50 protein-coding genes and 1 riboswitch (1 of these 51 cut by a window edge) are annotated in these 57,671 nt (G+C 40.9%); of the genes, 31 read left to right on the top strand and 19 right to left on the bottom strand.

Annotated elements, in window-relative coordinates; translation table 11 throughout:
• Window positions 1-181, bottom strand: the 5' portion of a protein-coding gene (locus FPK91_RS09150) for a TM2 domain-containing protein (protein ID WP_144210681.1). Its footprint begins 164 nt before the window's first position; 181 of the gene's 345 nt are visible here — the first part of the coding sequence; it begins with the start codon at window positions 179-181; the stop codon falls past the left edge of the window.
• A gap of 775 nt (window positions 182-956) precedes the next feature.
• On the opposite strand from FPK91_RS09150, the gene FPK91_RS09145 reads away from it, so the two are divergent.
• Window positions 957-2,573: a methyl-accepting chemotaxis protein gene (locus FPK91_RS09145; protein ID WP_144210679.1), complete on the top strand. Its 1,617-nt coding sequence runs from the start codon at window positions 957-959 to the stop codon at window positions 2,571-2,573.
• Window positions 2,574-2,698: 125 nt separating this feature from the next.
• Here the strand turns inward: FPK91_RS09145 and FPK91_RS09140 are convergent.
• A protein-coding gene (locus tag FPK91_RS09140; RefSeq protein WP_144208124.1) for an IS3 family transposase occupies window positions 2,699-3,876 on the bottom strand; the annotation gives its coding sequence in 2 pieces (ribosomal slippage) (window positions 2,699-3,618 and window positions 3,618-3,876; 1,179 coding nt in all).
• Between the two features lie 623 nt (window positions 3,877-4,499).
• Between FPK91_RS09140 and FPK91_RS09135 the strand changes: the two genes are divergently transcribed.
• The 4 genes from FPK91_RS09135 to FPK91_RS09120 all read left to right on the top strand — a co-directional run bounded on the left by FPK91_RS09135 (window position 4,500) and on the right by FPK91_RS09120 (window position 11,026).
• On the top strand, window positions 4,500-5,897 hold the full coding sequence (locus FPK91_RS09135; RefSeq protein ID WP_144210677.1) for a TolC family protein: 1,398 nt from the start codon (window positions 4,500-4,502) through the stop codon (window positions 5,895-5,897).
• Window positions 5,857-7,128: an efflux RND transporter periplasmic adaptor subunit gene (locus tag FPK91_RS09130; protein WP_227006721.1), complete on the top strand. Its 1,272-nt coding sequence runs from the start codon at window positions 5,857-5,859 to the stop codon at window positions 7,126-7,128. Before FPK91_RS09135 ends, FPK91_RS09130 begins: the two co-directional genes overlap by 41 nt.
• Entirely contained in the window at window positions 7,125-10,259 is a 3,135-nt protein-coding gene (locus tag FPK91_RS09125) for an efflux RND transporter permease subunit (RefSeq protein WP_144210676.1), read from the top strand. Before FPK91_RS09130 ends, FPK91_RS09125 begins: the two co-directional genes overlap by 4 nt.
• Before the next feature lie 167 nt (window positions 10,260-10,426).
• Window positions 10,427-11,026, top strand: coding sequence for a Crp/Fnr family transcriptional regulator (locus FPK91_RS09120; protein WP_144210674.1), 600 nt, complete (start codon window positions 10,427-10,429; stop codon window positions 11,024-11,026).
• A 111-nt stretch (window positions 11,027-11,137) separates the two neighbouring features.
• Here FPK91_RS09120 and deoD read toward each other — a convergent pair whose 3' ends face one another.
• On the bottom strand, window positions 11,138-11,848 hold the full coding sequence (gene deoD / locus FPK91_RS09115) for a purine-nucleoside phosphorylase (protein WP_144210672.1): 711 nt from the start codon (window positions 11,846-11,848) through the stop codon (window positions 11,138-11,140).
• A gap of 150 nt (window positions 11,849-11,998) precedes the next feature.
• On the opposite strand from deoD, the gene FPK91_RS20920 reads away from it, so the two are divergent.
• Both FPK91_RS20920 and FPK91_RS09110 read left to right on the top strand, forming a co-directional pair.
• The gene (locus tag FPK91_RS20920) at window positions 11,999-12,151 is read left to right on the top strand and encodes a hypothetical protein (RefSeq protein WP_158638074.1); all 153 of its coding nucleotides are present in this window, start codon (window positions 11,999-12,001) and stop codon (window positions 12,149-12,151) included.
• A gap of 101 nt (window positions 12,152-12,252) precedes the next feature.
• A complete protein-coding gene (locus tag FPK91_RS09110) occupies window positions 12,253-12,921 on the top strand; it encodes a tellurite resistance TerB family protein (RefSeq protein WP_144210670.1) in 669 nt (222 codons plus the stop codon).
• Between the two features lie 699 nt (window positions 12,922-13,620).
• Here the strand turns inward: FPK91_RS09110 and FPK91_RS09105 are convergent.
• Window positions 13,621-14,130, bottom strand: coding sequence for a prepilin-type N-terminal cleavage/methylation domain-containing protein (locus FPK91_RS09105; protein WP_144210668.1), 510 nt, complete (start codon window positions 14,128-14,130; stop codon window positions 13,621-13,623).
• 696 nt (window positions 14,131-14,826) lie between these two features.
• Here FPK91_RS09105 and aspA point away from each other — a divergent pair.
• Complete coding sequence (gene aspA, locus FPK91_RS09100; protein WP_144210666.1) at window positions 14,827-16,269, top strand: aspartate ammonia-lyase; 1,443 nt, start codon at window positions 14,827-14,829, stop codon at window positions 16,267-16,269.
• Window positions 16,270-16,863: 594 nt separating this feature from the next.
• Here aspA and FPK91_RS09090 read toward each other — a convergent pair.
• Together FPK91_RS09090 and FPK91_RS20915 are read right to left on the bottom strand one after the other, a co-directional pair.
• Window positions 16,864-17,193: a hypothetical protein gene (locus FPK91_RS09090; RefSeq protein WP_144210662.1), complete on the bottom strand. Its 330-nt coding sequence runs from the start codon at window positions 17,191-17,193 to the stop codon at window positions 16,864-16,866.
• Between the two features lie 269 nt (window positions 17,194-17,462).
• Complete coding sequence (locus tag FPK91_RS20915; RefSeq protein ID WP_158638073.1) at window positions 17,463-17,618, bottom strand: hypothetical protein; 156 nt, start codon at window positions 17,616-17,618, stop codon at window positions 17,463-17,465.
• 403 nt (window positions 17,619-18,021) lie between these two features.
• Between FPK91_RS20915 and FPK91_RS09085 the strand changes: the two genes are divergently transcribed.
• The gene (locus FPK91_RS09085; protein ID WP_144210660.1) at window positions 18,022-19,563 is read left to right on the top strand and encodes a KAP family P-loop NTPase fold protein; all 1,542 of its coding nucleotides are present in this window, start codon (window positions 18,022-18,024) and stop codon (window positions 19,561-19,563) included.
• Between the two features lie 357 nt (window positions 19,564-19,920).
• Here FPK91_RS09085 and metH read toward each other — a convergent pair whose 3' ends face one another.
• Entirely contained in the window at window positions 19,921-23,637 is a 3,717-nt protein-coding gene (metH, locus tag FPK91_RS09080) for a methionine synthase (RefSeq protein ID WP_144210658.1), read from the bottom strand.
• A 298-nt stretch (window positions 23,638-23,935) separates the two neighbouring features.
• Here metH and FPK91_RS09075 point away from each other — a divergent pair, with 298 nt between their 5' ends.
• The 13 genes from FPK91_RS09075 to ybaK all read left to right on the top strand — a co-directional run bounded on the left by FPK91_RS09075 (window position 23,936) and on the right by ybaK (window position 34,904).
• Window positions 23,936-24,646 carry a histidine phosphatase family protein gene (locus FPK91_RS09075; protein ID WP_158638072.1) on the top strand — a complete coding sequence of 237 codons (711 nt, stop codon included), beginning with the start codon at window positions 23,936-23,938 and terminating at the stop codon, window positions 24,644-24,646.
• Window positions 24,647-24,840: 194 nt separating this feature from the next.
• Window positions 24,841-25,018: riboswitch (cobalamin riboswitch) on the top strand.
• 136 nt (window positions 25,019-25,154) lie between these two features.
• Entirely contained in the window at window positions 25,155-26,051 is an 897-nt protein-coding gene (locus FPK91_RS09070) for an ABC transporter ATP-binding protein (RefSeq protein ID WP_144210654.1), read from the top strand.
• On the top strand, window positions 26,048-27,190 hold the full coding sequence (locus tag FPK91_RS09065) for a FecCD family ABC transporter permease (protein WP_144210652.1): 1,143 nt from the start codon (window positions 26,048-26,050) through the stop codon (window positions 27,188-27,190). Before FPK91_RS09070 ends, FPK91_RS09065 begins: the two co-directional genes overlap by 4 nt.
• 25 nt (window positions 27,191-27,215) lie before the next feature.
• Entirely contained in the window at window positions 27,216-28,304 is a 1,089-nt protein-coding gene (gene cobT, locus FPK91_RS09060) for a nicotinate-nucleotide--dimethylbenzimidazole phosphoribosyltransferase (protein ID WP_144210650.1), read from the top strand.
• 84 nt (window positions 28,305-28,388) lie between these two features.
• Entirely contained in the window at window positions 28,389-29,249 is an 861-nt protein-coding gene (locus FPK91_RS09055; RefSeq protein WP_144210648.1) for an adenosylcobinamide-GDP ribazoletransferase, read from the top strand.
• 73 nt (window positions 29,250-29,322) lie between these two features.
• Window positions 29,323-29,874, top strand: a complete 552-nt coding sequence (cobU, locus tag FPK91_RS09050; RefSeq protein WP_144210646.1) for a bifunctional adenosylcobinamide kinase/adenosylcobinamide-phosphate guanylyltransferase — start codon at window positions 29,323-29,325, stop codon at window positions 29,872-29,874.
• 253 nt (window positions 29,875-30,127) lie between these two features.
• Window positions 30,128-31,723: a cobyric acid synthase gene (locus FPK91_RS09045; protein WP_144214277.1), complete on the top strand. Its 1,596-nt coding sequence runs from the start codon at window positions 30,128-30,130 to the stop codon at window positions 31,721-31,723.
• Complete coding sequence (gene cobO, locus FPK91_RS09040; RefSeq protein WP_144210644.1) at window positions 31,723-32,370, top strand: cob(I)yrinic acid a,c-diamide adenosyltransferase; 648 nt, start codon at window positions 31,723-31,725, stop codon at window positions 32,368-32,370. The genes FPK91_RS09045 and cobO overlap by 1 nt, the downstream gene beginning before the upstream one ends.
• A 163-nt stretch (window positions 32,371-32,533) precedes the next feature.
• Window positions 32,534-32,770 carry a DUF1059 domain-containing protein gene (locus tag FPK91_RS09035; RefSeq protein ID WP_144210642.1) on the top strand — a complete coding sequence of 79 codons (237 nt, stop codon included), beginning with the start codon at window positions 32,534-32,536 and terminating at the stop codon, window positions 32,768-32,770.
• Between the two features lie 60 nt (window positions 32,771-32,830).
• Window positions 32,831-33,511: a Type 1 glutamine amidotransferase-like domain-containing protein gene (locus FPK91_RS09030; RefSeq protein ID WP_144210640.1), complete on the top strand. Its 681-nt coding sequence runs from the start codon at window positions 32,831-32,833 to the stop codon at window positions 33,509-33,511.
• 74 nt (window positions 33,512-33,585) lie between these two features.
• On the top strand, window positions 33,586-34,035 hold the full coding sequence (locus tag FPK91_RS09025; protein WP_144210638.1) for a VOC family protein: 450 nt from the start codon (window positions 33,586-33,588) through the stop codon (window positions 34,033-34,035).
• Window positions 34,036-34,158: 123 nt separating this feature from the next.
• Window positions 34,159-34,323, top strand: a complete 165-nt coding sequence (locus tag FPK91_RS20910; RefSeq protein WP_158638071.1) for a hypothetical protein — start codon at window positions 34,159-34,161, stop codon at window positions 34,321-34,323.
• Window positions 34,324-34,433: 110 nt separating this feature from the next.
• On the top strand, window positions 34,434-34,904 hold the full coding sequence (ybaK, locus tag FPK91_RS09020) for a Cys-tRNA(Pro) deacylase (RefSeq protein WP_144210636.1): 471 nt from the start codon (window positions 34,434-34,436) through the stop codon (window positions 34,902-34,904).
• 149 nt (window positions 34,905-35,053) lie between these two features.
• On the opposite strand, the gene FPK91_RS09015 is transcribed toward ybaK, so the two are convergent.
• From FPK91_RS09015 to FPK91_RS08965, 11 genes are all read right to left on the bottom strand, one after another.
• A complete protein-coding gene (locus tag FPK91_RS09015; RefSeq protein ID WP_144210634.1) occupies window positions 35,054-36,073 on the bottom strand; it encodes a DUF4339 domain-containing protein in 1,020 nt (339 codons plus the stop codon).
• 74 nt (window positions 36,074-36,147) lie between these two features.
• Window positions 36,148-36,567, bottom strand: a complete 420-nt coding sequence (locus tag FPK91_RS09010; protein WP_144210632.1) for a DUF4339 domain-containing protein — start codon at window positions 36,565-36,567, stop codon at window positions 36,148-36,150.
• Between the two features lie 274 nt (window positions 36,568-36,841).
• On the bottom strand, window positions 36,842-38,581 hold the full coding sequence (locus FPK91_RS09005; RefSeq protein WP_144210630.1) for an RluA family pseudouridine synthase: 1,740 nt from the start codon (window positions 38,579-38,581) through the stop codon (window positions 36,842-36,844).
• A 78-nt stretch (window positions 38,582-38,659) separates the two neighbouring features.
• Window positions 38,660-39,439 carry a subclass B1 metallo-beta-lactamase gene (bla, locus tag FPK91_RS09000; RefSeq protein ID WP_144210628.1) on the bottom strand — a complete coding sequence of 260 codons (780 nt, stop codon included), beginning with the start codon at window positions 39,437-39,439 and terminating at the stop codon, window positions 38,660-38,662.
• 314 nt (window positions 39,440-39,753) lie between these two features.
• Entirely contained in the window at window positions 39,754-40,137 is a 384-nt protein-coding gene (locus FPK91_RS08995) for a VOC family protein (RefSeq protein ID WP_144210626.1), read from the bottom strand.
• Between the two features lie 117 nt (window positions 40,138-40,254).
• On the bottom strand, window positions 40,255-41,595 hold the full coding sequence (locus tag FPK91_RS08990; protein ID WP_144210624.1) for an ABC1 kinase family protein: 1,341 nt from the start codon (window positions 41,593-41,595) through the stop codon (window positions 40,255-40,257).
• 203 nt (window positions 41,596-41,798) lie between these two features.
• Window positions 41,799-42,698 (bottom strand): cold adaptation protein AtcC, encoded by a 900-nt coding sequence (gene atcC, locus FPK91_RS08985; protein ID WP_144210622.1) that lies wholly within the window; start codon window positions 42,696-42,698, stop codon window positions 41,799-41,801.
• Window positions 42,699-42,710: 12 nt separating this feature from the next.
• Window positions 42,711-43,469 carry a cold adaptation protein AtcB gene (atcB, locus tag FPK91_RS08980; RefSeq protein WP_144210620.1) on the bottom strand — a complete coding sequence of 253 codons (759 nt, stop codon included), beginning with the start codon at window positions 43,467-43,469 and terminating at the stop codon, window positions 42,711-42,713.
• Window positions 43,469-44,002: a cold adaptation protein AtcA gene (atcA, locus tag FPK91_RS08975; RefSeq protein ID WP_144210619.1), complete on the bottom strand. Its 534-nt coding sequence runs from the start codon at window positions 44,000-44,002 to the stop codon at window positions 43,469-43,471. Before atcA ends, atcB begins: the two co-directional genes overlap by 1 nt.
• A gap of 7 nt (window positions 44,003-44,009) precedes the next feature.
• A complete protein-coding gene (gene atcJ / locus FPK91_RS08970) occupies window positions 44,010-44,294 on the bottom strand; it encodes a cold adaptation protein ActJcold adaptation protein ActJ (RefSeq protein ID WP_144210617.1) in 285 nt (94 codons plus the stop codon).
• A gap of 693 nt (window positions 44,295-44,987) precedes the next feature.
• Complete coding sequence (locus tag FPK91_RS08965) at window positions 44,988-45,530, bottom strand: hydrolase (protein ID WP_144210615.1); 543 nt, start codon at window positions 45,528-45,530, stop codon at window positions 44,988-44,990.
• A gap of 164 nt (window positions 45,531-45,694) precedes the next feature.
• Between FPK91_RS08965 and FPK91_RS08960 the strand changes: the two genes are divergently transcribed.
• The 9 genes from FPK91_RS08960 (at window position 45,695) to FPK91_RS08920 (ending at window position 55,919) form a co-directional block, all read left to right on the top strand.
• Window positions 45,695-46,732 (top strand): DUF2235 domain-containing protein, encoded by a 1,038-nt coding sequence (locus tag FPK91_RS08960; RefSeq protein WP_144210613.1) that lies wholly within the window; start codon window positions 45,695-45,697, stop codon window positions 46,730-46,732.
• A 185-nt stretch (window positions 46,733-46,917) separates the two neighbouring features.
• A complete protein-coding gene (locus FPK91_RS08955) occupies window positions 46,918-47,721 on the top strand; it encodes a cobalamin-binding protein (protein WP_227006758.1) in 804 nt (267 codons plus the stop codon).
• Window positions 47,722-47,978: 257 nt separating this feature from the next.
• A complete protein-coding gene (locus FPK91_RS08950; protein ID WP_144210609.1) occupies window positions 47,979-49,238 on the top strand; it encodes an efflux RND transporter periplasmic adaptor subunit in 1,260 nt (419 codons plus the stop codon).
• A 94-nt stretch (window positions 49,239-49,332) separates the two neighbouring features.
• Complete coding sequence (locus FPK91_RS08945; RefSeq protein ID WP_144210607.1) at window positions 49,333-49,566, top strand: hypothetical protein; 234 nt, start codon at window positions 49,333-49,335, stop codon at window positions 49,564-49,566.
• A 104-nt stretch (window positions 49,567-49,670) separates the two neighbouring features.
• Complete coding sequence (locus FPK91_RS08940) at window positions 49,671-50,432, top strand: ABC transporter ATP-binding protein (RefSeq protein WP_144210605.1); 762 nt, start codon at window positions 49,671-49,673, stop codon at window positions 50,430-50,432.
• A gap of 21 nt (window positions 50,433-50,453) precedes the next feature.
• Entirely contained in the window at window positions 50,454-51,767 is a 1,314-nt protein-coding gene (locus FPK91_RS08935) for an ABC transporter permease (RefSeq protein ID WP_144210603.1), read from the top strand.
• 24 nt (window positions 51,768-51,791) lie between these two features.
• The gene (locus FPK91_RS08930; protein ID WP_144210602.1) at window positions 51,792-53,000 is read left to right on the top strand and encodes an FtsX-like permease family protein; all 1,209 of its coding nucleotides are present in this window, start codon (window positions 51,792-51,794) and stop codon (window positions 52,998-53,000) included.
• Window positions 53,001-53,096: 96 nt separating this feature from the next.
• Complete coding sequence (locus FPK91_RS08925) at window positions 53,097-54,533, top strand: sigma-54-dependent transcriptional regulator (RefSeq protein WP_144210600.1); 1,437 nt, start codon at window positions 53,097-53,099, stop codon at window positions 54,531-54,533.
• A gap of 54 nt (window positions 54,534-54,587) precedes the next feature.
• Window positions 54,588-55,919, top strand: coding sequence for a sensor histidine kinase (locus FPK91_RS08920; protein ID WP_144210598.1), 1,332 nt, complete (start codon window positions 54,588-54,590; stop codon window positions 55,917-55,919).
• 185 nt (window positions 55,920-56,104) lie between these two features.
• Here the strand turns inward: FPK91_RS08920 and FPK91_RS08915 are convergent, their stop codons facing one another.
• Window positions 56,105-57,565: a hypothetical protein gene (locus FPK91_RS08915; RefSeq protein ID WP_144210596.1), complete on the bottom strand. Its 1,461-nt coding sequence runs from the start codon at window positions 57,563-57,565 to the stop codon at window positions 56,105-56,107.
• Window positions 57,566-57,671 lie beyond the last annotated feature (106 nt).

The following is a 57,671-nucleotide window of genomic DNA, read 5'->3' as shown; positions in this document are numbered from 1 at the left end:
TATGCAATCCTAAGAAGCCAAATAAAACACTAAACCATATAGCTAGTCTCTGATTTTTGATGCGAATATCAGGATCGACTCCAGAGAGCGCTTCAAACCCTTGAACGGTCTGACATTGAGGGCAGGTGACGGTATTAAGGTCAATTTTATTGCTGCACTGAGGGCAATCTATTTTTTGCATCGCAAACTCCAAAGGTCTATATCACTTAGGGGGTATTATGCGTACAAGCGTTCGCTGAAAATAGGTGCGTAGTTCACAGAATTAAAATAAAGCGTAAATCGAATAAATTACTCTACGAAAATCAATGCTCATTCTTACCTTGCTCTACCTGATTTCACTGGTTTAATGTCAACAAGATTGAGCGATATCTCTATGTCTTTTACTAAAAACTAAGTCAGTTAGGCTCATGTTTTTGATGAAATTTGGCGGTAATATATTGCGATGAGATCCCCTAATGAAACCGTTAAAGTTCTACAATAATGAGTCGATATATATCAATGTGAGTAGTTAAGTCCTTAACTATGATGGCGGGACTGTAATCCTAAATATTGCGAAGTTATCAATTGGAATTTGATTATTAATCTCCTGTATAAATAGCTATATTTCACATTATCTCCATCAGGAAAGTACAACAAATGAAGGCCCAGTGGGAATACAGCTAAAGTAAATTTTTGTGATTGTTACTTTTGAGAAGTCACCAATTAATGCCAATTAAAAGCAATGTGATAACGATAACAACAGCAGACTCTTTAGCGATATAGAATCAAGATAGAAGTCGGCATAACAACAATTACTGCAATAACAATGACTACACTTAGTTGTTTTCTGTATTGATATCTAACATAACCAAAGTTAGTGAAGCGGGGCGTTGATATTAATAATTGTGTACTTACCGCCATGAATTTTCACAGGATTTTTCATTATATAACCGAGTTTAACCTTTGAAGGTAGTTTTATGAGTATTGATGTATCAATTAAGAGAATGCTTCAAATTACGATGACGTTGTCATTAAGTGCTTTGATTATTTTGGTTTGGGTAAGTCATCTGCAGCAGTCTTATATTCACGAAAGAGTACTCAATGAAGGCAAGCAAGTTAAGACCATTTTTGCATTGAAAGATACGCGATACTTTGTGGTACAAATTCAGCAGTTTCTAACAGATGTCGGCGCAACAAAAAGTGATGAAGCTAAGGCTGAGGCTCTTGATAGTCTTGACGGTGCGATAGAAAATTTAGATAAACTGATTGTCTCAGCGCCAGAATATACAGCGCGGGCTCAAGCTATTAAGCGCCAAGTTAATCTATTACATGCTTCTGGAATAAAAATGGCAGACGCATACCTTACCCAAGGTACAGAGGCGGGGAATTTATTGATGAAAGGGGTTGGCGGATTTGATCAGGCCTCATCAGAACTTGCTGATAATCTCGATGAATTAGCCCAAGAGTTAGATAGTCAATTTACTGTAGCAGTACAAGATACCTTAGACGCCACCATTCGCGCCGCGAGCATACAATTGTGGGGCAGTATTGGTTTAGGCTTATTTATTGTCATTATCTTATCAGTACTTTATCGCAGTATTTTAACGCCACTTACAGCCTTAGATAATTCAATGCGCAACGTGGCTTCAGGTTCTAAAGATCTTACTGTAGCACTCGATGATAGTGGCCGCAGCGAAATTGCTAAAGTTGCGGGAAGCTTTAACTTGTTTGTAAGTAATATTCGCGAATTAATTATAGATTTTAATGGTAATACTCAGCATTTAGGCACCGCAAGTGTGCAGCTCAATTCTAGCAGCAATGAAACTTTAGAGGGCATGCAGCGCTTGCAGGGTGAAACTGAGCAAGTGGCTACAGCCATGAATCAAATGCAAGCGACCGTTGTTGAGGTTGCAAATAATGCCGAGCTAGCAGCTCAAGCGGCAAAGGATTCGGATGCTCAAGCGATGCAAGGCGATATGGTGGTACAAGAAACAATTGCTTCAATAGAACATCTAAGTGAAGGGGTTGAACAAGCGTCTAGTGCATTACAGCAATTACAAGATGATGCCGATAATATTGGCAGCATTTTAGATGTTATCCGTAGCATTTCAGACCAAACTAACTTACTGGCATTAAATGCCGCAATTGAAGCTGCCAGAGCCGGTGAGCATGGACGTGGATTTGCCGTTGTAGCAGATGAAGTGAGAACCTTGTCTAAACGTACCCAAGATTCAACCAATCAAATTCAGCAAATGATTGGTCAATTGCAAACAGGTGTTAAAGACGCTGTATCGGCTATGGACTCAAGCCGAGAACAAGCGCTAAAAAGTACTGAGCAAGCCGCACAGGCGGGTGTTGCGCTGGCTAAAATAACTGAATCAGTAGCGATGATTGCCAATATGGCCACACAAATTGCAACCGCGGCAGAAGAGCAAACCGCAGTAAGTGAGGAGATTAATCGAAACATTGTTAATATTAGCGATGAAGCCAGAACAACGGTGAGTAATGCCGATCAATCACACAGTGCCAGTGTTCAGGTTAATAATTTATCAGAGCAATTACGTGACGAGATTGGTCAATTTAAGACGAGTTAACTTGAATGTGACTATCACTATCACTATGGCTATAACTATAACTATAACTATGACTATGACTAAGGTATAAATGCTGACGTCAAAGAGCTTTAGTTGATTAAAAATCGCAAGTCGTAGTGTAGTGGTCAACTGATATTGGCCACGCTCTTAGAGTTTAACCAGAACAATCGTTCTGACTCGTTGGGTGTCAGCCCTCCATTATATTGGTGGGGCCTGACCTGACAGTAATACTGAATTATGTATCGAGTAATTTCTTGTTGAGCTTCAATAAAGCTACGATAACCTACCGTCGGCACCCATTCTGTTTTCAAACTTCTAAAGAAACGCTCCATTGGTGCATTATCCCAGCAATTTCCTCGTCGAGATAAGCTTTGCTTTATCTGGAAACGCCACAGCAATTGGCGGTATCTCCTGCTTGTATAATGAGTCCCTTGATCACTGTGAAACATCACGCCTTGTGGCTTACCACGAGACTCGTAGGCCATTGACAGAGCCTTACCTGTTAATCGACTATCAGGCGATAACGACATTGCCCAACCAATCGCTTTTCTAGCGAAAAGATCTATAACAACCGCTAAGTACATCCAGCGATTACCTGTCCAGATATAAGTGACATCACCAACCCAAACTTTATTGGGCTCAGTAACCGCGAACTGACGGCTCAGATAATTTGGTATTTCAACATGCTCCTGTGATGCCCTTCGATACTTATGCTTGGGCAATTGGCAGCTCACTAAACCAATTTTTTTCATTAACTTAGCTGCTTTGTAGCGACTTAGGTTCGTTCCTAGATTTGTTACTATGCCAGCAATGGTTCTAGCTCCTGCGGAACCATTGCTGGCAGTGTGAGCCTCGCTAACTAAGCTACGAAGCTTTACTGTTTCTATATCAATGCTTACTGGTCGTTTCCGCCAGTAGTTGTAACTGCTTCGGTGAACATTAAAGACTTCGCATAATGTCTTTATGCTATGGCTCTGCTTGAGTTTCTTGATTATCAAGAATTGTTCAGTGAGTCCGACATCAACAGAGCCGTGGCTTTTTTTAATATTTCATTATGCTCTTCAAGGCGAGCTAACTTCTTCTTTAATTCACGTATTTCAATTTGCTCAGGCGTCATAGGTGATGCTTTAGGTGTTTTCCCCTGGCGTTCATCTTTTAGTTGGCGAACCCACTTATCCATTGTGGATTTTCCAACATTCATGGCTTGAGCAGCCTCTGTCACCGAGTAGTTCTGATCTAGGACTAATTGTGCCGCTTCTAATTTGAATTCAGCGCTAAATAGTCTTCTTGTACGTTTTGTCATAATGTCACCTGTTAACTTATGAGGTGATGATATCACCTCTAACTAAGTGACCAAATTCAGCGTACCACTACATAGCGTTTCGTCAACACAAAACACCATAATCAACCTAGAGAGCTTTCCCTTTGTTTGTTATCAATTCAAAGGGGAAGTTTTAGCTCTAATACTATCCCCTAGCAACTAGCTTCTAATTTTTAGCTTAGCTTTTTGCGAGTAGCGAGTAGCGAATAGCTTTTAGCGAAATGAGTTATGAAGAGTTAACTCAATTCAGCTTTGCTGCAGTTGTCGGTAACCCATCGTTTACTGCTTATGTAATTGAATATTATGTCATAAATTACATTTATTTGAACTGATTTATTTGAACTGATTGATTCGAGTGATGCACTAATGTGTAAGCCTCTAATGAACCTATAAACTCCTAATTAGGTTATATAGACAAACATGCTTACATTTCATCGGTTCTTTCTCTATATATACACGTCGACGTACACTTACACAGCTAACCTATGTAAAGCTGTGCAAAGTAGCTGTTTGGCTATTTTCTTTAAATAGTGAACTATTTAGAATCAAATACGTAACATCTCAATTATATTAAATAATAATAAACGAAAATGGATTTCAAATTAATGAAAAGACATTTCAACAAAGTGGCTATTGCGACTTCGCTGGTCATTTTAACTGCTTGCAGCAGCTCTTCTTATGTGGATGAGCCCTTGGTTAAGCCACAACTCCCTCAGTCTTGGCATACCGATGCTCGTTCATTAAAAGACAACCAAAGCTGGGTTACCCCAATAGCGACAGATCAGTTATTAGACTTTATTAGTATCGGTTTAAATACCAATCAACAACTGATCCAACTTGCGTTAGAGGTTGAGGTTCAAAAACAACAACTCAATATTAGCGACTCAAGCTTTTGGCCTGAATTAAATCTATCAGCCAATAGTGCTCGTAATGGCGACAGTGATAATTCGTCTAGCTCCAATAACCTGAGTTTAAATCTCAGCTACGAATTAGATATTTGGGGCAAGCTATCAGACAGCGCTAAAGCTGCAAAACTGAATTTATTAACTGCAGAGGCAAATTATCAGCAAGCAAGAGATGCGTTAGTTGCTGATGTGGTCATTGCTTATTATAAAGTGGTGACTTCAGCTGAGTTGGTTAAGCTTTTTGAGCGCCGAACAGAGAATGCCAAACTCAATTTTGAAATCATCGAGTCAGGTTATCTGCAAGGGTTAAGTGCTGCGCTAGACGTCTATTTAACCCAGAATGAATTTTATACTGAAAATGCCAACCTGCAGTCACAACGTAGCCAACATAATCAAGATATCAGAACCCTAGAACGGCTATTAGGCGGTTATCCTGCGGGTAAATTATTGATTGATGAGCAATTACCCTTGCTGCCACAGGGAATAAAAATAGGTGTGCCCAGTGAGTTAGTTAAACGTAAACCTCAATTACAAGCAGCTTGGTATCAATTGTTAGCCCAAGATGCGTTAGTGGCCTTTACTCAAAAGCAGCGTTATCCAGCATTGAGTTTAGGGGCAGACATTGGCAGTTCTAGCAGTGATATTGCAAATTTACTCAGTGGCGATTATACCTCGTGGTCAGTGTTTGCTGGTATTACCGCACCGATTTTTAATGCCGGTCGACTAGAGTCGCAAACTGAGCAACAAAAATTAAAACTGAAACAGCAAGAGCAAGAATACCTAAGTACCTTGTTTGGCGCTTTTGAGGTGGTGGAGAACAATCTTGATCTGGATGCTAGTTTACAGCTGCAATATCGCTCAACGTTAAAAGCCCAAGAAAATGCCCTCCAAGCTGAAACCCTATCATTTGAACAATACCAAAGTGGCCTTGTCAGTTACACCACCGTACTAGACGCCCAAACCCGTGCGTTTGTGGCGCAAAGCTCGGTTATCAGCTTAAAAAACCAAATTATTGCCAACCGTATCGGACTACACCTTGCTTTAGGTGGTGATCTCGATGCCAGTGTTACCAATGCCAGTGATACAGAAGAAGAATAATATGATGAATAAGAAATACCTTATCCCCGTTGGCATAATTGCTATCGCTATTGTCACTATCATAGTGATTACCTCAAACCCGCCGAGCTCGAAACGTGGCAAGCCGATGGCAGTAGCGGCTATGTCGGTTGAAACTCTGGTGCTTAAACCACAAGATTATCAAATTCAGGTGAGCAGTTTTGGTGTAGTAAAACCGCGAACTCAAAGTGCATTAGTGACTCAGGCATCTGGGCAGATCTTGTCCATTAGCCCAAATTTCCGTGAAGGTGGCTTTTTCGAGACTGGCGAAGTGTTAGTTCAGCTCGATGATAGAGATTATCAAGCTGAAGTGAAAATTGCCGAAGCTGGATTACTACTAGCCAGACAACAATTATTAGAAGAGCAAGCGAGAACAAACCAAGCTTTAGCTGATTGGCAGCGACTCAGTAATGGCCGCGAGCCAACTTCGCTAGTGTTACGTGAACCGCAATTAGCTGCAGCACGAGCAGCAATGTTGTCTAACCAAGCATCGCTTGAAAAAGCTAATTTAGCTTTGGAACGCACCCAAGTTGTAGCGCCGTTTTCTGGGCGAATTCTAGAAAAGAATGTTGATGTAGGCCGCGTGGTGTCGACCAATGGGCAACTGGCAACGATTTATGCCACCGATTATGTGGAAATACGTTTACCGATTAATAATAGCGATCTCGGTTTGGTTGAACTGCCTGAACAAGGCAAGTCTGTGGTGGCAAAGGTCAGCTTTGAATCAGATTTAATCGGCCTGCAAACCTGGGAAGGCGAACTCATTCGTACTGAAGGGGCTATCGATAGTAACTCTCAACAGCTTTATGTGGTGGCACAAATTGACGACCCATTTGATTATCAAAGTAATCAGCAGATGCCACTTAAAATAGGCCAATATCTGACGGCTAATATCGCCGGTAAAAAGCTAGCTCAAGTATTAGTGATACCCACTAAAGCTATCTATCAAGGTTCGTATGTCTATGTGGTAAACGATGGCATGTTATTGCGCCGAGAAGTTATCACAAGATGGCAAAACAGCCAAGATTCTGTGGTGAGAACGGGCTTAGAAAGTGGCGACGAGCTGGTTGTCACTTCCCTAGGGCAAGTGAGTTCTGGTACACCCGTAACGGTAGTGGGCGATGTTAGTAAAGCCAAAATAGGTCAAGGGAAGCGCAACTCAGATGAACCGCGCAAGGGTAAACCGGCTGCTAAAGAGGAGTCAAAACCATGATTGCTTGGTTTGCTAAAAACCATGTAGCTGCCAACTTGTTAATGTTGATGCTGCTGGTATTGGGTTTAGGTTCGCTGTCAACGCGGATCCCACTTGAAGTCTTCCCAACGGTTGAATCTGAAAGGATATCAGTGAATATCTCCCTTCGTGGTGCCACCCCTGAAGATGTTGAAAAAGGGGTGACTATTCGGGTTGAAGAGGCTGTGCAAGATCTTGAAGGAATAGAGAAAATTACCTCTAGCTCATCAGAGTCTTCATCTCAGGTCACCATCGAAGTCGAAAGTGGCTACGATCCTCGCGAAATGTTGGCGGATATTAAAAGCCGAGTCGATGCGATTAATACTTTTCCTGTTGATGCTGAAAACCCCGTTATAGCCCTTGCTCAGCGCAAACGTGAAGTAATAGCAGTGACAGTTACGGGCATATATAGCGAGAAAGAGACAGTAGAATTTGCCGAAGTCGTACGTGATGAATTGCTGCGTCTTGAAGGCGTCACCCAGCTGGATTTAAGTGGGGTGCGTAACTATGAAGTGTCATTAGCTTTATCGCAAAACAAATTACGCCAGTACAACTTAACCCTTAGCGAAGTTTCGAAAGCCATTAATGCGTCCAGTACTGATATCTCCGCGGGTAATTTAAAAACCCAAGGCGGCGATATATTACTACGCTCTAAAGGCCAAGCTTACTACAAAGATGAGTTTGCCAATATTGCCATTAAATCTGCTGCTGATGGCACCATTATCCGTTTAGGTGATATTGCCAATGTGGTGGACGGTTTTGAAGAAACCCCAGTAAGAACCCGTTTTAATGGTCAACAAGCGGCATTTATTGATGTGTATCGAATCGGCCAGCAAAGTGCGATTGATGTGGCTGATAAAATTAAGGGTTATATCGATTCGCGTCAGGCAACATTACCCCAAGGCTATGGTCTCAGCTATTGGGATGATGATTCTGAAATCGTTAAGAACCGTATTGCCACCTTAACAGGCAGTGCGTTACAGGGTGGCATATTAGTACTGCTATTGCTGACTTTGTTTTTACGTCCTTCGATCGCTATTTGGGTGTTTATCGGTATTCCTGTTTCGTTTATGGGCGCCTTCATATTTATGCCATTTTTTGGTGTCTCTTTAAACGTAATAAGTCTGTTTGGGTTTATTTTGGTATTGGGGATAGTGGTCGATGATGCCATTGTCACCGGCGAGAATATTTACACTCATCTTAAGACCTCGCCAAATGGTGAGCAAGCGGCGATTCTTGGCGCCCAAGAAGTGGCTGCGCCAGTGACCTTTGGTATTTTAACCACTGTGACCGCATTTTTACCTATGTTGTTTATCGAGGGGACTCGAGGAGCTATATTTGGTCAAATTGCGATTGTGGTTATCCCGGTACTGCTGTTCTCGTTAATCGAATCTAAGTTTGTCCTTCCTGCTCACCTTAAATATATTAAGATGCGCAGCGAGAAAGAAAATTATAATAAATTTGAGGTTTTTCAGCAAAAATTTGCCGATGGATTTGAACGAGCGATTATTCAATTCTATCAACCATTTCTTCGGATTGCGCTGAAGCATAAAACCGCCACCTTGAGCTTATTTCTCAGTGTGCTACTAGTGATAGCGGCATTGTTAGCCACGGGGTGGACTAAGTTTACCTTCTTCCCGCGCATTCCTAGTGAAACAGTGCGACTCAACTTGACCATGCCAGCAGGCACCCCATTTGAGGTGACTAACGCGCATATTATTGCCATTGCCGCTAAAGCTGAGGCGCTGCAAAAAAAGTATACCGAAGAAGACGGTGAGAGTGTCATTCTCAACATTTTAGCCACGACAGGTGGCCGCGGTGGCACCTCAAATGCTGGCGGGGTGCGTTTTGAAATAACCGCCGCAGAGAAGCGTGAATCAGATATTACCTCTCAGCAACTATTAACAGAATGGCGCCGCAGTGTTGGTGATATTCCTGGCGCTGAGTCAGTCACTTACCGCGCTGAAATAGGCCGTAGTTCTGATCCTATTGATGTGCAGCTCAGTGCTAACTCGCTTGAGACTTTACGTGAGATTGCCGATCAAGTTAAAGAGCATCTGAAAAAATACCCGACAGTATTTGATATCGCAGATAGTCTATCTAACGGTAAAGAAGAGCTATTAATTGAGTTAACTGAGCAAGGTAAGGCATTGGGGCTAACGCGTCAGGAAGTGTCAACTCAAGTCAGAAGCTTCTATTTTGGCGCCGAAGTTCAACGTATACAGCGTGGACGAGATGATGTTCGAGTGATGCTACGTTTGCCACTAGATGAACGTCAGTCATTGGATGACCTTAAAAAGGTCTTGATTACCACTAGTCAGGGCGCGCAAGTGCCACTTGGCCATGTGGCGAAAATGACCTCAGGCAAGAGTCCATCAAGCATTAAACGAATCGACCGTTATCGCGTATTAAATGTCACTGCTGATGTGGATAAAGACAACACTAATATGACGGTATTACAAGCCGATCTTAAGGTCTTTCTTGACGGCTTAGTGCAGCAATATCCAGGTGTGAGGCATTCACTGGAAGGTGAAGCGCGTGAGCAACGAGACAGTTTTGGTTCGCTTCAATGGGGCTTAGTGTTCGTGTTGTTTATGATTTATAGCTTATTGGCGATACCGTTTAAATCATACATTCAGCCGTTAATTGTGATGAGCGTGATCCCCTTTGGCTTAATTGGCGCAGTACTCGGTCACTGGTTAATGGGCTCACCGCTCACCATCTTTAGTATTTTGGGGATGATGGCACTCGTAGGTGTGGTGGTAAACGACTCCTTAGTGCTGGTGGACTTTATTAACAAAAAGCGTGAAGCAGGAATGCCATTAGCGGAGGCGGTATTAACAGCGGGTACCAAACGATTTAGACCGGTTATGCTTACCAGTTTGACCACTTTTATCGGCTTAATGCCGCTGTTATTAGAGAAGTCCACTCAAGCGCAGTTCTTAATTCCTATGGCCATATCATTGGGCTTCGGGATTATCTTTGCTACCTTTATCACCTTGATATTGGTACCGGTTAACTACCTTGTAGTTGAGCGATTAAAGGGCAATAAAGTTGACCAAGCTAGCTTAGATCAAAAGTTTGAGGATAGCTTTGGCGTTGCTAGAAGTTAGTGGTTTAAGCTTCGTAACCAATGGCGAGTTGCTAATCAATGGAAGAGTAAATGGGGCTTAGTTGCCCCATTTTTATGACTGTAATATCTGAGCTGATATGAAAATTCCATATTCCCATCTAATTTCGCTAGAATAGAATGGCAATTTAAATAACGGAGTGTCCTTGATTGGAAAATATTATTGCTGTGCTCGAATCAACGGGTGTACGTAAGCACGATTATGATCAAGGCACTTATTTATTACGCCAGTCTAATGACGTCACGTCACTATTATTTTGTATAGATGCCAATTTTACGGTTTCTTATATTAATGATAACGGCAATGAGTTTATTTTGAAGGTGGAAGAAAATTACACTGGCTTTGTTGGTGAGATGGAGTTTTTTCAACAAGATAATCATTCACTATTTAGCGTTAAATCCAATAAACCTGGAGCTTTTTATAAGCTCAGTAAAATGCAGGTGTTAACTGTTTTATCAGCCGACAGTCAGGTTTTTTCTGATTTAATGGCATTAATGACGAAACGATATAATACCAATGTCAAAAAGCTCATTGAGCGCCTCACACAGCCAACAAAAATAAGTATTATCAATCAAATACTACAAGCACATAACGTGTCGGATGATGAGTTATTTGATTTGTCATCGACTTTAAACGCTAAAAAACTCGGTATTACCACCAGAACCTACCGCAGAATTATTCACGAACTTATCGAAGAAAAAAAGCTAGAGAAAATCGGTAAACGTTACAAGGTCATAGGTCAATTTTAGCGATTTGAACATAGCGATTTAAACATATGGGCTAGATATAGCGCCAAAGATTTTTGGCGCTAGGTGATGGACTTGTCTGTTCGACTATATCGACTATATCGACTATATCGACTATATCGGCTTAATAGCTGTTTCTAACGCTAACTTCATCATGTTATCAAATGAACTTTGGCGCTCTTCAGTCGTTAACTCTCCACCTTTTATGACGTGATCAGACACTGTTAATATGCTTAATGCTTTCACTCGATATTTAGCCGCAATAGTAAATAATGCTGCTGACTCCATATCATAGGCGAGAATGTTCATTGTTTTCATGGCTGGCATAAGCGTGTCAGGATCTTCGTAGAAAAAATCGCTAGTAAAAATATTACCCACACGCACATCAAGAGACAGTGACTGCGCCACATCCCAACAGTTTTTTAGCATCGAAAAATCAGGTGCGGCGGCATAATCATAACCTGCAAAACGGGCACGGTTCATGGCGTTACCCGTACTGGCAGCGTTAGGCACAATAATATCCCTTAGCTCAATATCTTCTGCAATAGCGCCGCAGCTACCAACACGGATTAACTGCTTAACCCCAAATTCATTGATAAGTTCATTGGCATAAATGGCCATCGAAGGCGTGCCCATGCCTGAGGCTAATACTGAAATAGCTTGCCCTTTATAAGTGCCCGTAAACCCAAGAATGTTACGTACATCACAGACTTGCTTAACATCTGATAGATAGTTTTCGGCAATAAATTTCGCTCGTAAAGGATCGCCAGGCATTAAAACCGTGTCAGCGAAATCGCCCTTTGATGCATTAATATGAGGAGTCATGGTGCTACCTTTTTATGGAGTTTTTTAATGTGTTTATTCTAGGTAATACCCGATCCAGATAAGAGGACATTTGTCCGGAAATGCCGGAAATTAACAGGGTATTTTGTAGGAGATTTTGTAAAAAGAGGGCTCTTATTCGGTGTAACCCAAATGGATGGCTTAACGCATATTGGTTTTTTATGGTTGTTTTGTGATTTAGAACATGACGAGTCAGACTGCTTTGGGCGCTATTTTGTTGGGCGTGAGCAACTGCCAATACCGTTAATTCAGCTTTGCACTTCTCAAGCATGGGTCATTCAATGAGAATTAATCTTTATTAATGTTTGAACCTATTTGCTGTTTTTTTCATATAGTATTTTTGATTCTGTTTAGTTTACTTTTTAATCTTGTTGGAGCTAATAATTATGGTCGATATGAATAAGCTTTTAGGGTCAATTATGGGCAGTGGCGCTGCCAGCGGTTTTGTCGGAGGCCTCGCTGGTGGTATGGCAAGCAACATGGTTAAAGGTAAAACGGTAAAGAAAATAGGTGCTAATGCATTAAAAGTCGGTGGCATTGCCGCCGTTGGCGGGCTGGCTTATACCGCATTCAAACGTTATAACAACAATCAAAACACTGGCACCACTGAAACACCAGCTAGTCAGCATAATGAGTTATCCTCGCCTCCTAAGGGATCAGCCTTTTTACCTAGTGATGACAATCCTGCTGCGACCGAAGCGTTGGGTTTAATATTGGTACGAGCAATGATCGCCGCAGCTCGCTCGGATGGACGTTTAGATGCGCAAGAGAGCCAAGCTATTTTCCAGAGAATTGAAACATTGGGGCTAGATAGTGAAAGTCAGCATTTACTCGTACAAGAGATGGGGCATCCTGTTGATATCGACAATATTGTTAACAGTGCCAGCTGTCCAGAAGTTGCTGCAGAAATTTATATTGCTTCACTATTTGCTGTTGATGTTGATACTGCAGCAGAAAAGTCTTATTTAGCAATGTTGGCAGCCCGATTACAATTGCCGCCAGCTCTGGTAAAAGAGCTTGAACATCAAGTCAGCTCACATAAGGTCGCCGCTTAACTTTTATTATGCTTGCCTTATTTTGTGGCTATTATCAGAAACATGAAACATGAAACATGAAACATGAAACATGAAACATGAAATAGAAAAGTCTTAATATAAAAACGACAGTCAAAGCTGCAAGTACACTGATAGCATTAATCAATAAATCGCATATGGTTATTTGTTGCCTGACACGCACTAACTGGCAAGCTTAGTGATCTGTGTTTGTGTTTCTTGTTTTTACTTTTTGTTTAAAAAAACATGCTTTCAGCTGATTTCCTCAATAGCTGTCCATCCCATATTCAGCAACTCTTTCAATATTTTCATCTCATTCACTGTGGGCCAGAGTAATGTTTGGCTGTCATTGCACTAATGAATTAAAACCTCAAGCCCAATATCAGCAATCACAATGTTATAGCTTGTTGTACCGGATAGAGTCGCCTTCTGATTGACTCAGTGATTTTCGACAATCAAGATCATACCGTTTAAGCCATGTTTTAATCTGGTTACCACATTTATGATCTTGATATTAAGGCTACAATGTTGTTTGAAGCAAAATAAGCAAAATAAGCGGAATAGGCTCAGACGAATTCCATTTATTTACTCACTTACTTACTTATTAGGGATTTATCCGCCTCGTGATTTCATTTGGAAAGGGGGGGTTATGTTTAAGTTTTCACTGTCCCTGATCCCATTTAATGCCGTTTAATTTCTGCTTTAACATTTAGTCGCATCAGTCGTTATTTGATAACTGGGTAACTCAGTCGGACTTTTAGCTTGTTTATATGTCAATTTACATGTTGCTGGCGCACCTTTTTGCCAAATATATGCATCGCCATTACCATCAGCGTAAATAGTCCATTCAGCATTATTATTATGAGTGATGGTTGGGTCGGTACTGGATGTGGCATGATTAAATTTTGTATCGAGCACATTTTCTAAATCAGTGTTAGTAGCAAGCGTATAACCGTACGCGGTAAAGAGTACTTGACCAGTACCAATATCTAAATCTGTGTTGAGGGAGGATTTTTCTACCCCTGCCAAACTTGCCTTAGAATAAACAAGCGCATTGGCACTGTGAATTGCGCCTTTCATTCCTGCAAGAGAACTGACTCTAGCATCACCCTGTAGGTTAATAAATTTTGGCGCAGCGACGGTAGCGAGTATGCCTAGAATAATGATGACGACGACTAATTCAATTAGCGTAAAACCTTGTTGATTTTTCATTGTTAACACCTTTGCTATCTTCATAGCTGAAACTGGCTTTACAGTGATCCTATAAAGCGAACATGAAAGCTCTCCTAGCGTTTTTTATTCAAATTAAATACGTAAATTTTAAAATGAGTAAGACATATTCCACATTAGAGCTAAAGCTCTAAATTTAAATTGCGCCTTTTTTGTTCAACTTTCAAATGAATTAATGTTAATTTTTGAACACCACAGATGTTTAGAAAAGTTTCAGGCAAGATTAATATATCGATGACTTTAATTCGGCAAATGGGAGCTAGAATTACTTATGATTTGTTTTTATGGCCTTGCCGCTGAGGACAGTCTCGGTGCTTCACCCACTTATTTTCAAAGGTGAGTCAATGTGTTTCTAGCATAAAAAAAATGACATTCCCGTCATTTATTCGCCGTTTTGATGTGCTTTAGTCGGGGTCACATTCCTTATCAAGTTGAGATGAATGTCTAACAAATCGCACAAATTTACGCGTGATTGTATTTAGGTGATCTTTCTCTAATTCCCCACACTGCCAACGCGTTAATATCGTGCTCAATAGTCAAAGAGGCGATATTTATTCTTAATTATAGATGATTTCTAATGAGTGATTTTTATCGCTCGGCTTATAAAATACGGCTCATATTACACTGACTATTACTCGGCAATAAATTTTACCCTGACCCATATTTAATAGGAATGAAATGAAAGATACCCATAGCGTACGGATCGAAGAAGATTTATTGGGCACTAAAGCTGTGTCCAACCAGCACTATTATGGCATTCATACTCTACGAGCTATTGAAAACTTTAAGTTGAGTCACTCTAAAATCTCCGATATTCCCGAATTTGTGCGCGGCATGATCTTAACCAAGAAAGCCGCTGCGATGGCGAATTGCGAATTGGGCGCAATTAACCCCGATATTGGCGACAAAATTATTGAAGCCTGTGACCTCATCCTAACGACGGGGAAATTTGTCGACCAATTCCCAGTGGATGTTTACCAGGGCGGCGCAGGTACTTCGGTTAACATGAATACCAATGAAGTATTGGCCAACGTAGCATTGGAGCTTATGGGGCTAGAAAAAGGCCGCTACGATGTGATTAACCCCAATGACCATGTCAATAAATGCCAATCAACCAATGATGCCTATCCAACGGGTTTTCGCATTGCATTAATCAACAGTACCGATTCGCTGTTAGATACATTGACCGATCTGACCAGTGCTTTTGAGGCTAAAGCGAAAGAGTTTAATACAGTCCTAAAAATGGGCCGTACTCAATTACAAGATGCAGTGCCAATGACATTAGGGCAGGAGTTTCATGCCTATGCCGTCACGCTGCGAGAAGAAATTAAATCAATCAAGCGTTGCCAAGAGCTACTACTAGAAGTGAATTTAGGCGCGACTGCGATTGGCACGGGTTTGAATACGCCAATAGGTTATTCCTCGTTAGCCATCAAACATCTTGCTGTTATTACAGGACGTAATTATGTGCCAGCAGAGGATTTAATTGAGGCGACATCTGATTGCGGCGCCTATGTGATGCTGCACAGCGCTATTAAGCGTATGGCGATTAAAGTCTCCAAGATTTGTAACGATCTGCGCTTACTTTCCTCTGGCCCGCGCACAGGTTTGAAAGAGATCAATCTACCCGAGTTGCAAGCGGGTTCATCTATTATGCCAGCCAAGGTTAACCCAGTGATCCCAGAGGTGGTAAATCAGGTTGCGTTTAAAGTGGTGGGTAATGACATTACTATCACTATGGCCGCAGAAGCTGGGCAATTGCAGCTTAACGTAATGGAACCTGTGATTGGTCAGGCAATGTTTGAATCATTGAGCCTTATGGGCAACGCGTGTGTAGCGCTGAGAGAAAAGTGCGTTGAAGGGATAACTGCGAACCCAGAGATCTGTATGAACCATGTACTGAACTCCATCGGGATTGTGACCTACCTTAACCCTTATATCGGCCACCATGAAGGCGATATCGTCGGCAAGATTTGTGCTGAAACCGGTAAGAACGTCCGCGAAGTAGTGCTAGAGCGTGGCTTGTTAACCGTTGATGAACTCGATGACATTCTTTCGGTTGAAAACCTGATGAACCCTAAATACCAAGCCAAGCGTCATAGCCGAGAAGCGAAGGTATAAAATTGCTCTAATGACCTTGCTGCCAAGGTAAGTCGTGGCGCTTCGCCCATACCAGAGTCAAGGGGGGGCGCTCTGGTGTGGTCAAGTAAATTGATGTGCTCAAATAAATCTGTACACACTTAGGGGGGATTATTTAGCGTCAAACTTCATTTGGGTGAGATTGGAATTAAGTTTACTCTGCCCTATTTATTGCCGATTTAGACCTTTTAATTGAGCACAGTGCTAATAATTTTATAAACCGTGAAAGCTCAATTTTGATACAGGCTGAATTAACAATTACAAGCACGTCAACAAGTCGTACAAACCTGCTATTAAGTGATTTTTAGATAGGGTGGTTGTTACATATTTACGAAATTATTATTAGATTTAGGCTGTCATCTGCTTTTAAACACTTTTCTACAACAGTTAAGTTCATGCTGTTTTTCCTGCCATCTCCAGTGAAACAAACTTTTTGGAAATAGCATTGACGCTTCTAAATTGGTACCACTGCAACCCGCATATCAACAACGAACACACAATAAAGCTGATAACGGGAAGCAGAAGCAATGAGATTAATGGATCTGCAAAATTAAGTAACATCATTAAATCCATTTATTAGTCCTCATTACTTACTAATGCTGTATCTGGCTCTGTTACTGATTCTGTCAACTCAAGAGAAGTACTTAGCTCAAATAGTTGCTCTGCGATTTTACTATGCAGATTCAAAGTAATTTCTTGTTTCGCAGTTTGTAGCATTTCTGTGGTTGCTTCAGTAAAACGTGTTTCTAATACACTCACAATATCAGCACTACTCAATTCATTCGCTTGAGCGCCAATACTTGCTGTTGCAATAACGGCAATTAACGCTAATTTTTTAAATGTACGGTTAGTTTTTGTAGATGTTGAGCTAGTGACTAAATTTGTATTTGAGGTTGAGTTAAACATGGTGTCTTCCTTTTCAATTATGGGGTACACCTAGGTTATTACAAGCTGCGTGCCAAGTTTGAGATTATGTTTTAAACACTTGATTTTAAGTGGTTTTAAATTATTTCGATAAAAAGGAAATCAAAACGCATTCAATTCACGCCTGTGCAACAAATAAACAATTAGTCATTTTAACCACCTAAGTAGTGAGTTTAGCTAACTCTTAATTAGCAAACCAGAAATATAAAAAATCGCCTTTAATGAGACGCTATTTTATGTTCAAAAATAGCTTAATCAGTGGTGATATTATTAGGGTAGAAAATGACATCTGCAGGAGGCCGAGTTTGATGAATTTTTTCAACAGCATCCCAAATGACCTCTATATATGCTGGGTCAGAGATATATGTTGGGTCAAAATATGTTGAGTCAGAATCTGAGGGATCCATGTCTCGCCAAATATGGCCTATCGGCCAAGGTAAGTCGTGGCGCTTCGCCCACACCAGACCAAAAGGGGAAAAGCGCTTGTTCCCCTTTTGGATAACCCCCAGCGCCCCGACGAAGTTGTCATCCTCAGTGTATTTTGAAAATAGCTAACGCTTCCTATGGGGCATCCATGCCCCGCGAAAGCTAACCTGACATCCATGTCAGGTTTACGCCATTTATCTGCATACACATCGGCAACTTCCAACGGGGAATAATCTAACGTCTAACTTCAATTTAATTGAGTATTTGATTAAGTTTATTCTTACCGCACTTGTTCTTGATAATCTCGATTATAGTCGCTATCTTATTGATTAATAATAGTTTGACTTGTTCTGATCTGTAAGGGTGAATATATGAGTGATTATCATGGTAGATAAAAGTGGTTACAACTTTTCTTGGATAGACCCAGTCACGCTAGATTGCGATACTAAATTCAGTTCTGATAAATTAGGGCGAGCAAGATATGCTGAGTTTCTTACCCATTTTCTTGTTGGTGAGGCACAAAATGGTTATGTGTTAAACCTTAACTCAGGATGGGGAACGGGGAAAACTTACTTTCTCAAACGTTGGCAGCATTCTATTAACGATATTCATCCAACTGTATATATAGATGCTTGGAAGCAGGATTTTTCAAATGATCCTATGCTTGCCGTTATTAGCTCCATAATCTCTCAACTTCGCGATCAATCAGAAGGTGATATAGAGCAAAAAATAATTAATATTGGCAGTAAAGCTTGGGGGTTCTGTAAGCAAGCAACTCCAGAGATCACCAAAGCTGTAGTAAAAAAATTAAGCGGTATAGATGTTGATAAAGTTGTAGAAAAAAACAGTGAATCGAATCTGTTTGAAAGTAAAGATTTTGCAGATGCTTCAGGTAAGTTGGTGAGTGCAATAATTAAAGATCATGATGCAAAGTTAAAAAGTATCAAAGACTTTAAAGACTCAATAGCAGCATTCATAAATGACATTCTTAGTTGTACTGAGAAAGATAATCCCACATTCATATTTATTGATGAATTAGATCGATGCCGTCCAACTTATGCAGTAGAGATGTTGGAAGTGATCAAACATTTCTTCGATATGCCAAATGTGGTTTTTGTGGTTGCTACTGATACTGAGCAATTGCAACATGCTGTCAAAGCCGTTTACGGAAATGATTTTAATGCGAATGTATATTTAAGTCGTTTTTTTCAAAGGCGCTGCACTTTGCAAGAACAGCCGAGGTTAGAGTTCATTCAAAATAAACTCTCAAGCTTGGAGGATTCACAGCTTGCCCACTTTAATGATTTAGTTTGGCCTTTCTTAGATAATGATGTCGAATATCTATCCTATCTAGTGGCTTCAATTGCAGATGTTTTTTCGTTACCACTGCGAGAAACTGAGCAACTTGTCGATAAAGTCAAAGCCGTACTTTTTACTGTTGAAGATAAAAAGGTAGATATTTTACTGCTTTGTTCTCTGATGATTATTCATGACCGATATTTTGAGTTCTATCAGGACATCATTAATGAAAGGCGCCCGATAGGTAAAAATGCTATTTACCATGAGCTTAAAGTTATCCAAGAAATTCTTTTTAAAGAAGAATATCTGATGCTGATTGATTTGAATTTAGAGCCGTATAAACATTTTTCTAACGGTGCGGTTACATCTGGGGATAATGTGTATGGGATAAACATACAAAATGGCAAACATCCGATAAAGTTCGCTCAATTGTTATCAACTCAACTTGAAAGTAGTCAATCTAATATTCTTAAAGGAAAGTATGTTAATGAGATTACTCAATCTCTTTCAGTGAATAGAAAGAATAAAGCACCTATACAAAACTTTGTTGGTGTAGAACTTATCGGATTAAAACAATCTAAGAGTGATTATAAAAACTGGGTTGAATTGGCTACTTCTTTTGATTAATAACTTCGAAAGAAAATTTGGAGCAGAGTCTGCTTTAAAATATACAGCTACCAAAACACCGCCGCAGTCTCCAATATACCCCATTCCAAGTTGCTGAAATACGCAGATGAAAATGGTGTATAGCCATCATGGATGATGGCTAAGGCTCAGGGGGACATGGATGTCCCGTCTGAGCCGTTAGGTATTTTTATTGGAGTATGAAGAAGCACAACTTGGTTGGGGCGGCAGGGGTGATTCAAGAGGGGGATTGCTGTTGATCCCCATCTTGGCCAGTGCAGGGTGGAACCCTGCGATCTACATCCAAACGAAGTTTGGAATCCTAATAAAGAGTAATCAGTGATTACTCTGGATCACTCTCTATTCAGGGTCATAATCCAACACTGGTGACAACCACTTCTCCGCTTCTGCCAATGTCATGCCTTTACGCTCAGCATAATCCTCAACCTGATCTTTACCAATATTGGTCACGCCAAAGTAACGTGATTTAGGGTGGGCAAAGTACCAGCCTGATACCGCAGCCGTTGGGTACATGGCGTAGCTTTCGGTGATATTAAGGTCGATAGTTTCATCGGGCTTAAGTAAATCCCACAATAAGCCTTTTTCAGTATGATCTGGACACGCGGGGTAACCAGGGGCTGGACGAATGCCTTTGTATTTTTCGCGAATGAGTGACTCGTTATCCAGTACTTCATCAGCAGCATATCCCCAAAATTCTTTGCGGACGCGTTCATGCATACGCTCTGCGAACGCTTCAGCTAAACGGTCTGCTAAGCACTTAACCATGATGGAGTTGTAATCATCGTGGTTGGCTTCAAAACGAGCTATATGTTCGTCAATGCCGTGACCCGTTGTTACCGCAAAGCCGCCCATGTAATCGGCTACGCCTGAATCTTTTGGCGCTACAAAATCTGATAAACAGAAGTTGTCATTGCCGACGCGTTCAAGCTGCATACGCAGGTGATGAGTGGTCATTTCAAGCTCGGTGCGCGTTTCATCAGTGTACAGTTCAATGTCGTCATGGTTGACGGTATTGGCTGGGAATAAGCCAATTACCGCTTTGGCAGTTAACCATTTTTCTTTGATGATGGTGGCCAACATCGCTTTACCGTCTTCAAATAATTTACTGGCTTCAACGCCGACGACTTTGTCGGTTAAAATATCTGGGTAGCGACCATGTAGTTCCCAACTTCTGAAAAATGGGGTCCAATCGATACGTTCAACTAAGTCTGCTAATGGGTAATCATCAAAGACTTGGCGACCGAGTTTGTTCGGTTTAAATGGGGTGTAGTTGTCCCAATCATATTGGCAGCGGTTATCGCGCGCAGCTTCAATGGGCACTATGGTTTTGCGTTTAGTTTGTGATAAACGCTTTTCACGCATGATGTCGTATTCTTCATAGGCGGCATCAATCGTCGCTTGGCGAGTTTCATTGTTTATCAGCTTTGACACCATAGGCACGGCGCGTGAAGCATCTGCAATATAAATTGCTCCCGTTGGTGAATGTGGGGCAATTTTTACCGCGGTATGAATTTTAGAACAGGTTGCGCCGCCAATGATTGATGGAATGGTTAAGCCTGCTTTATGGAAGGCTTTAACGTTATGCACCATTTCATCAAGGCTTGGAGTAATAAGCCCTGACATGCCAATAATGTCGACGTTTTCAGCCACGGCGACTTCAATGATTTTATCAACGGGTACCATTACACCTAAATCGATTACCTCGTAGCCGTTACACGCCAGCACTACGCCGACAATGTTTTTACCAATATCATGGACGTCACCTTTTACTGTGACCATCAAGATTTTGCCGTTAGATTGGCCTTCGACTTTTTCTTTTTCAATATATGGGTTTAAGTAGGCAACCGCTTTTTTCATCACTCGCGCTGATTTAACTACTTGCGGCAGGAACATTTTACCGGCGCCAAATAAGTCGCCAACCACATTCATGCCGTTCATTAACGAGCCTTCAATCACATCCAGTGGTCTGGTGGCTAACAGGCGTGCTTCTTCGGTGTCTTGGTCAATAAATTCGGTAATGCCTTTCACTAATGCGTGTGAAAGTCGCTGCTCCACAGGCCAGCTGCGCCAAGCTAAATCTTCTTTTTTAGCCACTTGTTTACCGTCACCACGAAAGCGCTCTGCAACATCGAGTAACTGTTCGGTATTGGTCGAGTCAGCCACTGGGCAAGGCAGGTTTTGTACTACGTTTTCGACTTTTTGTTTTAAGTCAGGGTCAATGTCATCGTAAATGGCTAACTGGCCAGCATTGACAATCCCCATGTCCATACCGGCTTGAATCGCATGGTATAAAAACACCGCATGGATGGCTTCTCGCACTGGGTTGTTACCACGGAACGAGAACGAGACGTTTGATACACCACCTGAAATCATCGCATAAGGCAGGGTCGATTTGATGTCTTTTATGGATTCGATAAAGTCGACGGCATAGTTGTCGTGCTCGTCAATACCGGTGGCGATGGCAAAGATGTTGGGGTCGAAAATGATGTCTTCTGGTGGGAAGCCAACTACATCAACCAGTAGGCGATAAGCACGAGTACAAATTTCGGTTTTGCGCTTTCGAGTATCGGCTTGGCCGTCTTCATCAAACGCCATCACAATGGCAGCGGCGCCATAGCGTTTAACTAAGGTGGCTTGCTTGATAAAGGCTTCTTCGCCTTCTTTCATCGAAATAGAGTTAACGATGGATTTACCTTGCACGCACTTAAGGCCCGCTTCAATCACTTCCCATTTTGATGAGTCGATCATGATAGGGACACGGGAAATATCAGGCTCTGAGGCAATTAAGTTCAAGAACTTCGTCATCGACTCAGCGCCATCTAGCATGCCTTCATCCATGTTGACGTCGATGATTTGCGCGCCGTTTTCAACTTGCTCACGCACTACATCTAAGGCTTCTTCAAACTTTTCTTCTTTGATTAAACGCAGGAACTTGGCTGAGCCAGTTACGTTGGCACGTTCGCCGACGTTCACAAACAGTGAGTTGCCATCAATGGTTAACGGCTCAAGGCCGGATAGGCGACACGCTACTGGGATGTCTGGAATGGTGCGGGCATCATATTTGATCACCGCGTCACGTATGGCGCTAATGTGCGCAGGGGTGCTACCACAACAACCGCCAACAATGTTGAGCATGCCTTCTTCGGCCCAGTCAGTTATGACTTCGGCCATTTCTTCTGGGGTTTCATCATAGCCACCAAATTCGTTTGGCAGGCCAGCATTGGGATGCGCTGACACAAAGCATTCAGCAATACGGGATAGCTCTTCAACGTAAGGACGCAGCTCTTTTGGCCCTAATGCACAGTTAAGCCCGATTGATAATGGCTTAATGTGTCGCAGAGAATTGTAAAAACCTTCGGTGGTTTGTCCGGTAAGTGTTCGGCCTGATGCATCGGTAATGGTGCCAGAAATCATCACGGGAAGGCGATCGCCAAGGGTGTCGAATACGGTTTCAATAGCAAATAATGACGCTTTGGCATTTAAGGTATCAAAGATGGTTTCAACCATGATGATATCAGCGCCGCCGTTAATTAATGCGGTGGTTGATTCAACATAGGCTTCGACTAACTCATCAAAACTGACATTACGAAAGCTTGGATCGTTAACATCGGGGCTGATAGAACAGGTGCGGTTAGTTGGGCCAAGCACGCCTGCAACGTAACGCTTAATGCCAGTTTGTGCTTCTACTTCATCAGCAGCTTCGCGGGCAACTTTAGCCCCTTCAAAGTTGATTTCAGCCGACAGGGCTTGCATGTCGTAATCGGCCATGGCGATGGTAGTCGCATTAAAGGTGTTGGTTTCAATAATGTCGGCGCCTGCCAACATGTATTTAGTGTGGATGTCTTTAATGATTTGACGTTGGCTTAGTACCAACATGTCATTATTACCTTTTACGTCACAATGCCAATCTTTAAAGCGTTCACCGCGATAATCTTCTTCTTCCATTTTGTAGTCTTGAATCATTGTGCCCATGGCACCATCGAGAATAACAATGCGCTGTTTAAGCGTATTTGTAAGTTGTTCAAGTACCTGACTGTAGGAAGTCGACTTCGCCATAACGTATTACCTTAATTGCTTTTATTCTAGTAACTTAACAAACTGCTAAATTGCTGGTTAACTGCAGTCACTAGAGGGTTGTTTATCACTTTAGGACGAAATAAGCATACCTTTATTTATGCTTTAAAAGGGGAGAATAATGAAAAATCCCCTACTATAAAATTCATCTTAAATATTTTGTTTGGACATTTAAACGTATAGACGTCCATAATACGCTTTAAATGTTTATAAGAGCAAGTCCGTTACTTATAGATGAGCAAATTGATAATAAACGAATATGCTGATGGAGTTCGCTGCGATGAAACAAGCTAAGATAATATTGTTACGCCATGGGCAATGTGAAGGTGGCAGTATTTTACGCGGCAAAACGGACGTGTCTTTAAGCGATTTAGGCTTTTGTAATATGCACCAAAGTGCAGCGAAGCTGGGCTTGCTAGGTTATTTACCTTTTCTTAATATTTATAGCTCTCCTCTCATTCGATGCCGCGTTTTTGCTGATGAACTGTCACAACAATTGAATCAAGTAGACTGTAGCCTGACATTAAAACCCAAGCTGATGTCTGAATTACAGGAAATTGATTTTGGATTGTGGGACGGCAAAGGCTTTGATGAGCTTTATCAGCACCATGCCGCTGAACTGGATGCTTATTGGGACAACCCTTGGGATAACGCTTTACCAGAAGCAGAATTAATGGCTGATTTTGAGCGGCGTGTTGCTAGTGCTTTTGAGCTAATCACTGAGCAGCTTTATGATGCTACAGAGCTTGATGATCTGAGCGAACTGGGCGAACAGGGCGAACAGAGCAATCAGCCCTGTGCTGCCCTAGTGGTAACACACGGCGGTGTAATGCGTCATATCATTAGTTTGGTTTTAGGTGTTACTCGCTGCAAAGCCCTTTATGCGCAATTTAATCTTGATTACGCCGCAACGGTATCGATTGATGTATTTTGGTCAGAGACTGACGATAAGCATAATAAACCTGTATATCGTTTAAACTGGTCGAGTTAATTTTAACCAATCGCTAAAATTCAGTCGAAAAAACCGAATTAAGACAGACAGATATATCGTACAATGTTAACTGCATTTTTTGAGTGCTATTAAAGTATAAAATTAAGTCAATTTATCCGCATATGCATCGTTTTAGTGACGTTAATGTTGATTTTTATCGCTATAGTTAATCGTGACAGGTTATTAGCTGATAGTGAATAACGACATTTAGAGCTAAACAATGTGTTCAGGTGAATGAATAGGGAATCGAGATGTAGCCGTAAATGCTATTTAGCTCGAACTGTACCCGCAACTGTAAAATTACATGCTGTTACTTTTTGATAAGTGGTAGATGTAATTAAGTCAGATACCTAGCTTAATTTTTCTTGCTGCAGTGCAGCACCCAACAACTTGAGCGGGTAACTCAGGCGGAGTTAGATATAGTGACAGTTTTAACAACATACCCAGCGAGCTTTGGCATTTGTCACGCTCGGTATATGTCTTTGTGCACACCGACAGGTTTTTTATTTTGAATCCTGCAGCATTAAGTGTCGACCAAGTCAGTTGGTCTGTCGAAGACAATGACATTCTTTCCCAAGTCAGTTTTGCCGTTCAGCACGGTGAGATGTTAGGGCTAATTGGCCCAAACGGTGCGGGTAAATCAAGTTTACTGCGCTGCCTGTATCGCTATATCACCCAAGATGCTGGCATTATCAAATTATTTGGCCAGAATATTAATCGCTTTTCTCATAAGCAATTAGCGACCAAGGTTGCCGTTGTTCAGCAAGAATCCCCGCATTTTTTTGATATGACCACTGAGCAATTAGTGGCTATGGGTTTAACGCCCCATAAAGGTTTATTTGAAACTAACACCCAAGCGGACAGAGACGATATAGCCAAGGCGCTTGCTAAAGTGGGCCTTGAACATAAAGCTACTCAGCAATATGAGTTGTTATCCGGCGGTGAAAAACAGCGGGCTTTAATTGCACGTGCCATCGTGCAAAAACCACAGTTGTTAATCTTGGATGAGCCGACTAATCATTTAGATATTCGTTATCAGATTCAGATTCTTGAGTTAGTCAGACAACTCGACATCAGTGTCATTGCCTCTATTCATGATCTTAATTTAGCCAGCGCTGTGTGCGATAGATTGCTGTTACTTGATAAAGGCAAATGTATCGCCCAAGGCCTACCAGATGAAGTGTTAACCGAAAAAATTCTAGGAGAGGTATTTGATGTTTGTTGTCAGATATCCCGTCACCCGCAACATGGTAAACCTTTGATCACTTACTTTTATGGTTATGAAAGTCATCATGTTATGACGGCTCATGGGGAGATTTGTGCGAGTGAATCCCAGTCCAAATCAGCTAAAAACTCATCGCAAGTTGACGACTCATCGCAATCAAACGATGAGGCTGATAAATGATATCCACGACTTCCTCTCATCAAGTGACTACATCAACTAAAACTCGTATTAGTTTTAAACATAAACTTTTATTGTTTGTTACCGCATTAGTGACATTGATTACTCCTATTGCGGCCGCCAGCTATGGCGCAGCTAACATTAGCTTTGATCAAGTTATGAGCTTATTTTCAAATATGGCATTTGGCGCAGATGAAACTGATTCACTAACACAGCGCATTGTATTTGAGCTGCGCTTTCCTCGAATTATATTAGCTTTTGTTGCGGGCGCGGGCTTAGCGTTAGCAGGGAGTGTATTACAAACTGTCACACGTAACCCTTTGGCTGATCCGTATTTATTTGGTATTAGTTCTGGGGCATCTTTTGGCGCAGTATTAGTGCTGAGTTTTTTTGGTAGCCAAGGTTTAGTTCAGCAGTGGTTATCAGAATCGAGCAGTCACCTTGCCAGTGCGATTCTACGTTCTGGAATAATGACTAACGATGCATGGTGGTCTTGGTCTTCTTTAAGTTTGCCTGTGGGCGCATTTATAGGATCGAGTCTGTCAGTGTTATTGGTACTTGGGCTGTCAGGTTTTGGGCGTACAAGTCAAGTCGAGCGAATGTTGTTATCTGGGGTTGCGACCTCCTTTATGTTTGGTGCATTAACCAGCTTGGTATTGTATTTCTCCAGCCCCCAGGCGGCGGCTTCAGTGTTGTTTTGGAGTCTTGGTAGTTTTGCAAAAGCCAGTTGGGGAGGGTTAATCATTCCGTCCGTGGTGGTGTCGTGTAGCATTTTAATTATTTTAGCGTTTAAACGTCAGGTGGTGGCGATTCAAACAGGCGATGAAACGGCTCATTCTTTAGGGGTTAACGTTGTAAAAATCCGCTTGGCCATGTTGATCCTGTGTTCATTGATAACCGCTACCTTAGTGGCAAGTTGTGGTGGCATTGGTTTTGTCGGCTTGATGATCCCGCATACAGTCAGATTATTATATCCAGGGCAACAACCCATCATGATGACCGCATTAGTAGGCGGTTTATTTATGGTGTGGATTGATGTGTTGGCGCGTTGTTTATTAGGTAATCAAGAGTTGCCCGTAGGCATTATTACTGCGGCTATTGGTAGTGTATTTTTTCTTTTTGTATTACGTCATCGTCGATGAAGTTGCAGTTTTTGGAGAGTTATAGATGTTTGCAGTAGATCCAGTCAGTCATATTCACGATGAACAAATACAGCAGCGTATCGATCAAAAAACCAAGCCATTAGGTGCATTAGGTTTACTGGAAGGGCTAGCAAAACAGATTGCTCAGGTTCAGCTTACTCAGCAAGCCGATATGAAAAACAGCTCCAGCATTAAACCTAAGTTCAATATGAATAAGCATAAGTTGAGCATTAACAAACCCGCTATGCTGGTGTTTGCGGGCGATCACGGCATTGCTGCTCATGGCGTTTCAATTGCACCAAGTGAAGTGACCAAACAAATGGTGGCTAATTTTGCCAGTGGCGGCGCGGCTATTAATGTTTTTTGTCGTCAAATGGGTTTGAACCTTGAAGTGATTGATTGTGGCATGTTGACGCCAATTGATGACCCTAGCATTACGCAACATCGTTTAGGAAATGGCACTGAAGCCATTCATAAAAAAGAAGCCATGAGTTTAATGGCGGTAAAAGATGGTTTTAGCTACGCAAGTGAAGTAGTGCAGCGCCATTATGATTCTGGCTGCAACCTTATTGCGCTTGGTGAAATGGGGATTGGGAATACGTCTTCTGCTGCTGCAATAATGGCTGCGCTGTTATCGCTAGATATTAAAGATTGTGTTGGCCGTGGTACCGGTATCGACGATCAAACCTTCGCACTGAAAACCGAACTATTGGGTGTGGCATTAAATCTTCATCGCAGTAAGTTCTCTGATCCCGTCAATGTGCTTGCTTGTGTCGGTGGTTTTGAAATTGTGCAAATGACGGGTGCTATTTTAGCCGCGGCAGAGAAAAAAATGTTGGTAGTGATTGATGGTTTTATTGCTACAGCCGCCGCACTTGTTGCCGTTAAATTACATACTGATGTAAGAGATTATTTAATCTTTGCTCATCAATCGGATGAACAAGGGCACATAAAAATGCTAGCTGCACTCAATGCTAAACCGTTACTGCATTTAGGTTTTAGATTAGGCGAGGGCACAGGCGCTGCATTAGCGATACCTATGATTGAAGCCGCGGTGAATTTTTATAATGATATGGCCAGTTTCGAAAATGCAGGAGTTAAGTCAGTCGTATAAGTATTTGAGCTAATCGCATGTGATTTAGTGCTTTGTGTGCCGATACATTTACTGAAACGCGGATAGATAACTACAGGATAAGTTATGCAACAAGAGCCATCGAAAGAGCCAGTAAATGAGACCTTGAAAAATAGCTCTGAAGAGTCAAATGACTCAGCGCCGAAAAATACAGGTACGCTGCAAAAACAGTTGAACTTGTTTCTTATCGCACTGAGCTTTTTTACTCGTATTCCTGTGCCTGCTTGGGTTGATTTTGATAGTGAAAAGTTGAATCAAGCCAGTCGCTATTTTGGTGTGGTGGGTTTATTGGTTGGTGGCTTAAGTGCTGCAGTTTTTTGGGCGAGTCAGTTTGTACTCCCTAACAACGTAGCAGTGATCTTAGCGATAATAATGGGCGTATTAGTCACTGGTGGCTTTCATGAAGATGGCCTTGCTGATACTGCTGATGGTTTTGGCGGTGGATGGAAAGTTGCTGATAAATTACGCATTATGAAAGACTCACGGATAGGGACTTATGGGTCTTTAGCCTTGGTACTTTGCTTGTTACTTAAATGGCAGCTATTAGTTGAAATTGCATTGTATAGCCCGATTAAAGCCGTGGTTGCCATTATCGTTGCTCATTCATTAAGTCGTGTTGTTGCTGCAAGTATTATTTATTCAGAGCAGTATGTGACTGAAGATGACGGCAGTAAATCCAAACCTTTAGCGCAGCATCAGCAGATGAATGATTTACTCATTCTATGTTTGAGCGGTTTTGTGGTGTTAGCCTGTTTAAATGGTATGGTCGCGTTTGTATTATTACTGATTTTAGCTACATTAAGACAAGCATTAATATGGGGTTTTAAGCGTCAAATCGGTGGTTATACCGGTGATACATTAGGCGCAGCGCAACAAATTAGCGAACTATTTTGCTACGGTATTTTTTTATCAATTGGTCTGAATTAACAGTGAATACTTAATATGACTCACTACTAATGCTAGTAAGTCATATTGTCATATTTCATATAGGAAACAGTACATGATCCATCTCGTCCTTGGTGGCGCTCGTTCAGGTAAAAGCCGATATGGTGAATCACTTGCAGAGCCTTTTGCTCAGCAAGGTCATCGCTGTGTTTATATTGCGACGGCAACAGCATTAGACGATGAAATGGCGCTAAGAATTAAGCGGCATCAGCAAGATCGACTTGATTCAAATATCGATTGGAAACTCGTTGAAAGCCCGTTGGCATTAGCCTGTACCTTGAAGCATTACGATGCCCCAAATACCGTATTATTTGTTGATTGCCTTACTTTGTATTTGACTAACTATTTGGTGGCATGTGAAGAAACGCACCGTGATGGCGTAGACGATTTATGGCAACAACAGAAACAAGCATTAATGGCTTGTTTAACCTCGTTACAAGGCCAAGTTATTCTAGTGAGTAACGAAGTCGGTTCCGGCATTGTGCCGCTAGGTGAGTTAAGTCGCAGATTTACCGATGAAGCAGGTTGGTTAAATCAAGCGATTGCTCAGGTTGCAGATAAGGTCACCTTGGTGGTGGCAGGACTTCCGCTTGAACTTAAACGCTAAGCAAACCTGTCGCGCTTATATTTTAATATTTAAAAGCTTACTGCTGATGGGTCTAACCTATCTTAGCCAGCTTGTGTCTGTCACCTTCAATCTGCTTTCTAGCCAGAATCATAATCACAATTAAAATGACCATCACAATGAAAATGACAAACGAAACATCACCCCGAGAAGCCTTAAAGTGACCAAGAATATTACTATCCCTATTTATGATACGTCAGCATTTAAATACAACGCTGGTGAAGCATCAACATTGATGGTGCAGGGCACAACATCAGATGCGGGGAAAAGTACCTTAGTCGCCGGGTTATGCCGTGTATTTTCGCGACAAGGGACCAAGGTTGCGCCATTTAAACCACAAAATATGGCATTAAATAGTGCGGTCACCACTGATGGCGGCGAAATTGGCCGTGCGCAAGCTTTACAAGCGGTCGCTTGTAACCTCGAGCCCCACACGGATTTTAATCCGGTATTATTAAAGCCCAGTAGTGATACTGGAGCGCAGGTCATTATCCATGGTAAAGCGTTAACGACATTAGAAGCTAACGCCTTTTTTGGCCCTGAAAGTCGTGACTATAAATCCGTTGCTATGGACGCGGTATTACAATCTTTTGAGCGATTAACTAATCAATATCAACTGGTTGTTGTTGAAGGTGCTGGTAGTCCTGCTGAAATTAATTTACGTGAAGGTGATATCGCCAACATGGGCTTTGCTGAAGTAGTCGACTGCCCGGTGATCATTATTGCTGATATTGATAAAGGTGGCGTGTTTGCCCATCTCGTTGGTACTTTGGCGCTGTTAAGTGAAACCGAGCAACAAAGGGTAAAAGGCTTTGTTATTAACCGTTTTCGCGGTGATATTAGCTTATTACAACCAGGTATTGATTGGCTTGAAAACTACACTAATAAACCCGTATTTGGGGTGTTACCTTATCTACATGATTTACATTTAGATGCTGAAGATGCGCTAATTGATTCCCACGGGAAAGCAGAGGATGATTTGAATTCAGATAATGCTTCGAGTTCAGACAATGCTTTAGTTTCAGAAGATGCAGCAGTGATTAATCGTAAGCTCAAAGTACTGGTGCTAGTGTTTCCAAGAATTAGTAATCATACGGATTTCGACCCATTACGGTTAAACCCTTATGTTGAGTTTCATTATCAGAGTCTGCAAACCCAAGCCAGTAATCCAGATTTTCCTCAAGTGGATTTAATCATATTACCGGGCAGTAAAAACGTCAGAGCCGATCTCGAATTCATGCGCCAGCAAGGCTGGGATATCGAGGTTAATAAGCACTTACGTTACGGCGGTAAAGTGATAGGCATTTGTGGTGGTTATCAAATGCTAGGGCAAAACATTCACGACCCTGATGCCATTGAGGATATTGCTGGCAGTAGCACTGGACTCGGGTTACTACCTGTTAATACCACATTGACTGCTGATAAAACGTTGTGCAAAGTAAGTGGTCACTTATCGCTAAATGACCATACAGCTGAAATACAAGGTTATGAGATTCATTGTGGTATTACTCAAAAAGTAAATCGTGACACACAAGCCTCAAGTTCAACATTAGCTTCAAGTTCAACATTAGCCGAGCCTATCAAATTACAATCTCAGCACATTGATACAGTGTATGAAGAAGGCTTACTCAGCGATGATAATCAAATACTCGCGACCTATGTACATGGCCTATTTGATAGCCCTGAAGCATGTGAACTTATTTTAAAGTGGGCAGGGCTTGCTCAAGCGAAGAGCATTGATATAAACCAGATACGTGAACAACAATTAGAACGATTAGCAGATGTGCTTGAAGCGCATTTAGATATGGATAAATTAACAGGAAGTCTCTAATGAGTGATAACGAAAACCAGAACGAAAACCAAAACGAAACTAGTGAGATCGATGCCAATAAAGCACAGCGTCACAAAGTGCGTCAGCAAAAAGTCAAACAAGGTGTTGATGCAAAAATTGCCGCAGCACAAGATGAAAAAGGCATTTTGTTAGTCCTGACGGGTAACGGTAAAGGTAAATCGACTTCAGGTTTTGGTTCGGTTGCTCGAGCTGTTGGTCATGGACATAAAGCGGCTGTTGTGCAATTTATTAAAGGCACTTGGGCCTGCGGCGAACGCAATTTATTAGAAGGTGCTGGTGTTGAGTTTCATGTCATGGGTACAGGTTTTACCTGGGAAACCCAAGACAAAGAAAAAGACACTAAAGCGGCGACTGAAGCATGGCTTGAAGCTGAAAAACTGCTCCAAGATGAGTCAGTCAATCTAATCCTGTTAGATGAACTTACCTACATGGTGAGCTACCATTACGTTGATTTAGAGCGAGTCATAAACGCACTTAGCAACCGCCCGCCAATGCAACACGTCATTATTACAGGACGTGCGTGTCACCGCGAAATCATTGAATTAGCTGATACCGTCAGTGAAGTGCAACCGATTAAACATGCGTTTAATGACGGCATAAAGGCACAACTGGGTTTTGATTATTAATCGTTTTTTATGCTGAATAGATAAATTAGGTTAATATCTGCTGCTAAGCAATTTTGAGTACTAATTTCCTCAGTGCTTCGATAACGTTTACCCTAAAACACTTAAATTAGTTGTATCAATTAATGCTCACGCGTTATTGAGGATATAAATTATGGAGATAATAATGAAAACAATGACATGTAAACAACTTGGTGGTGCTTGTGAAGAAGTATTCCATGCTGAGACATTTGAGCAAATGGTAGAGCAGAGTAAAATGCATGCAATGGCGATGTTTCAACAACAAGATGCACCACATATGTTGGTAATGTCGCAAATGTCACATTTGATGCAAGACCCTGCAGCAATGCAGCAGTTTATGGATGATAAAAGAAAGCAGTTTGACGCTTTAGCGGAAGATTAATCGTTAAAGTACACTTTTAATAAGCGTGATGGGAAAATAGTAAAAGGATTTACAACCAAGATGAAGTTAGCACTGTTAAGTGATGGAACATCTAATGCGTCACAACAAGCTATAGCAGCTATTGTGACGTCATTATCAATAGCTCAGCAACAAGCTGGTGTGGTATACATTGCCTCTGAACCTGATGCTCAGCGAGAGTATTTTAAGCCCGTTGCGACAATGTTTAACAGCTTAGGGATTGAAAGCGTTACCTATATTGATCTTGAAGCTGATTACGATCCCGCATCGATCGATATGTTACGTTCAGCTGGAGTAATTTATTTATCTGGCGGTGATACTTATCGGTTTTTATATTGGCTTAAACAGCGTGGTATCGATAAATTACTTTATCAATTGCTTACTGCAGATTGTAATCGTCCTGCGATTATCGGCGTCAGTGCAGGTGCTATGATCATGACCCCTTCTATTGATTCTGCGCCATTATGCGGTGACAGTAATAATGTGCAGTTAGATGATACTGACGGCATAGGTTTAATATCATTTCATTACGTGCCTCATTTTGAGCCTCATTTTGAGCCTCATTTAGTCACTGATGTAGAACAGCCATCAGCACTATTACCATTTAACCAATATCAACAACTCAAACAACAATCTTTATGTATGTGTTCTGATAATGATGCTGTAGTGGTGATAAACAATCAATTGATCGAGTTCGGATCGCCTACTTGGATATTCGGTTAGCGACAACTAACTAAAAAATCGGCAGTTTGCAAACGTAAACTAGGGCTCGTCATTTTAGGTTTAACGGAGTTCATATGTCTTCAATGAAACAAAGCACAGCCACTAATCCTCATTTAGTCAATTCCCTTAGCGCTAATAAGCCCACACTTAATCGTATCGATCATATACATATCTATGTTCGAGATAGAGCCAAAGCATTAATTTGGTATCAACAAGTATTAGGTTTTGAGGTGATTGAAGAACTCGCTTTTTGGAGCAAAGATGGCGGTCCGCTGACGATTAAATTAGGTGATATACATTTAGCATTGTTTGAGAGTATTAATCCTAAATATACCACGGTAGCATTTGGTGTTGATGCTGAGAACTACGTTTTATGGCAGCAACATTTAGCTTCATTTCAAATCAACTATACTGAAAGTGACCATGATATTACTTGGTCGATTTACTTTGCCGATCCAGATGGTAACCCTTTTGAAATTACCAGTTTTGAGTATCAAGAAATTGCCAATGCTAAAGTTAGATAAAGCTAGATAAAGATAAAATAGTCGCTAAAACCTGACACTTAAATTAATCATAGTTAACAAATTATTACTTATTATTTCCCGTTGATAGATAATTAAAACTCATCTAAAACAGGGACGTATTAAATGGAAATTCTTGAAGGTTTATTTTTAGCGCTAGGTGTAAATTCTTTAAAAGAACTAGGCGAGTCAGCGAAGACCTCTAAAACATTAACCGTGATGATTATCGTTGGCACATTGTTGATAGGCGGCTTCTTTTTGTTTCTTTATCTAATGGCGAAAGCGCAATAGTATCATTCTCTAATTTTGCTTATCAGCGTTAGCTACTAGGTATTAGCGACTAGGTATTAGCTACTAGGTATTATAGCGCCGTATAACATTGGCTTATCAAAGGTGATTTTATGACTCCTGCCATCAATATGTTGAATAAACATAAAATTCCTTATGAGATTGTCGAGTATACGCATGATAGTAGTGTGGAATCTTACGGTGGCGAAGCGGTAGAAAAGTTAGGGGTACCTGCTGAACAGGTATTTAAAACCTTAGTGGTGGCAATAGATAACAAAGAGCTGGTGGTGGCAGTTGTCCCCATGACGGCGATGTTGAATCTAAAGTTAATTGCAAAAGCAATGGGCGCCAAAAAAGCAATAATGGCTGATATATCAGCAGTAGAAAAATCAACGGGCTATATATTGGGTGGTGTTAGCCCTTTAGGGCAGAAAAAGCGGTTAAAAACAGTGATAGATAGTTCTGCGAAGCATTTTAAGCAAGTATTTGTGAGTGGAGGTCGCAGAGGTTTAGAAATCTCACTTTGTCCTTTATACTTACAACAGTTCACCCAAGGTGTATTTGCTAATATCGGCTGTGAGTAGCTGATATTACAGGTAAAGAAAAGGCCTATTAATAAATTAATAGGCCTTTGTTATTCTTGTCTAAATCGAATCAGCGATAAGCAAATTAACAATCTAAATGTAAGATTCTAATGTTCGGAACTCATAAGAGATAAAAATAAAATTATCTCTTATGATGCAACGTAATGAGTGCGTCTTCTTCGGCGTCTCATTCTTGCTTCTTTTTCATCTTCCGTTTCTACAACTTCACCTTTAACATTATTAGATTCATTATTATCGGTGGTAGCTTTGTTCGATTTAGCCAGTTGTGCTACTTCATCCGGCGTTTCTGACTTTTTTGGCGGTGTCTTAGGATCCCCCTTGAAGACAGACTTGAAGATATTACTTACACCGGATAATCCAGCTGGTTTATCTTCAACTGGAGAGTTTGACTCAGCAGTGATGTCTTCAGAGAATTCAATTTTATCAATCTTGGTTTTTTCTTTTGCTTTCTTAGGTGCTACTGCAACAGGGTCTAACGATTTTTGAGCTGTTAGCTCTGAATTGTCAGCTTCTGCAACTGCTGACATCATGCTATCAGCTAAAGCTCTTTGTATTTGGTCACTAATTTCTGAAACATTATCAACGGTTAAGGTTGCTGAACTGACAGGATCCCTTTGTATCGTAGATTTAGCTTTGGTAGGTGAACCACTTTCTGCTAATCGCTTATTAACACGTTGGTTGAATTCAGTAACAACTTCGGTGACTTCAGTTTTAGCAATTGATAACGCACCGACGAGTTCATCAAATGAACTTTGGAACGAATTATATTTATTTTCAAAAGGACTAATATTATTTTTTACTTCATCATTAAGATTATTAGTTAACTTTTTATAATTGCTAATTTCTTGTTCAAACTCGAGTAGGTATGCTTTGGTAGAAATAACGCTTTCTTCCATGCTACGCAGCTTAGTTTGAATAGATTTATCTTTTGCGGCAAATTCTTCAATCAATGCTTGAGGAATTTCAGCTGGTGGAGTGACAGAAGGAACTATTGCAGCAAATTCGGGTATGCTGCCTGCAGGCTTCCACTGTGTAAATGATGGATGCCATCCGTAACAATTACCATCATTGAGTAAAAATTCTTTTGCTTCAACTTCTGTAAATGGCCCTGATATTTTGCCATTTTTTGAAAAAAACCATTTTTTCATAATCGTATTCTTATTTTTTTAAGTTTTAAACAAATGTTATATGCAAATAAGAGTAGTAAACTTTATCTACTCAATCAGCTCACACCGGTCAGTGTTTTCTGTAATGCAGCATATTGTTCATTAACGCTTCTTAGGGTTGCTTCTACTTTATCGTTTAATTCTTTAGTGGTGACTTTAAAACGATTAGTATCGCGATCAATATCGGACATTGAAGCACTAATTGTTTGAATTGTATTATCAATTCTACCTAGAGCTACGTTCAACTCTCGCTCTTTAGCGGTGAAATGCTCAATCAGTTGTTGAGGTATTTCAGCTGGTGCGGGAGGAGGAGTTATAGCAATATCGAACTCTTCAATATCACTAACTGGAACCCATTGCGCATAAGATGGATGCCACGCATAAACATTTGGATTTGACGCAATAAACTTATTGGATTCAGCAAGCCTAAGAGGTCCGCTGATTTCACCATCATTTGAGAAATACCACTCTTTCATAGTCCACTTTTTTCCTTAAATAGTGCAGTAAGCCAAAGTTTTATTAATATAATCAACAGCTTGTTGGTGACTTGAATATTTAAACGAATAAACGTTAGCTTATTGGGTTGTTATCAATTAAACCTGATATCGTACGAAGTAGTTACATTAACTGATAATGGTTAACATATCTACTTGCAAATGCTGATAAATGAGACTTTATTTGCCTCAAAAAGAGACAAAAAATTGACACTAATTCATCCGTTCGTTTAAAACTAGTGTTTTAATTTTTGCGTTATTCGAAATCAGCGTTAACTTCAAAGATCATTTTCTGATTAGTTTTTGGATGATTTAATGAAAGGTATTGAGCATGCAAATGCAGTCTGTGTGCGGTTTTTCCATATAAATCATCACCTAATATAGGCATGTTTAATCCATTGAAATGTGCACAATGTACTCTTAATTGATGAGTTCTACCTGTCTTGGGGTATAAATGAATCAAGCACGAATTGTTTGTTTCTTGTACTTTTTCCCAATATGTCTCTGCGTGTTTTCCATGCTGATAACAAACCAATTGTTTTGGTCGATCGTCCAAATCCACTCTTAACGGGAGTGAGATCTCGCCTCGATCAAATTTAGGGATCCCATCGATCTTTGCAATATATCGCTTAATTACTGTTCGATTTATAAACTGTTGTACTAAGTGTTTATTGGCTTCTTTTGATAAGGCTATCACCATTAAACCAGAAGTAGACATGTCTAACCTATGGACGATCAATGGTCCCGTTGCTTGGGGGAACTTTTGCTTCATTCTACTAAATACTGAGTCGGCAATATTCTTTCCTGGGACGGATAAGAACTCTGCTGGTTTATTCACAATGACAATGTCTTCATCTTGATAAAGGATAGGCAGAGGCACGCCTTCAGCGGGATTGGTGAGTAATGGATTATCATCAACATCTAGCCCTTTAAGCATGTGAGCTAAGATGGGGCGACACTTTCCATGGCATGCAGGGTAATAGTTTTTATGTTGTTTAATTTCTGATTTTGGTGATATTCCCCACCAAAATTCGGCCATGGTTATAGGTGTGAGATTATTAGCGAAAGCATATTGCAGTAATTTTGGTGCGGCGCATTCTCCAGCGCCCGCTGGTGGGAGATGATTGGGGGCATCTTTAAAGATCGTATTGAGATCGCTTTTTTTTCCTAAGATATTGAGAAAATCATATTGTGCGAATAGCTTATGCTGCAGGGCATTAGATTGCTTTTTTCGTTGCTGTTTTATGCTTAAAATTGCACTTTCTAGCTTTGCTAAAGGATCTGATATTAATGACAGTTGCTTTTCCCAATACTCTTTTAAGTCACTAAGTTGCTTTTTATCACTGACACTTTGTCTACTCATTTCAATAGAGAGTGTCGTAAATTCAGCTTCAGTGAGATTTTCAACTGTTGCACGCTGGGCTTTACGTTGCTTTCTATTTTCGATCATTAACGATCTATGAGTCGCAATGGCCGAGTCTGCTTGCTGCTGCATATCTGCTAGCTTAGTCGTTAATTGCTGGCGTAATGGCTCATTCTCTAAGGAGGTTAGTTGCGTATTGAGCTGATTTATCTCAACGTTTTCTTGTTGAAAAAAACTATCCTTGGTGAGCATATCAAATACCGGTGGCACAAACTGTGGCCACAAGTTTTGGTCAGCTAATTTACCAGAGAATGCAGATAAAAAGCCTAATTCTCCTTCGGCATTCCTGACGACCAATACCCCGAACATTTTACCTATTGGAGGAAGTGATTTTGTCGATTCGCATTGAGCTCGTGTTTCACTCTGAGCTGAGAGTTCTTTGTCTGAATCAGTAGTGCCAAAATTATGCTGCCAATCTGTTTGGTGTAGCAAATGTTGCTGCAGTTGTTCGGCTGCAACTATTGCTAATGGATGCGGCTGATAATAAAAAGGGAATGTAAACTTTGCTGGTAGCGAATGTGCGCTTATGTCAGTAGCAAAAGGTATAAAACGATGGCGATTATCAGTTGGCATTTTTACAGATTCTTATTTCAATGAATGAAAACATAAGCCTAATAAAGAGCATAATATTTAAGGTGCTTAGCAGTTTATTTATTTTAGCTGATTATTTTTAACTTCTTCAGCGATTAAGGCTTGGGTATGGTCGAGTATTTCTAAACCGCCATTTCTCCCATGACCGGGTACGACAATAACGGCATCATTATAGCGAGATTTAGCTTTGTCTATGGTATTTGGCCATTCAGCTAGTGAGGCTTCAGCGATATAGCCCATACTTTGGCTACGCTGACTTTTGATCAAGCAACCGCCATATAACAATTTTGATTGAGGTAGCCAAACCACCAAATTATCTTGGGTATGACCAGCACCGAAATAGCGCACCTCAATGAGGTTATTGGCTAGGTAGAGGCTATCGCCTGAAAAAGCATGCTTTGCTAAGGCCTTATTATCGGCCTTTAACAGTGAATTAGTCAGTTCAGAAACATAGGTATCGACCTTGATTGAATTTAAATAGCCAATCCCTGCAGAGCGATCATCATGTGAATGAGTTGAGACACTGGCTTTTAGCTCAAAGCCTTGTTCTTTAATCCAACTAACCAATTTAATGGTGTCTGTTTCTGTCCACGGGGTATCAATCATGTAGGCATCAGTGTCATCAATAACGACTAACCCATTAGCTGAAACGAAACCGTAGTCTTGAGTATGGAAGTAAGAAGTAAACTGAAACACATTGTCGATGAGTTGCTTTACTGACAATTGGCCTTTTGTCGTCTCACTCAAGTCAACACCGTTTTCAAGCTGTATTTGGCTAGCGAGTGTATGGGGGGCAAGAAGTAAAATATAAGCTAGGAATAACGAAATACCCAATTTCATTGTGATGTCTCTGTCAAAGTCGTAGTGGGGAGAGTTTAACTCATTGGTCGGTAAGATGGTGGAGTGAATCAATTATTGCGAAATATTTAAGTGAACGACAATTGATGTATTTGTACTTTCAAATGATAGATAGGCTTTTCAATCGATACCAGTTTTGGGAAGGAATAACGATTGAATAAACAAATGGCATCGCTGTAACTTAATGAGTTGGCTAACGTAAAAAAACACATAGCGACGAGTTATAAACGCTATGTGCTTTCAAGTCATCGCCGTTTACTGAAGCGTGTACCTAGTCATAAAAAGTACGTGTACAGTTACTTCGGAAGTCGATGCAGTACGCAAATTTTATTGCCAGAAGGATCAAGTAAGTAAGCCAGGTACAAATTCATTGCAGGGTTTGAACGTACGCCTGGAGGCTCTTCACAAGGTGTACCACCATTTGCAGCGCCTACTTCATGCCATTTATCTCCTTGGGCAGCATCTTTAACGCTGAAACCTATGGTGGTGCCGTTACCATGAGTGGATGGCTCGCCATTAATCGGTTTGGTTATGGCAAAAATACCGCTTTCAGTGAAGTAAAAACAACGACCTTTTTCATCGATGACGCCAGGTTCATAACCTAAAACCGCGAAGGTTGCATCGTAGAATGCTTTTGACTTTTCTATATCGTTACTGCCGATCATGATGTGGCTGAACATGTCACTCTCCTTGTTTGAGTCTGAATGGACTCTTGATAATTTGTTCTTTGTGTAGGGTTATCATTAGATATGGGACTGTTTTTCTATTAAACAATCCTTTATGCAATATCCCTCTCATTATGTCTTTTGATGATTCAAGAATAACGCTTTAACATCAATTTTAGCTTTGATACGAGAGGCGAGTAAGTATATGCCTGCGAGTTTTCTATGTACAAAAATGGCATCGGTAGGCGGGGTATGCCATTCATCAGGTTTGGTGCTCATGGCTTTTGCTGACTCAGTGATACGTTTGGCAAGATTGCTTTCAGCAAAGTTATATTCGCCTTCACAACGCAGTGGCTCGCAAGCTTGATGGAAAATATCGACAATCACTAGCTGCTGCTCTGGGGTTATTTCCTTTTGAAAGAAACCTATTTGCGCCGCAGCTTGAGTCATCAGTTCACTGTCACTGGTCATTGCGCCTTGCATAAGCATGTTGTAACCGCTGGATAAATTATCCGAAATACTGCGTGTGGCGCCAAAATCTAATAGTACAATTTTTTCCGACTCTACCTGATACATGAAGTTGGCAAAATTAGGATCTGTCTGCACCAGTTTGAAGGTAAATAATTCGTCTAAAAATAGACTGAGTAAACGGGTGGCGACATTATCTCGAATGCTTTGTTCCATTGTCAGTACTGACTCTATTGGAACACCCTCGATAAACTCCATCACCAGAATACTGTCGGTGCTGAGTTCGGAGTATACCTTTGGCACTATAAAGTGTTCATTATCGCCAATCCAATGTCGATATTGCTGTAATAATTTAGCTTCATAACAATAATCTGCTTCATGGTGCAATTGCGCTTTAGCTTCTGACAATAACTTATCAAATTGCACATTATCAGGGACTAATTGCGCCACTTTTAATAGTGTGGCGACATTATCAATATCGCTGTCGATACTGTCTTTTATGCCTGGATATTGAATTTTTACAGCAAGTTTTTCACCACTGTCTAAATACGCTAAATGTACCTGACCAATAGAGGCCGCTGCAAAAGGGCGTAATTCAAATTGCGCGAAAGGCGCTAGCCAATCCAGCCCCCATTGTTGCTTTAACATTTCAACCAGTTGTTTATGAGGCATGGCTTTGGCGTCATCGCGTAATTTTGATAAGATTTCACTGATTTCAGGCGGGAGGATGTCGCCACTATCCATTGAAATCATCTGACCCACTTTCATGGCAGCGCCGCGAAGCTGAGAGAGCTTTTCAGCCACTTGAGTCATATTTTTTGGGGTGAGTATCAATTGTTGAAGTTTAGGAGATTGGCCTTTACTGAGTTGCTTCGCGCCTTCATAAATGACATTGCCTGCCAGTCGCGATGCAAGAGAGCCGATTTTTCCTAATCGAGATAATCGACTACTGGGGACCTTGGCAACATTCGCCCCATTATTTCTTTCAGCAACATCTCTACTCATGGACTACTCCGATACTTCTGAATTTTATATTTGATTCAAACTGATTTAGTTATTCATACCCTCTATAACATGGGTAATAGTACGAGAAATATTGATATTTAGATCAGAAGTTTAAAGCAAAAAAAAGGGTAAATAAATTACCCTTTAGTGTTGTGCGATGATGTCTTTAGCCCAGCTAAAGTCGCTATATGAGAGTTTATCTGCTAGAACTCAATTGTATCTTGCCAACCCAGTAACACACTTTGTAAGCCGTGTTTTTGCTCATAACGTTCAAGCTTTTCAGGACTGGCATCATCAAGAGCGAGTTCACGGTATTTCTTGGCAAACTTAAGCGTTCGCAATAACTCTTGGTAAAAATGTTTACCTAAGTCTTGGCGAATCGCCTCTGCTAATGATTCTGGTAACAGTTTCAACGCTCGGTCGGTGTGAATTTGAATGACTTCAACACTGAACCACTTATCATCTAATGCAATTCTACGCAGACGCTTTTTCATATCTTCACGGACGCGAGCATCATCGAACATGATTCGATATAACACGGCTTCGGCAAGGACACTTTCAAGCCCAAGACTAAAGAGTGGATCAAGCTCCACTTTTGAGTAAAACGTCTCAAGTAACACCTGAGTTGCTTCTTGGCTTTTATGGTCAGTGAGTGCCTTTTGGTAATCTTGCCAACCTAGCCATTCTTCAGTGTCTGGCGGGGTAGATATTTTTTCCATGAGAATGGGGTTGATATCACCATAGAGTGACTGCTCACTGCCGTGCATGTGCTTGCTCACCGTAGTCAACATGCTCCAACCTTTCTGGAAGCATTTCATCACGCCATCAGGGGTTTTGAGCAAATTGATTGAGCCTACAGGTTCATGACCTGTTAAGGCAATAAGGCCTAAACTCACTACGCCAATAACATCATGGGCAGCGTGCTCAAGTAAATGCATTTTGTGCTTGTTGTAGAACTTGTCAGCAAGTTTTAAGCTCATTAAAATCGCTTTCGATTTTATCTGAGTGACATGCTCATCAGTTAATAGTGTCTCGTTACGACCATACTCAAGCACCCGACTAAAGTACGGGCCTTGGTTGTTATCACGTAATGCTAACTGCATTAACTGGTTTCCTTAATCAAGAAAAGTAAACATATCATCGACTTCAGCATATTCATCTTCAACTTCGTTTTTCTCTTTGGCTTGCAATACAAGCTCATTAACGAATTTACCAATGATTTGTTCCCAACCTGAGCTTTCATTGCGCAGGAGGTTCTTAATCGACTTAGCCACTTCAGGCGTGATTTGATGAATTAACGCTAATAAACTGCGTGGATCATCCATCGCGAGACTATGGGCTTCTTCATCTGTTTGCCATGTGTCATAACCGACCGTTTCACCATCATCTTCGTCATCATAAGAATCAAAAATAGTGTTGTGGTCTGTTTCGCCCGATGGCGCTAAAATCAATTCAATAAAGGGAATCGATAAATAAAATAGCCCAGCAGGATCATCAGCAATACATTCTAAAATAGCGGCTTGTTTTTCTTCAGTACCTTGAATACGGATAAGGTAGGTTAAAAACTCAAAGGTATGATGCATTAACTCATCGACATTGGTTTTAACTTTTTCTTCCCAATAAAGAGGTTGCTGACACACTATGTCGCGAATTTGTTCTGGCGTCATTAGCTCAGACATGATCGACGGACATGAAATATCATGATGACTATTGATTTGAGTTAAGGTAACTATATCCATATGCTCGATAACATCAACAAGCTGTTCATCATTCATTGTGTTAGCAATGATTTCGAATCGTTTACTTGCTTGTTGTGGCTCAACGTCAGCGAGCTCTTTAATCTCAGCTGCGGCAAGTTCAATAAGATTGTTCATTAACTTTCCTCATCATCATATTGGTCGTAATAACCTTCTTCATCTTCGCCTTGTTGTTCGTCATCATTGTTATATGGATCATAACCATCGTCGCTATCGCCACCTTCAGATGAAGCAAAAGACTTCGTTGGCGCAACCACGTTATCTTGAGTATTAAGCAGATAAACCACGGCACAACTTTCAATTAACAGCTCTTCTGAGTATTTGCGTACAGCAAGTACCAGCGGAACATCAGCATTATTGAACTGAACGGTAACTTTAAAATCGTCCCAGGTCGGTAATGTCGCGGTATCAATCCAGCTTGCCCATTTGATTTTAGCTTCGTCAGAAAAACGAATGCGATTAAATAAGGCTACAGGTAAATACTCTGGTACAGCAGCTAACATCGACGGGTCGGCTAATAAAATCTCTTTCATTGAGTCAGTGAATTTAGCTAATGCATCAGGTGTATCAGGATCGTTATACGATTCGATATTATCAAATGCATTATTTTTTAACTCATTAATGCGTGAGATGTTCAGTGTTTGGCTCATGGGTTTCTCAAGAATAAAATTGGTCCCACAGCTCGGTCATTGCCGCTGTAGGATTGGTTACGATGACATTATTAAAATCTTTAATAAATGCTGTTCTTAATTTCTTATCTGATAAAACATCATAGGCATTTTTAACCCGTTGCAACTGATCTGCTGCTTGATGTTTTTCTTCTTCTGACGCGTTAAGCAGTTTATCGGGGTGAAACTTATTTGATAAACGTTTATAGGCTTTTTTTATTTCGTCTTCTTTGGCACTGGCTTTAACACCGAGGACTGTGAAGTGGTTAATCATATTTCTACCTATGGCAAATGAACGTGGATAGACGAGTGCTAATCCAATAAATTATGATTATTTGGTTGCAAATAATAACAGAAAACCAGCGTTTTCCATAAAACTATCAGTAAGTTTAGCCTATTACAAAATACGGTGGTCAATTTTGAAAGAAATTCATTCTATTTTAGCTGAAGTTGTGCAGATGCTAACTTGATATTGAGCTGATGTTGACGCATTGGGAGACTTGAAGAAGGCATGGGGTCTATTGATAATCGTCATGAAACTAGGGTGAATTGGTCAAAGAAATCAATGAAGAACTATACTTAAGAGCAACCCTAAAATCTATCAATCGGTCTGTATTTAAGCGCAATTGATAAGTTCATAGATATGCAATATTGCTAAGTATGAGTTCGCCATATATTTCGTCGTAAGTCATTTAATCGTTACTGCTTATCTTTTTCAATTAGAGCCAAAATAACCGGGATAACTGAATTAATTGCACCAACAATCATCGCCATAATCACTACATGTTCCCAACCCATATTCTACTCCTTAGTTTTTAGACTTTCATTGATATTTCTTTATCGTTAATGGAGTTAGTTTATGCAAACCCGTTGGATAATATCAGTGATTATCGTCATGAGAGTTGATGACATTTGTCATGAGTTGCTATGTAATTCTAATATGAGTGGCTCGGTTCTACATCAAGCACTATTTAATTAACTTAAGTAATGCTTTAAAGCGCTCACCAGTAGCTTGATGTTGTAACTCAAATAAGCATGATTCGGTATTGGTAAGTTTAGCGCCCATATTGATCATCATCTGAATGCCTAAGGCTTTATTTGCTTCAATTCTTGATGAAACAGCATCAGCAACCAACTGAACTTGATAACGATTAGCCAGTAAATCCTGACATGTTTGATAAACGCATACGTGGGTTTCAATGCCCGCTAAAATGATATTTTTTCGGTTCAAGCCGGTGAGTTGTTGCTGGAACTCGGAACATTGCCAAGCGCTAAAATGAGATTTAGCAATCACGCGGGTCGTTTTAGATAAAAGCTCACTTAACTCAGGTGTAGTGCCACCTAATTTATCAGGTAACTGTTCAACCCATAGGATAGGAATATCAAACAATTGTGCCCCTTGGATTAAGGTGGATAGTTGCTGATGCAAGGCGGTTGACTGCTGCATGACTTGCGCTAGTTTTCCTTGAACATCTACAATGACAAGCACCGATTGATCTGCAGTTAACATAAACACTCCTATCCTGACTCGACAATGAAATTCAAAATGAACGTCACTTAGATTAAACGTTAATCACCTCGGCTGACTATTCTCTAAAGGTCGAAGTCGTTATAGTTAGCAGTCGCTATAGTTAATAGTGATGATTTATATTTTAGTTATTCAAGGAAGATGTGATGAAAAAACGCATTGTTATCTGTGCTGATGGTACCTGGAACCGTCCTGAGAAGAATCTTAAAAAAGATTTTCCTACCAATGTCCTTCGTATCGCCAGAGGGCTTAAACCTTTAGCTGATGATGGGGTGCCACAACAAGTCTTTTATGATTGGGGTGTAGGCTCTTATTATGATTCACTTTCTGGTGGTATAACCGGCAGTGGTGTGCATAAAAATATCATGGATTGTTATCGCTATATTGTGCAGAACTACAATGATGGCGATGAAATTTATCTGTTTGGTTTCAGTCGCGGCGCGTACACCATTCGTAGTTTATGTGGCTTAATTAATAACTGCGGTATTTTAAAACGTCTCGATGCAAACTTAATTCAACAAGCGTTCGATCACTATAAAACTAAATCAAAACACTATAAACCAGATGGTGATAAATCAGTCGCCTTTCGTGCGCAGCATAGCCACCCATCAAGGCAAGTTAAATTTGTCGGAGTATGGGATACGGTAGGCTCGATGGGTATTCCGTTCTCTTTTCTCGGCATATTCGAAGACGAAGATGAGTTCTACGACACTAAGTTAGGTCGTAATGTCACTGTCGCGCGTCATGCGCTGGCGATTGATGAACTTCGAGATGATTTCAAACCGACGATTTGGCAACCTCGCGACAATATGAATATTCAACAAGTGTGGTTTGCTGGTGTTCACAGTAATATAGGTGGCAGTTATGAGCCTGATAAGGATAAAACCTGTTTATCTGATATCGCACTGAAATGGATGATGCAGCAAGCCAGTGAATTTGATTTATCATTTGAAACGCATTTGCATGAGAGTTTGCATCCTAACCCAATGGCGACCAAGCATAAGTCCAAAAAACATGTGTATCGTATCCTTGGTGAATATCTCCGCCCGTTAACTGACTGCGAAAAACCTATTTGGATACATCAATCGGTGAAACAAAGATGGGATGCAGACATGAAATATAGGCCTAAAAACTTACAAGCTTACATCGATACTCACGGTTGGCCTGATACACTCATCCAGTAGCTTATTGGCTGAGTTGTTTGAAGTAATAGTCGTTAGAAGTAATAGTCGTTAGAAGTAATAGTTGGTTGAAGTAATAGTTGGTGGAAGTAATAGTCGGTTGCAGACCCAATAACCCCAGTTTAATTTTTCAAAGGAAAAACATGTTGTCACGAATTTCCATCAGTATCGTTTTTATCATCACCGTTATGAACAGTCCTTTTTTAGACGCTAAGACAAAAGAAGCTGAGTCTGCAAAACGCATTATTGCGTTATCGCCTCATGCCGTTGAAATGCTCTACGCCATTGGTGCTGGCGATAATATTGTAGCGACCACTGATCACGCTGATTTTCCAGAGGCTGCCAAGGCTATTCCCAGTATTGGCGGTTATTACGGGATTCAAATTGAGCGGGTGTTAGAGCTTAATCCAGATTTGGTTGTGGTGTGGAATAGCGGCAATAAAATGGACGATATTACACAATTAAAGTCGCTGGGTTTTAAGGTATTTGATAGCTCCCCTAAAAGCCTTGATGATGTGGCCAATGAATTAGAACAATTGGGTGAGCTTACTGGCAATCAAATACAAGCGGCTAATGTCGCTGCTAAGTATCGTCAACAGTTAGCCGATATCCGCGCCGAAAATCAATTAAAGAAACCAGTAAGTGTGTTTTACCAGCTGTGGTCCACGCCATTAATGACGGTTTCAAAAGGCAGCTGGATAGAACATATCATTGAAGCTTGTCATGGTGAAAATGTCTTTCTTGATGCCGCCAGTGAATACCCGCAAGTGAGCGTTGAAAATGTATTGCTCACCATGCCAGAAGTCATTTTGCAAAGTCAGGATGAAGGTAATGTTATTGGTGTTGATTGGTCAAAGTGGCCAGAAGTACCGGCGGTTAAAAATCAGCATATTTATCAACTCAATGCTGATGTACTGCACCGTGCCTCACCACGGGCTATTTTAGGTGTTGAAGCCTTGTGTGGTGCATTGGATAAAGTGCGTCAGCCATAAAGCGGCTTGAATTAATCGATTCAATATAGATTGCCCAAAAGTGTCCGCTCGGACACTTTTTTTGTTTTCGGACACTTCTCATTTTAATGCGGACACTTTACAGGGTGTCCGCGGACACTTCTTATTAAGCGTTAACTTAACTAAATTCTTTAAGCTGTTGATTTGTAATGCTATACGTTAGTTGGCACGGCCTGTGCTATATCCAATGCAATATGAATCAGAAATGTAGCAACGATTAGCACATTCTAGGAAAGACGATGATTAAAGATACTAGCGGACAAGACAAGGTTATCCAACCGAAGGTGACGAGCAAGCTCAAAATGCCATTAGTGATTGGTACCCTTGGCTTGTTGATGAGTGCGTTGGTGTGGGCAAGCTTAGGGAATGGCAATAATATTCGCTCAATTGATTCAACAGATTTAAGACTAGCCACGCTGACTCGCGGCACATTGGTTCGCGATATTGCTACCACCGGGAAAATCGTTGCTGCTAATGCACCTGTTTTATATAGCACTGAACAAGGTGTGGTGACTATGCTGAGCCAACCTGGAGATATCGTCGAATTTGGCCAAGTCGTTGCTCAAATAGAAAGCCCTAAATTACAAAATACCTATGAGCAGCAGCAATCATTATATACCTCAATGGAAAGTAATTTAGAGCGGGCCAAATTGGATGCTCGCCGGGAACAACTTCGCGTTAGCCAAGTGTTAGATATGGCTAAGGTAGATTTAGAAGCCGCTGATCGAGAGAGTCGCCGTGGTAATCAGTTGATTGAAAATAGCCTAATAAGCCGTATCGATTATGAAAAAGGTAAAGATGATCTTCATAAGGCAAAGTTGCTGCATAAGCATGCTATTGCAGAAGTCGATTTAATGCGTGACACGTTAACGTTTGAACTGAAAAATCGTGGCTTAGAAGTCGCTCGACAAGCGTTAGTCGTCAAGGAGTTAGCGCGTCAATTAGCTGCACTTAACATTAAAGCACCAGTTGAAGGCATTATTGGTAACTGGCTAGTGGAGCAAAAAGCCCGCATTGGCACAAGCCAACCTATTTTAACCGTGGTTGATTTAAGTGCATTTGAAGCTGAGTTGGCTGTACCTGAATCTTATGCGGATGACTTAGGCATTGGCATGGATGTGGAGTTGAGTTTTGGCAATATTAACGTTATGGGCCAGTTATCTTCAATCTCACCAGAAGTGCGTAATCGTGAAGTGACAGCAAGAGTTCGATTTAATGTCGATGAGCAATTGTCACTTCGCCAAAATCAACGTTTATCAGCCAGAGTGTTATTGGAAAATCGCCCTAATGTATTAATGATTAAGCGTGGTGACTTTTTAAATAGAGGTGGATCATCGGCTTACTTATTGACTGACGATATCGTGCATAAAACGCCAGTCACACTAGGGGCAAGAAGTATGAGCCAAGTTGAAGTGATTGAAGGCGGTAAAGAAGGTGATGTGTGGGTTATCTCAGGCACCGAAGCTTTCAGAAACGATGAAACCGTTCAGCTTAGGTAATTCAACTTAGATAGCTTTAGATTAGATAGTTTTTGAGTAATAAAACCCAGTTTATATCGTGCATATACAACACATGTTAAGTAAGGATACGACCATGAAACAATTACAAACTAAACCCTTTATGAGTGTGCTGGCTTTGATGCTTTTAAGTTTAGCGGTTAGTTATCGTATAGATGCCAGCCTAGACTGGTTGTCATTCACTTTTCAGCTCATTGATTTAACCGCTCAAGTGTCAGATAGCGCAACTGAAGCCGTTCAGAATGATTTAGTTAACGCCATCATCAAGTTCGATATCTCCTCGGCATTACAGATAGTGGTGATCTTTTAACGCATATTCAATCGTTCTATATCGATCATATATGGAACCTTAAACAAACTAATTGAACTTGGAAGTGGTATGGAATACCGCCGAGTTAAACAAGGAAATACAAAATGTTATCAATGAAAAATATTAGCAAAGTATTCAAAACGGACTTAGTTGAGACCCATGCATTACGTGAGTTTAACCTTGAAGTCGCAGAAGGGGAGTTTGTTGCCGTAACAGGGCCATCAGGTTCAGGTAAAACGACCTTCTTGAATATTGCCGGTCTACTTGAAGGTTTTACTGAAGGTGAATACAGCTTAGACGGTGTCAATGTATCTAACCTTAATGACAATAAAAGCGCCCAAGTTCGCAATGAAAAAATTGGTTTCATTTTCCAAGGCTTTAACCTTATTCCTGATTTGAATTTAGCTGAAAATGTTGAAGTACCGCTGCGCTATCGTGGCTTTAATGCCGCTGAACGCAAGCGCCGTGTGGAATCAGCATTAGAACAAGTCGGTCTTGCTGCCAGAATGAAGCATTTACCGACCCAACTATCCGGTGGACAACAGCAGCGAGTCGCTATTGCTCGCGCTTTGGCTGGTGAACCACGCTTTTTACTTGCCGATGAACCAACGGGTAATTTAGACAGCTTAATGGCGCGCCAAGTGATGGAGTTATTGGAAAATATTAATCAGTCAGGCACCACCATTATCATGGTGACTCATGATGCAGAACTCGCTCGCCGCGCTCAACGCAATATTCAAATCGTTGATGGTCAAGTGTGTGACTTTTCTATGTATCAGCAAGCTGACCATAGTGTGGTGAGCGATCTGCAAAAAGCAGCAGACCAACAATCTTCTCAGCAGCCAAAAGTCGCTAACGGCGCTTAATCACTCAGTAGGAGAGTCACTATGTTTTTATATTATTGCGATCTTGCTTGGCGCAGCATCAAGAAAACCCCCATGTTGTCATTGCTAATGATACTCGCCATATCCATTGGGATAGGCATTACTATCACCACCTTAAATGTTTATAAAACCATGTCGTATAACCCGGCTGGAGATCGTAGTGATCAAATCAATTCGATTCAATTGTGGAGTCAAGGATTAGACTCGTGGGATGATTTTCAATCTAACCTCACTTATACCGATGTGACCAATCTTCGCAATAATAATGATCTAGCAGTTAAAGCGGCCTCTTTTCGAACGGGTTTAGCGATGCAGTCAGATGATCCTGAAATACAACCAGTATTAAAAGGTGTGCGGGTTACCGATAGTGATTTTTTTACCATTTTTGAGGTGCCATTTTTATACGGTGGTCGTTGGGACAAAAGTGTCGATGTGCAGCCTGCCTATCAAGTCGTAATAGGAGAAAAACTTAACCAAAGCTTTTTTGATGGGGTTAATAGTGTCGGCAAAACAATTTATCTAAACCGTAAGCCTTATCAAATTGTTGGGGTCATTAAAGAGTGGAGCCCTAAACCCAAATATTATGACCCTAGCAATCAAGCATTTGGAAACGCAGAAGAGATTTTTATTCCATTTTCAATCACACCTCTAGAGCAATTTGATGTGTGGGGTAATACCAGTGGCTGGAAGTTTGAGCCGATGATCACCTATCAAGACCGTCTTAATTCTGAAAAAACCTGGATTCACTTTTGGACGCTATTAAAAACAGATGCTGAGAAGCAGCAGTATAAAAGTTGGCTTAGCCAGTATGTTGAACAGCAGCGCAGCTTTGGTCGCTTTACTGATACGGCTAAAACAGCCAAAGAAGCTGTACAGATAAGTAATGTGGAAAAATGGCTTGAAGACAATAATGTCGTACCTAGGGATAACAAAATCTTAGTGGGACTGAGTGTATTATTTTTGACGGTATGTTTAGTCAATATTCTTGGTTTGTTATTAACCAAATTCTTAAAACGTGCGCCAGAAGTCGGCGTTCGCCGTGCCATAGGTGCTAGCCGTAGACAAATATTCAGCCAGTATATGGTTGAGGTTGGCATTATCGGTTTTATTGGAGGCGTGGTCGGGTTGTTATGGGCTTGGGGGGCATTAACCCTGCTTGAATCACAGTTTCATGTTGATGCCAGCGTGGCAGGGCTTGATAGCAGCATGTGGATTATTACCCCGTTAATTGCCATTTCAACAGCGGTATTAGCGGGTGTGTATCCTGCATGGGTAGTTTGCCGTACTAAGCCAAGTGTTTACTTAAAAGCGCAATAGCTAACTAAGAAAAAGGAATTCGACATGTTACATATTAAACCGATAATATCGAGTTTATTGCGCAGTAAGAGCGCGCCAGTTTTGTTATTACTGCAAATCATGCTTTCAGTAGCTATTGTGGCTAATGCCAGTTTTATCATTCATGAACGTTTAACCATGATGCAGCGGGACTCTGGTTACGCTGAAGAGCAAATCTTTAAATTTAATGTTTATAACTTTGACCCAGCCATTGATAACTTGCTGCAGAACCAAGTTGACCAACAAATACTGCGAAATTTACCTAATGTGATAGATGCGTCATCTGCCAATATGATGCCATTAAGCGATAGCGGTTGGTCAGATATTTATAATGATGGACCTGATGCTGAAACAGCCAAAAGAACCCCCAACTTTGCTTTTTATTTAGGTAGTGAGCACCTACTCAATACTATGGGAGCGAAGTTAATTGAGGGGCGTAATTTTAGGCCTGAAGAAATGAATGACAGTCTAGATGACAGCGGTATGTTAGCAATGGTATCACTTCCTTTAGCCAAAGCGTTTTGGGGCGATGAATCACCCGTGGGCAAAATAATGTATCAAGGCGAGACGCCCATTGAAATAATCGGGGTGATTGAAAAGCTGCAAGGCGCTTGGGTCAATAGTGATAACTTTGAATACAGTGTGATGCAAAATATTGATTTTAGTGGTCAAAGTGCCAATAAATCTTATATGGTGCGGGCACTACCTGAACATATTGCAGATTTAGAAGCTGTCATTACAACAGCCTTACATGCCGAAAACCCTAATCGGGTTATTGATGATTTTACCTCACTGGCAGAGTTGAAAGATCGAACTTACAGTAATCATCGTTTAATGGCGACAGTGCTGAGTATGATGGTGGTGCTTCTATTATTGATTACAGCATTAGGCTTAACGGGTATGGTGATGTTTAACATTCAGCGCCGTACTAAACAGATAGGTACGCGCCGTGCTCTAGGTGCAAAGAGAAGCGATATCGTGAGTTACTTCATGGTGGAAAACTATTTAATCTGTATTGCTGGTGGCATTATCGGTGGCTTACTGGCTATGCAATTAGGCCAACAATTAATGAAGCTATATAGCCTACCTATGTTACCGAGTATTTATCCAATAGCTGCAGCAGTGGGTTTATTGGTAGTAACCACACTCGCGGTAATTATTCCAGCCGTTCGCGCTTCAAGTATTTCGCCTGCTATGGCCACTCGCAGCGTTTAGAGCAAGCATACCGTAAGATGGTTCTCGTAAATGAGGCTATTTTACGGTAGTTTGATCCCAATCTGGGTACCCCTAAAAAGAGAACAATGAACACACATGGATAGTATTTTAGTCGTTGATGATAATCATGCCATTTGTAGCGCTCTGACTTTAATGTTGGATATTCATGGCTATAAATCATTAAGCTGCGAAACCCCAGAGCAGGCTTTACAGATTGTCGCTGAGCAAGATATCAGCTTGGTTATTCAGGATATGAACTTCACCCAGGACACCACCTCTGGTGAAGAAGGACGCCAGTTGTTTTATACCCTAAGGGAACAACAACCCAACTTACCTATCATCTTAATGACCGCATGGACTCAACTTGAAACCGCGGTTGAGCTGGTGAAAGCTGGGGCTGCTGATTACATGGGCAAACCTTGGGATGATGCCAAGTTGCTTAATAGCATCAGTAATTTACTGTCGATTTATCACCTTTCAAAACAAAATAATCAATTGTCTCGGGTTGATTCTGAACGCATGAGCGCCATTAAAGACGCTGACTTGTGCGGTATGGTATTTGGCAGCGGCGCCATGCAGCGTTGCATAGACTTAGCATTGCAAGTCGCACGCTCAGATGTGTCGGTGATGATCACCGGCCCCAATGGCGCAGGTAAAGACAAGATTGCCGATATTGTCCAAGCGAATTCATTGTTAAAAAGTAAGCCGTTTATAAAAGTGAACATTGGCGCATTGCCAATGGACTTATTGGAAGCTGAGCTATTTGGCGCCGAAGCGGGGGCTTTTACTGGCGCAAATAAAGCACGTATTGGCCGTTTTGAAGCGGCGGATGGCGGCACTTTATTTTTAGACGAAATTGGTAACTTGCCTTTATCTGGACAAGTGAAGTTATTGCGGGTATTACAAACGGGTGAGTTTGAGCGCTTAGGCAGTCATCAAACTCGCAAGGTTAATGTACGTGTTATTAGTGCTACCAATGCCGATTTAGCCGAAGACATTGCTAATGGTCAGTTTCGAGAAGATTTATTCTATCGTTTAAATGTCATCGAACTGCCGATAGCGCCGCTTAATCAGCGCATTGATGACATATTACCCTTAGCCAGTTTCTTTGTGGGTGAGACATTTAGTTTTGATAAACAAGCTCAACAAGCACTGTTGAATCATGCTTGGTCAGGTAACGTGCGAGAGCTTGAAAATGTCTGTAAAAGAGCGGTATTACTGGCTAAGACATCGCAATTAAGTAGTGCTGATTTAGGACTTTCAATGTTACAAACCCTTACTGAGCAAAGTGCATCAATATCGATGCCGTCGAAGAACCCGCTTCCTACTCAAGACAAAACAGTGACGTCGACAAACACCACTGTAGAGCCAGATAAGCAACAAATTGAACAAGCTTTAGTGGCGCACAATGGCGTGATATCGAGAGTGGCTAAATCTTTGGGGCTAAGTCGGCAAGCGTTATATCGACGCATGGATAAATATAAGCTGACTGTTGCTAAAGAAAGCGTTTCTAAAGAGGCAGGTTCTAAATAATTAGCTTACTTTTTACTAAAATAAATGCTTAAAAACGTAGAGAATCCATATTAAATGAGCTTACGTAACAAACTCGTATTAGGAAATTTAGCTAGCATTTTATTGTCACTGCTAGTGGGTTATGGCCTGTGGCAATGGTTAGGTGATGATTCGTTATGGGTTATCGTTATCGTGTGTTTGGGAGTCTGTTTTTTACTAAGCATGATGTTAACGCGTGAACTAGCCGATAGCTTACAAGCTTTAGAAGTGGGTTTACTCAACTTTAAAGACAATGAATTTAGCGTGTCATTACCAGGTTATGATGACCCTCAATTGAGTTCACTGGCTAATTTATATAATCAGGCTTCAGCGAAATTACGCAAAGAGCGACAGTTTATTTATCAGCGTGAATTAATGCTTGATAAAGTCATTCAAAATTCGCCTAATATCATGTTGCTGGTGGATGATAATCAACGCATTATTTATGCAAATGATGCCGCCAGACACCTATTTAACCAAGGTATTAGAATTGAAGGTATGCTGCTTTCAGATCTCATATCAGTGTTACCATTAGCGTTAAAACAGGCATTAAATAGTGAGCATGAAGGCTTGTTTTCCATCGATGCTAATGGCGAAGGGTTAAGCGATGATAGCGCGGGTGAAATCGAAACATGGCATATATCCCGTGGGCAATTTAATCAAAACAACCAACGCCATCATTTAATTCTACTTAAACAACTGACCAAAGAGCTGAATCGCCAAGAAGTGGCGGTGTGGAAAAAAGTGATTCGAATTATTAGTCATGAGCTCAATAATTCAGTGGCGCCGATAGCTTCAATGGTTAATTCTGGCAGAGTGCTCACTAAAGATTTTGATAATGAAAGATTAGCGCTCATATTCGATACCATAGAAAACCGCACCGCGCATTTAAGCCAATTTATTTCCCATTATGCCCAATTCGCTAAGCTGCCTTTACCGAAAAAGTCACCCGTTAATTGGGAAAACTTAATGGAGCAGTTAGCACAGCAATATCCCTTTACATTGACCTCATTATTACCACAACAACCTATTGAGTTAGATAGTGTACAACTTGAGCAAGTGCTGATTAATTTGCTGAAAAATGCTCATGAATCTGGTGCTGCTAAAGATGGGGTTAGCGTGACGTTACTGGAAGTTACTCACCCCATGTTAGGCGTGGTGATAACCATTGAAGATAATGGCTCTGGAATGTCCAGTGAGGTGTTATCCCAAGCCTTATTACCGTTTTATTCAACTAAGCAATCAGGTACCGGTATTGGCTTGCCATTATGCCGTGAAATTGTCGAAGCCCATGGCGGTCATATCACCATGCAAAACCGCGCAGAAAAGGGCTTAAGCGTGAAACTGTGGTTACCTAACGAAAAGTAACAGATTATTAATAGCAGTGGCTTAATGAATAACAGAGTAAGCTCAATAATTACAAACTATTGGGCTTACTCTTTTGAAGTATTGAAGTATTGAAGTATTGAAGTATTGAAGTATTGAAGTATTGAAAGCAATATCACTGTTTAAGCGAGTGATGACTGCTGTTTATAAGCGTAGCTTATAAGTGGTTATAAATACTCAACTTCCAGTGCAATTAGCATGGCATCATCATCTTCAGAAGTGAACTCTGCCCTGAGTACAAAGTCATCATTTTCAACATTGACTATCTCTAACCATGAGGTTGCCTTGTCACTAAAGTGAGCCAACATGGCTTCTCGAGTAGCAGGAACATTAATGGATTTTAAATAACTCATAAATTGTGCATCAGACTCGATAGGGTAGTTGATACTCTCGGAGAGTTTTACCTTTCTAATGACATTATTATCATGTTTAACCTGAACATTTTTGGATAGTAGGCTCCACACGCCGTTATCTGAAAATTGAATAACGTTAGGTACATAACGGCTTACTAGGCTATCAAGGGTGCTAGGTTGATCATTCTCTGATGGCAGAAGCACCTCAGTTAACTCTTGAGTATTGATATCAGAATATAAAATTTTATTTTCTTTATTACTGTATTTTCGAGATTGAAATGTAAAGCCAGTTAATAACAACTCAGGGTTTTCATCGGTAATGGAAGAGAACTCATTAAACTTTAAAGTGAGCAAATTACTGTTGTTTGAGACGATATATTCTTCACTACTTTTTTGTTTTAAGTAATCGAGTTTTGTACGCACCTCTAATACTTCATCTCGGTAACCCGCTTTGTCATCAATAAGCCAGTTATTATCAAAGTTTTCATTGTAGCTAATCAGATTTTTGCCGTTGTAGTTGAGCATCGAACGATCTTTGTAAGATATCTGCTGGATTTTTTCATTCTCAATAAAAAACCACAGTTGACGTCCATAAAGCCAAGCTTGGGTCCGGTCACTTAAGGTAAACAAGGCACTGGCAGGGCCAAGCAATTCGCTTAAGCGCTGAGTTGAGTCATTAATTTTAAGTCCGTAAGCGCTAGATAGGGTCACATTAGTTGGCGGTGAACCGACTTGATTGGCAAGTATTGATAATTCTCTGTCTGATAAGGTCGGGATACTTGAGCTTAAAGACCGTTGTTCTGCAGAGGTGTTAGTTGGTATTGACGTTTCTATAACAACTGGAGTTGGCGTTTTAGCTTTGGCAATACTGGTGCTTCTTGTATTAATTGAGGCACTTGTTGACGTGTTTGTTGTGTTTGATGTGAAGCTAACGGGTTTACGACTGAATTGATTATAAGCCGTTTTGACTGATGATAAGCTGTCATTCTCGTCGCAAAAATCAATCAAGTCAGCCGTAATAATAATTTTGTTAGCCTCAATTAAATTCGTGATGATGACGGCATCGACTCTTTTATCTTTGGCTTTTTGTTGGATGAGACGAAAGCTAGTGGCGATCAATTTATCATTTGAGCTATTTTTAAGGGTATTTTCCACATAAATTCCATCAATGACCGTTGGAGAACACACTGGCAGGTGGTCCAAAATTGGCGGTAAAGACTTAGCTGAAACTTGTAAACTGATTATGGCTAAAATGAGCACTAACATTCTGTTCATGACTTTTTGCTTCCTAGAGTTTAATAGGGGCTATTTCTCCATCATGGCTTTACTGCAATTATATCCGCATAGAAATATGTGAATATAATTAGTCCAAATGGTCTGA

Origin of the sequence: Shewanella donghaensis (assembly GCF_007567505.1) — a bacterium.
GTDB classification, from domain to species: domain Bacteria; phylum Pseudomonadota; class Gammaproteobacteria; order Enterobacterales; family Shewanellaceae; genus Shewanella; species Shewanella donghaensis.
The sequence above is the reverse complement of the archived record's forward strand: the minus strand, read 5'-3'. Positions and strand labels throughout refer to the sequence as shown.

Bases quoted from the DNA above. Each gene is read 5' to 3' on its own strand.
- FPK91_RS09135 (WP_144210677.1), top strand. From the start codon at position 4,500: ATGAAAAGACATTTCAACAAAGTGGCTATTGCGACTTCGCTGGTCATT.
- atcA (WP_144210619.1), bottom strand. From the start codon at position 44,002: ATGAGCCAAACACTGAACATCTCACGCATTAATGAGTTAAAAAATAAT.
- FPK91_RS09030 (WP_144210640.1), top strand. From the start codon at position 32,831: ATGAAGTTAGCACTGTTAAGTGATGGAACATCTAATGCGTCACAACAA.
- FPK91_RS09130 (WP_227006721.1), top strand. From the start codon at position 5,857: ATGCCAGTGTTACCAATGCCAGTGATACAGAAGAAGAATAATATGATG.
- FPK91_RS09075 (WP_158638072.1), top strand. From the start codon at position 23,936: ATGAAACAAGCTAAGATAATATTGTTACGCCATGGGCAATGTGAAGGT.
- cobO (WP_144210644.1), top strand. From the start codon at position 31,723: ATGAGTGATAACGAAAACCAGAACGAAAACCAAAACGAAACTAGTGAG.
- cobU (WP_144210646.1), top strand. From the start codon at position 29,323: ATGATCCATCTCGTCCTTGGTGGCGCTCGTTCAGGTAAAAGCCGATAT.
- FPK91_RS08935 (WP_144210603.1), top strand. From the start codon at position 50,454: ATGTTTTTATATTATTGCGATCTTGCTTGGCGCAGCATCAAGAAAACC.
- metH (WP_144210658.1), bottom strand. From the start codon at position 23,637: ATGGCGAAGTCGACTTCCTACAGTCAGGTACTTGAACAACTTACAAAT.
- FPK91_RS08960 (WP_144210613.1), top strand. From the start codon at position 45,695: ATGAAAAAACGCATTGTTATCTGTGCTGATGGTACCTGGAACCGTCCT.
- FPK91_RS09015 (WP_144210634.1), bottom strand. From the start codon at position 36,073: ATGAAAAAATGGTTTTTTTCAAAAAATGGCAAAATATCAGGGCCATTT.
- cobT (WP_144210650.1), top strand. From the start codon at position 27,216: ATGTTTGCAGTAGATCCAGTCAGTCATATTCACGATGAACAAATACAG.
- bla (WP_144210628.1), bottom strand. From the start codon at position 39,439: ATGAAATTGGGTATTTCGTTATTCCTAGCTTATATTTTACTTCTTGCC.
- FPK91_RS08915 (WP_144210596.1), bottom strand. From the start codon at position 57,565: ATGAACAGAATGTTAGTGCTCATTTTAGCCATAATCAGTTTACAAGTT.
- FPK91_RS08925 (WP_144210600.1), top strand. From the start codon at position 53,097: ATGGATAGTATTTTAGTCGTTGATGATAATCATGCCATTTGTAGCGCT.
- FPK91_RS20910 (WP_158638071.1), top strand. From the start codon at position 34,159: ATGGAAATTCTTGAAGGTTTATTTTTAGCGCTAGGTGTAAATTCTTTA.
- FPK91_RS09125 (WP_144210676.1), top strand. From the start codon at position 7,125: ATGATTGCTTGGTTTGCTAAAAACCATGTAGCTGCCAACTTGTTAATG.
- FPK91_RS09065 (WP_144210652.1), top strand. From the start codon at position 26,048: ATGATATCCACGACTTCCTCTCATCAAGTGACTACATCAACTAAAACT.
- FPK91_RS08920 (WP_144210598.1), top strand. From the start codon at position 54,588: ATGAGCTTACGTAACAAACTCGTATTAGGAAATTTAGCTAGCATTTTA.
- FPK91_RS08950 (WP_144210609.1), top strand. From the start codon at position 47,979: ATGATTAAAGATACTAGCGGACAAGACAAGGTTATCCAACCGAAGGTG.
- FPK91_RS08940 (WP_144210605.1), top strand. From the start codon at position 49,671: ATGTTATCAATGAAAAATATTAGCAAAGTATTCAAAACGGACTTAGTT.
- FPK91_RS20920 (WP_158638074.1), top strand. From the start codon at position 11,999: ATGGATGGCTTAACGCATATTGGTTTTTTATGGTTGTTTTGTGATTTA.
- FPK91_RS09090 (WP_144210662.1), bottom strand. From the start codon at position 17,193: ATGTTTAACTCAACCTCAAATACAAATTTAGTCACTAGCTCAACATCT.
- deoD (WP_144210672.1), bottom strand. From the start codon at position 11,848: ATGACTCCTCATATTAATGCATCAAAGGGCGATTTCGCTGACACGGTT.
- FPK91_RS09005 (WP_144210630.1), bottom strand. From the start codon at position 38,581: ATGCCAACTGATAATCGCCATCGTTTTATACCTTTTGCTACTGACATA.
- FPK91_RS09110 (WP_144210670.1), top strand. From the start codon at position 12,253: ATGGTCGATATGAATAAGCTTTTAGGGTCAATTATGGGCAGTGGCGCT.
- FPK91_RS09045 (WP_144214277.1), top strand. From the start codon at position 30,128: ATGGTGCAGGGCACAACATCAGATGCGGGGAAAAGTACCTTAGTCGCC.
- FPK91_RS08990 (WP_144210624.1), bottom strand. From the start codon at position 41,595: ATGAGTAGAGATGTTGCTGAAAGAAATAATGGGGCGAATGTTGCCAAG.
- FPK91_RS09105 (WP_144210668.1), bottom strand. From the start codon at position 14,130: ATGAAAAATCAACAAGGTTTTACGCTAATTGAATTAGTCGTCGTCATC.
- atcC (WP_144210622.1), bottom strand. From the start codon at position 42,698: ATGCAGTTAGCATTACGTGATAACAACCAAGGCCCGTACTTTAGTCGG.
- FPK91_RS09055 (WP_144210648.1), top strand. From the start codon at position 28,389: ATGCAACAAGAGCCATCGAAAGAGCCAGTAAATGAGACCTTGAAAAAT.
- FPK91_RS20915 (WP_158638073.1), bottom strand. From the start codon at position 17,618: ATGGATCCCTCAGATTCTGACTCAACATATTTTGACCCAACATATATC.
- atcJ (WP_144210617.1), bottom strand. From the start codon at position 44,294: ATGATTAACCACTTCACAGTCCTCGGTGTTAAAGCCAGTGCCAAAGAA.
- FPK91_RS08965 (WP_144210615.1), bottom strand. From the start codon at position 45,530: ATGTTAACTGCAGATCAATCGGTGCTTGTCATTGTAGATGTTCAAGGA.
- FPK91_RS08955 (WP_227006758.1), top strand. From the start codon at position 46,918: ATGAACAGTCCTTTTTTAGACGCTAAGACAAAAGAAGCTGAGTCTGCA.
- aspA (WP_144210666.1), top strand. From the start codon at position 14,827: ATGAAAGATACCCATAGCGTACGGATCGAAGAAGATTTATTGGGCACT.
- FPK91_RS09085 (WP_144210660.1), top strand. From the start codon at position 18,022: ATGGTAGATAAAAGTGGTTACAACTTTTCTTGGATAGACCCAGTCACG.
- FPK91_RS09010 (WP_144210632.1), bottom strand. From the start codon at position 36,567: ATGAAAGAGTGGTATTTCTCAAATGATGGTGAAATCAGCGGACCTCTT.
- FPK91_RS09145 (WP_144210679.1), top strand. From the start codon at position 957: ATGAGTATTGATGTATCAATTAAGAGAATGCTTCAAATTACGATGACG.
- FPK91_RS09025 (WP_144210638.1), top strand. From the start codon at position 33,586: ATGTCTTCAATGAAACAAAGCACAGCCACTAATCCTCATTTAGTCAAT.
- FPK91_RS08930 (WP_144210602.1), top strand. From the start codon at position 51,792: ATGTTACATATTAAACCGATAATATCGAGTTTATTGCGCAGTAAGAGC.
- FPK91_RS09035 (WP_144210642.1), top strand. From the start codon at position 32,534: ATGAAAACAATGACATGTAAACAACTTGGTGGTGCTTGTGAAGAAGTA.
- FPK91_RS08995 (WP_144210626.1), bottom strand. From the start codon at position 40,137: ATGTTCAGCCACATCATGATCGGCAGTAACGATATAGAAAAGTCAAAA.
- atcB (WP_144210620.1), bottom strand. From the start codon at position 43,469: ATGAACAATCTTATTGAACTTGCCGCAGCTGAGATTAAAGAGCTCGCT.
- ybaK (WP_144210636.1), top strand. From the start codon at position 34,434: ATGACTCCTGCCATCAATATGTTGAATAAACATAAAATTCCTTATGAG.
- FPK91_RS08945 (WP_144210607.1), top strand. From the start codon at position 49,333: ATGAAACAATTACAAACTAAACCCTTTATGAGTGTGCTGGCTTTGATG.